The sequence below is a fragment of the Neoroseomonas marina genome (genome assembly GCF_012927745.1).
Classification (GTDB): domain Bacteria; phylum Pseudomonadota; class Alphaproteobacteria; order Acetobacterales; family Acetobacteraceae; genus Neoroseomonas; species Neoroseomonas marina.
Window position 1 is genome coordinate 110,403 of record NZ_JABBKX010000005.1, and the last position, 55,931, is coordinate 166,333.

Here is a 55,931-nt window from a genome sequence, read left to right on the forward strand (position 1 = left end):
AGATCGCGCCGGCACGGAGCTGGAAGCACGGAGAGACCGCGCGCCAGGCACGGCTCTGCTGGAACCACCTCGCCGGGCGGCTCGGCGTCACCCTGCATGAAAGGCTGACCGGCGAGGGGCTGCTGCGCCCGGTGCCCGGCGGTTGGGATGCCGTGCCGGAGGCGCGCGCACGCCTGAGCGCAACAGGCGTCGACCTCGACCGGGCCGATGCCGCGCCGCGCTTCGCCTGCGACTGCATGGACTGGTCGGAGCGCCGCCCGCATCTCGCCGGCGGGCTCGGGCGGGAAATCGCCAGCGCCTGGATCGCCCGCGGCTGGCTGCGCCGGCTGCCCGCCGCAGGGGAAGGCGACATCCTCGCGCGCCGCCGCGTCGAGCTCACGCCCGCGGGGCGGCGGGGGCTGAAGGACGCGATCGGCCTCGAGACCGCATGACCCCTGCCGTCGCACTGATGGCGGCGCTCGCCGCCATGACGGGTTTGTCGCAGTTCCATCGCGCCGCGCTCGGCGTGGTCGCGCCCGACCTGATCGCGGACCTTGCGCTGACGCCCGCGGTGCTCGGCGCGGCGAACGGGGTGTTCTTCGGCGCGCTGCTGGTCGCGCAGGTGCCGGTGGGCGTGGCGCTCGACCGCGCGGGGCCGCGGCGGACGGTGGGGGCGCTCACCGGGATCGCGGTGGTCGGCGCCGCGCTGCAGGCCTTCGCGACGGATGGGGCGAGCCTGCTCGCGGCGCGATTCCTGATCGGCATCGGCTGCGGCGCGTCCTTCATGGCGGCGGTGGTGCTGTGTGCGCGTTGGCATCAGGGGCCGGCGATGACGCTCGCGCTCAGCCGCGTCTTCGCGCTGTCGCAGATGGGCATCCTGCTCGCGGGGGCGCCGCTGGCCGCGGTCGCCGAATGGGTGGGCTGGCGTGGGGCCCTCGGGGCATCCGCCGTGCTGACGGCGGCATGCTGGGGCATCTGGTGGCGGCTGGTGTGGGACGACCCGCCGGACCGTCCGCCGCCGATCCGGCGGGCCGAGACCCTGCGCGAAGCCCTCGCGGGCCAGGTGTCGATCTGGCGCCTGCCGGGGTTGCCGCGGGTGCTGTCCATGCACCTCGTCGCCTATGCGGCGGCGGCGACGGTGCTCGGGCTCTGGGCCGGCCCCTACCTGGCGGACGTCCACCGCCTGGACGCCGCCGGGCGCGGATGGGTGCTCGGGGCGATGGGCATCGCGATGCCGGTGGGTCTGCTGATGGTCGGGCCGCTCGAGCGATCGGTGGGCAGCCGGCGGCCGATCGTCACCGCGGGCGCCGCGCTGTCCGCCGCGACGCTGCTCGGTCTCGCGCTCTGGCCGGGGGCGCCGTTGTCCGCCGCGGTGGCGCTGCTGGTGCTGCTCGTGCTCTTTTCAGCCTATCCGATCCTGGTGGTGGCCGAAGGACGATCGCTGTTCCCCGATCACCTGGTCGGGCGCGGCGCGACCACGGTGAACCTCGCGCAGGTGCTGGGGTCGGCGTTGCTGCCGCTGCTCGTCGGGGCGGTGGTCGGGCTGTTCCCCGAGGAAGCCGGCGGCGTGCGGCCGGAAGCGGCATACCGCGCGGGCTTCGGGGCGATCGCGGCATGCCTTCTCGCCGGCCTCGCCGGATGGCTGCTGCTGCCACGGCCGCGGGACTGATGGCAAGGCGCGATCTGCCGCGCCACCGTCAAGTCCCGGTCACGATCCCGATGTGAAACACGTCACACACGCGGGCGCTCCGCGCTGGCAGGGTTCGGCCGCGATCCACGGGATCGCAGCCCAGATCCGCGACCAGATCAGAGAGGATTCCAGCCATGCGCCTGACCCCTGCGCTCGGCCTGCTTGCCGTGCTCGCCGCCGGCCCCGCCTTCGCCCAGTCGGCGACGCCCATCGGCGTCGCGGAATGCGACGACTTCCTGACCAAGTACGACCAGTGCCTCAACACCAACGTCCCGGCGGCGAACCGCGCGCAGGTCGGCGCGGCGGTGACGCAGATGCGGGATTCGTGGCGTCAGATGGCGCAGAACCCGCAGACCCGCCCGATGCTGGGTCCGCAGTGCACGCAGATGGCGCAGCAGATGGCGCAGTCGATGTCCGCCTACAACTGCCGCTTCTGAGCCGGAGCGCGGGCCGCGTTCAGACGCGCGCGGCCCGCGCGATCGCCGCTTCCGCCTCGCGCACCACGCATTCCACGACCGCCGCCGCAGGCGGGATGTCGTGAATGAGGGCGGACGCCTCTCCCACGATCACGCCGGCGACGTCGAAATCGCCCCGCGCACGCGCCACGGCGTAGTCGGCAGCGACCTCCTCGGCATGCTCCTGCATCTCGGCCTCGCGGCCGAGCCAGCGTTCGGTCGTCGCGTTGCGCAGCACGCGCCCGGTATAGGGCGCCGGCCAGACGTTCTTGCGCGCGATGTCGAAGACGATGGAGCGCACGGTCTCGCCCGGCCCGGCGGCGACGGCACGGGCCTTGGCGCGCGGATCGATGTCGGCTTCCTCGGTGACGTAGAAGCGCGTGCCCATCATCACGCCCTCGGCGCCGTACGTCATCGCCGCGGCGAGGCCGCGTCCATCGGCGATGCCACCCGCGGCGACGACCGGGATATCGGGGCAGGCCTCGACCACCAGCGGCAGCAGCGTCGTCAGCGGCAGGGACTGGCCATGGCCGCCGGCCTCGGTGCCCTGGGCCACGATGACGCCGGCGCCGGCCTCCATCGCCTCATGCGCCTGCGCCACGGTCTGCACCTGGCAGATCAGCGTCGCACCCGCCTCGTGGATCTCCCGGGCGAAGGGCCGCGGGTCGCCGAAGGACAGCATCACCGCCGCCGGCCCACGAGCGAGCGCCTGGCCGAGCAGCGCGGGCTGCTTCGCGAGGCTCCAGGTGATGAAGCCGCAGCCGACGCGCGCATTGCCCGCGGCATCGAAGGCGCGGCCGAGCCAGGGCCCGTCCCCGTAGCCGCCGCCGATGAGGCCGAGGCCGCCCGCCTGGCTGACCGCGGCGGCGAGACGTCCGCCGGCCACGTAGTCCATCGGCGCGAGGAGGACCGGATGCTCGATGCCGAGCCGCTCGGTCAGGCGGTTGCGGAAGGGCATGGCCGTATCTCCCTCACCCCGGCGTCACGGTAGCAGGGCGCGGGCTTCGTCCCACAGCCGCGTCGCCAGCGCACCGGCGGGTTCCACGCGGGCGAGCGGAGCGGCCTGGCCGGCCCACATCTGCATCGCGCCGGGATCGTTGGCCGCCTCCGCCGCCGCGCGGACCGGGGCATAGAGGGCGCGCTGCACCGGATAGGGCGCCGGGTCCGGATGCGCGGCGCGGGTCGCCGCATTGGCCACGCCGCGCCCGAGCCGGCCGGTGAAGAGGCGCGTCAGCATCGTGCCCTCGGGTTCCACCGTGCCGAGTGCGTCGGCCCAGCTGCGATGGATCCCGGCCTCGGGGCAGCGCAGGAAGCCGGTGCCGATCTGCACGGCGCTGGCGCCGAGCGTCAGCGCGGCGGCGATGCCGCGCGCATCGGCGATGCCGCCGGTTGCGATCACCGGTACGTCGAGCGCGTCGGCGAAGCGGGGGATCAGGGCCAGGCCGCCGGTGAGCTGCGCCTCGGCCGTCCCGCTGTCGAAGGCGCCGCGATGTCCGCCCGCTTCCATGCCCTGGGCGACGATGGCATCGGCGCCGGCGGCGACCGCGGCGCGTGCCTCGGCAAGGGTCGTCGCGGTCGCGAACCACGCGATGCCGCGCGTCTTGGCGTCGGCCACGACCCAGTCGGGGAAGACGCCCATGATCGAGGAGATCGCCGCGGGACCGGCGTCGAGCATGGCCCGGCACTGCGCGTCGAAATCGGGCAGGAAGGGGCCGTCCGGGATCCTCGGCCGCGGGCCGATGCCGCCGAGGAAATCGGCCATCGCCGCTTCCCGTGCCGCGTCGCGCACCGGCGGCGGGTCGGGGATCCAGACATTCATCTGGAAGGCGCCGTTGGATTGGGAGCGTACGGTACGTGCCCAGTCGGTGATCGCCTCGGGCGTCATCATCAGGGCGCCGACCGCGCCCATGCCGCCGGCGGTCGCGATGGCGGCCGACAGCGCGGGCGCCGGCACCCCGGCCATGGGGGCCAGCAGGATCGGCAGCCTGAGGCCGAAGCGCTCGCAGAAGGCGGCCGCCCGCGCCGCCTGGGCTCCGATGCCGGTCCGCGCCATGTCCGTGCTCCCGCTGTCCATGGTGCCGGAGGCTAGGCCAGACGAAGCATCACGAAAAACGCTTTGATCCGATGGCTGCGATCGCGGGCAGCGATGTCTTCAGGCCGCCACCGCCGGGCGCCGCCGCGCCTGGTCGAGGAAGGCCGCGAGCGCGCTCGACAGGCGTGCCTCCCGCCGGCGGACGAAGACGGTCTCGACCATCGCCTCGGCGGGCGGCAGGCGGTGGACGGCAAGGCGCCCCGCCGCCAGCACGCGGGGGACCAGCCGTGCCGGCAGCAGCGTGACCCCGAGCCCCGCTTCGACCGCGCCGAAGATCGCTTCCAGCGTGCCGAATTCGAGCATGCGCGGGCCGACGACGCCACGGCGGGCGAGCAGCGCCTCGAGCCGCTGGCGGTAGGAGCAGCCGGCGCGGAGCACGATGATGCGCATGCCCTCCGGCGCCAGGGCGGACGCTGCGTCGCGGATGCCCGGCGCGGCCATCAGGGCGAGTTCCTCGCGATAGGCGAGTTCGGTCGCGAGGTCGGCGTGCTCCACCGGCCCGCAGACGAAGGCGCCGTCGACACGTTCGGCGAGCACCTCCTCGACCATCTCCCGCGTCGTGCCGGTGCGCAGCACCAGGTCGACCTCGGGGAAGGCACGGGCATAGGCGGCGAGCATGGGGGCGAGGTGCATCGCCGCCGTCGTCTCGAGCGAACCGATGGCGAGCGGACCGCGCGGCACGCCGTCGTCGCGCGCCGCGGCTGCGGCTTCGGCGACGAGACGCTGTGCGCGTTCGGCGTAAGGCAGGAGACGGCGACCGGCGGGCGTGAGCGTGACGCCGCGCGCATGGCGGTCGAACAGCGGGACGCCGAGCTCGGCCTCGAGCGCCCGGATCCGCGCCGTCACGTTGGACTGGACGGTGTGCAGCTCGGCCGCGGCGCGGCCCATGCCGCCAAGCCGGGCCACGGCTTCGAAGACGCGAAGGTCTGTGGTGTCCATGGCGCCCATGCTACTGCGGCGCCATGTCGGAGCGGAAACCGGATTTCAGCCTGGAGTCGGATGTGCGCCGCGCCGCCGGGGTGGACGAGGCCGGGCGCGGCCCCCTGGCCGGGCCGGTGGTGGCCGCGGCCGTCGTGTTCCGGGGCGCGCCGCCGAGCGGCCTCGCCTCGCTGCTCGATGATTCGAAGCGGCTGAAGCCGGCGCAGCGCGACGCGGCCTTCGCGGCGCTGTGCGCGGCGGCCGCGCAAGGGTTGCTCGACTACGGCGTCGGCGCCGCTTCGGTGATCGAGATCGGCACCGTCAACATCCTTCGGGCGTCGCATCTCGCGATGGCGCGCGCCGTCGCGCGGCTCGGCACGGCGCCGGACATCGCGCTGGTGGACGGAAACCAGCCGCCACGCCTGCCCTGCCCGGTGCGCTGCGTGGTGGGCGGGGACGGGCTGTCGCTCTCGATCGCGGCCGCATCGATCCTGGCGAAGGTCGTGCGGGACCGTGCGATGGCGCGGCTCGACCCGCGCTGGCCGGGATATGGCTTCGCGCGACATGCGGGCTATCCGACGCCGGCGCATCTCGCCGCGCTCGCGCGCCTCGGCCCGAGCCCGCACCACCGGCGGGGCTTCGGCCCGGTGGACAGGCTGCTGTGATCGCCTGAACCGCGACGCGGACGGTTCGTCCGTGCGCGGGCGTCGGCGCCTGAGGCAGGGAAACCTTGACCTGCCGAGTCGCACAAGCGATTCTGCGGCCTTCGCGTCGGGGGACGGGGTTTTACGCGTGGGGACGCAGATCGATCTGCCGCTCGACCAGGTGCTGGTCGGGGATTGCATCGCATGGCTGCGGCACCTGCCGCCGGCCTCGGTGCATGCCATCTTCGCGGACCCGCCATACAACCTGCAGCTCAAGGGTACGCTGCGCCGCCCCGATGATTCGGTCGTGGACGGCGTGGACGACGAATGGGACCGTTTCGCGGATCTCGGCGCCTATGATTCCTTCACGCGCGAATGGCTGACCGAATGCCGCCGCGTGCTGCGCAAGGACGGCACCATCTGGGTGATGGGCGCCTATCACAACGTGTTCCGGCTCGGCTCGGCGCTGCAGGATCTCGGCTACTGGATCCTGAACGACGTGATCTGGCGGAAGTCGAACCCGATGCCGAACTTCCGCGGCCGCCGCTTCACCAACGCGCATGAGACGCTGGTCTGGGCGGCACGCGGGCCCGAGAGCCGCTACCGATTCAACTACGCCGCCATGAAGGCGCTCAACGACGACCTGCAGATGCGCAGCGACTGGCTGATCCCGCTCTGCACCGGGCACGAACGCCTGCGCGACGACAAGGGCGACAAGCTGCACCCGACGCAGAAGCCCGAGGCGCTGCTGCATCGCGTGATCCTGTCCTGCACCTCCCCGGGCGAGGTGATCCTCGATCCCTTCCTCGGGTCCGGCACGACGGCGGCGGTGGCGAAGCGCCTCGGCCGGCGCTTCATCGGCATCGAGCGCGAACAATCCTATGCCGATGCCGCGCTGGCCCGCGTCGCCGCGGTCGAGCCCGCGCCGGAAGATGCCGCCGCGGCGCTGCCGTCGAAGAAGGAACAGCCGCGCATCCCCTTCGGCACGCTGGTCGAACGCGGCATCGTCCCGGCCGGGGCGAAGCTCTATGACCGGCAGAAGCGCTGGGAAGCGGTGGTCGGCGCCGACGGCACGCTGCGCTGCGGCCTCGCCAGCGGGTCGATCCACAAGGTCGGCGCCGCCGTGCAGGAAGCGCCGTCCTGCAATGGCTGGCTGTTCTGGCATGTCGAGGCGCGCGACGGCCGGCTGCGCGTGATCGACGACTATCGCGCCGAGTTGCAGCGCGAGGCCTGATCGCGCACTGCGGCGTCCAACCGAGGAGGCCCCGCGCATGGGCGACACCGCAACACCCGGGCCGAGCGCCGCCGCCGAGCCGCCGATGACGCCGGCGGGCGCGCCGCCGCGGTCCTGGGGCCGCATCCTGCTGGCCGAGGCGCCGTACCTGGCGATGCTGGTCGCGGGCTTCGCCGGCGTTGCCTTCGTCGGCGGCGGGCCGCAGCCGAAGCTGCTCTACTGGCAGATCCTGGCACCTGTCTTCGGCGTGCTGTGCGTGATCGCCGGCTGGAAGGGCGCCGGGGAACGCAAGGCGCGGACACGGCTGATCTGGACCCAGGCGCTGCACTGGCTGGCCTTCCTGGGCGCGATGCTGCTGCTGTTTCTCCCGTCGGTGCGCGGCGTGGTGAATGACAACGCGACCGAGATCGGCCTGCTGCTGCTGCTCGGCCTCGGCACCTTCGTCGCCGGGGTGCATGCGGGGTCCTGGCGCATCGTCGCGGTGGGGGCGGTCCTCGGGTTGTCGGTGCCGGCTGTCGCGACCATGCAGCAATCCGCGCTGCTGCTGACCATGGGCGGCCTCGTGGTCGTTCTCGTCGGGGCGCTCTTCGTGATGACGAGTGCGCGATCGCGGTCGCTGACGCCGACCGGCTGACGCTCGGCGGTCACGCGACCGGGCGCTGGTCCCGTGCCGACGGTGCTGCGGCGATCCGCCGCAGCACGAGGCCCAGCGTCACGATCGAGGCGAGTGGACCGATGCTGACCTCCGCTCCGATACTGGCCAGGAAGGCGAGCAGCGGCAGGATCCAGGCCAGCGCGATGCCCGACTTTTCCCACGGCAGGAAGCCGCTGCGCCGCGCCTCGCCGAGCAACCAGACCATCGGCACCAGCAGCACGACGAGGTCGTAGACCAGCACGAACGGCGTCGCGAGCGGCGCGCCGGCTGCGATGACGGCGAGTTCGGCGCGGCCACCGAGATGGCGCCGGGCCGCCACGATCGCGGCGGCCAGCACGGCCGCCGCAACGATCGCCTGCGCGCCCATCGCCGCGCCCCGCGGCAGGCCGAGCGTGAGCGCCATCGCCATGACGCTCTGAAGCTTCCAGACCGCCAGGGCACCGTCGGACAAGGCGGCACCGGCATCCGGCATGCGAGCGAGGAAGGCGGGCCATATGCCGGGACCCAGCACGAGCGTGGCCAGCGCCACCGATGCGAGTCCGAGGCCCGCGGCCCAGCCCAGCGCTGCCCAGCGACGGCCGGCGAGGAGCACCGGCAGGACGAGAAGGCCGAGCTGGGGCTTGAAGGCCAGCATCGCGAACATGGCCCCCGCGCGGGCGGGATGACGATCGAGCCACAAGCCGGCGCCGGCCAGCAGCGCCGTGGCGAGAAACCCGTTCTGCCCGTGCAGGGCGTTCAGCACCGCGGCCGGCGCCAGCATGACGCAGGCGGCGGCGATGGGCCGCCGAAACACGCCCCACGGCCGCAGCGCCACCCACATCGCGCCGCCGGTGGCCGCCAGCCAGACGCCCAGGCCGAGCAACAGCGGCAGCAGGCCGAGCGGCATGAGTACAAGCAGGAACAGCGGCGGATAGAAGAAGGAGAAGTACCGACCCGGCTGGCCCTGCAACGCGGATTGCGCGGCGGCGTGGGCATCGCGGTCCCAGACCTCGGCGGCCCGCCCGGCATCGGCCATCGTGGCCGCGGCATGGAAGCTGAGATAGTCGAGGTCGGCCGGCGGCGCCTCCCGCCAGCCGAGGATCAGCGGCACCGTGGCGGCGACCGCCGCCAGGACCACCAGGAGATATCCGAGGCCATAGGCCCGGAGCCGCGCGGGCGTCAGCCAGGTCCCTTCGCGAAGGGCGCGGATCAAACGACCGCCCCGGCGAGGTCGAGCAGCCGTCGCATCACCGAAGGCAGCGCGCCGCGCGCCGCCGAGGGCAGCATCCATTCGCCCGCGACCGCCGCCATGGTAACCGCCGGCGCCGCATACAGGCGCATTTCCAGTTCGAAATGCGTGAAGCCATGGCGGGCGATGCCCTCGACCGGCCTCCAGGCCGCGGTGGACGGCGCGTGGTCCAGCGCCTCCGTCTCCGGCCAGGGGTCGGCGCGCCAGGGCGTGCCGGGCACTTCCAGCATGCCGCCGAGCAGCCCCTTCTCGGGCCGCCGGCGCAGCAGCACGCGGCCCGCATCGTCCCGCAGCAGGAAATGCACGCCGTGCCGCAGCGGCCGGGCGGGCTTGGGCGATTTCCGCGGGAGCTCAGCCTGGATCCCCGCCCGATGCGCGGCGCAGCCCTCCCGCCAGGGGCAGAGCGCGCAGGCGGGGTTGCGCGGCGTGCACACCGTTGCGCCGAGGTCGAACAGCGCCTGCGCGAAGTCGCCGGGCCGGGCCCGCGCCACCGGATCCTCCATGCAGGCGGCGGCATGGGCGGTGAGGATCGGTTTCGCGCCGGGCAGCGGCGCCTCCACCCCGTGGATGCGGGCCATGACGCGCTCGACATTGCCGTCGACCGGCACGACCGGGGCATCGAAGGCGATCGCGCCGACCGCCGCGGCCGTGTAGGGGCCGATGCCGGGCAGCGCCGCCAGGCCCTCGGTGTTGCGCGGGAAACCGCCGGCCGCCGCGACCGCCTTGGCGCAGGCATGGAGGTTCCGTGCCCGGGCGTAGTAGCCAAGGCCGGCCCATTCCTCGGCGACCTCGGCCCAATCCGCGGCGGCGAGGGCCCCGACCGTGGGGAATCGTTGCAGGAACCGGGCGTAGCGCGGCCCCACGGCGGCCACCGTGGTCTGCTGGAGCATCACCTCCGACAGCCAGATGCGGTATGGGTCCCGCGCCTCCCCCGGAGCGGCGCGCCACGGCAGGACCCGCCGGTGCCGGTCATACCAGGCGAGGAGGTCGGCGGCGGAGGGGCTCACGGATGGCACGGGATGGCGATGACAAGCGGTTCCTGGGCGGGCCGAGGCCGCTCGGCGCGCTGATGCCAGCGCTCACACGCCCCGCGTTCAAGCGCAAGAGCCCCGCCGGCGCGCAGATCATGGCCGACTGGCCGGAACTGGTCGGCCCGGCGCTGGCGGCCGTGACCCAGCCGCTGCGGTTGACCTCCGGCACCCTGACGCTCGCCTGCGCCGGGCCGGTCGCCATGGAACTGCAGCACCTTGCGCCGCAACTGGCCGGGCGGATCAACGCCGCGCTCGGGCGGGCGGCCGTCGAGCGGTTCCGCTTCGTCCAGCAGACCCCGGCGGCCGCCGCGGTCCGGAAAAGACCGGCCCCGAAGCCCGTGGCGCTGCCGCAACGGGTCGAATCAGCCATCGAATCGGTCGGCTCCCCGGAACTGCGCGAAGCGCTGGAAAGATTGGGCCGCGGCGTCTATCGGACTCGTTGAGTGGCAGCCCGAGTCCCGGAACGGCCCCAGGCGGCCCATATGCGACGGGTCGCCGCCCGGCCGGGCGGCCCCAAAGGAGACCGGATGCCCATGCTTCTTCGCCGCACCCTGCTTGCCGCCGGCGGCACCCTCGCCGCCCTGCCGGCCCTGGCGCAGGCGCCCGCCGACCCGCGGCTGTCCGAGCGGTCCATGGGAAGCGCCTCGGCCCCGATGGTGGTGACCGAGTTCTTCTCCCTGACCTGCAGCCATTGCGGCGCCTTCCACAGGGAAACCTGGCCGCGCGTGAAGGCGGAGCTGGTGGAGACCGGCAAGGTGCGGATGGTGTGGCGCGACTTCCCGCTCGACCAGATCGCCCTGCGCGCCGCGGCCGTCGCCCGCTCCTTCCCGCCGGCGGCCTATGAGCCCTTCGTCTCCGCCCTGCTGAACAACCAGGATCGCTGGGCCTTCGCCCGCGGCGTCGACCACAAGGCCGAGATCGCCAAGATCGCCGCCATGGCCGGCATGTCCCAGGCCGCCTTCGACGCCGCCTGGGGCGACGACGACCTGGCCCGCGCCATCCTCGCCCAGCGGCAGGAAGGCGAGCGCCAGTTCAACATCCAGGCGACGCCGACCTTCGTCTTCGGCACCCGCGTCGTCTCGGGCGCGATCGGCTACGACCGCTTCGCCCGCGAGGCCCAGGCTTGATGATGGACAACGGGTCCCTGCCGCCGGCGCCCCCCGGGCCGGAGGAAGAGGATTCGGCACCGCGCAGCGAGGCCCAGAAGGCGGCCTCGGTGCGTGCGACGCTCGCGCGGATCCGCATCGCGGGCTTCAAATCCTTCGCCGAGGCGACCACGGTCGAGGTCCTGCCGGGCCTGACCGGCGTCGTCGGCCCGAATGGCTGCGGCAAGTCCAACGTGGTGGAAGCGCTGCGCTGGGCGATGGGCGAGACCTCCGCCAAGGCCATGCGCGGCGGGGAGATGGACGACGTCATCTTCGCCGGCACCGCGACCCGCGCGGGGCGCAACGTCGCCGAGGTGACGCTGAGCCTCGAGGAGGCGGAAGGGCTCGCCCCGCCGCCGAACCAGGACCAGCCGGAACTCGAGATCATCCGCCGCATCACCCGCGGCGAGGGCTCGGCGTTCCGGGTCAACGGCAAGGAAGTCCGGGCGCGCGACGTCCAAACCATGTTCGCCGACATCGGGTCCGGCGCCCGCGCTTCGGCCATGGTCAGCCAGGGGCGCGTGTCGACCCTCATCCAGGCGAAGCCCGAGGACCGCCGCCAGGTGCTCGAGGAAGCCGCCGGCATCGCCGGGCTGCGCGCCCGCCGGCACGAGGCGGAGCTGAAGCTGCGCCAGGCGGAGACGAACCTGTCGCGCGCCGAGGACCTGCTCGGGCAGCTCGACAGCCAGCGCCAGGGGCTGCAGCGCCAGGCGCGGCAGGCCAATCGCTATCGCAATCTTTCGGGCCTCGTGCGCCAGGCGGAGGGCGAGTGGCTCGCCATCCTGGCCGCGCGGGCCGATGCCGCCGGGCGGCATGCCACGCAGCAGCTCGCGGAGGCCAAGGCCGCCGTCCGCGCCGCCGAGGCCGACGCCGAGCGCGCCGCCATCGCCGCCTTCGAGGCCGAGCAGGCCATCCCCGCCCCCCGCGCCGCCGAGGCCGCGACGCGCACCGCGCTGGAACGCCGCCGCGTCGAGACCGAGGGCCTGGAAGCCGAGGAACGCCGGGCGCGCGAGGCGCTGGAGGCGGCCGAGGCGCGTCTCACGCAATTGAAGCGCGACCTCGCCCATGCCGAGGGCGTGCTGCGCGATGCCGAGGCCGCGCGCGAGCGGCTGAGCCAGGAGGCCGAGGCGCTGACCGCGGTGGAGCGGTCCCTGCCCGGCCGGCGGGAGTCCGCCGAGGCCGCGCTGGTCGCCGCCGCCGAGGCCGCCCAGGCCGCCGAACGCGCCGCCGAGGCCGCGACCGTCGAGGCCGCCGAGGCCGCCGCCCGCGTCCAGTCCGCCGCCGAGGCCCGCACCGCCGCCGAGGCTCGGCTGAAGCGCGCGCAGGAGGGCCATGCCCGCCTCGCCGCCGAGCGCGACGCCGCCGCCCGCGCCCGCGTCCCCGCCGAGGCGCGCGCGGAGGCCGCCGCCGAGGTCGCCGCCGCCGATGCCGCGCTCGAAGCCGCCCGCGTCGCGCTGGAACAGGCCGAGGCCGCCCGCGCCGAGGCCGCCAATGCCCATGCCGAGGCCCGCCGCGCCGCCGCCGAGGCCGCGTCCGTCGCGCAGCGCGCCCAGGCCGAGAAGGCCGGGGCCGAGGACCGGCTGAACCGCATCGCGGCCCAGCACGCTTCCATGGCGAAGGACCGCGACGCCGCGGCCGCCGAGATCATCCCCGCCGCCGAGCGCGAGGCCGCGACCGCCGCACTGACCGCTGCGGGCGAAGCCGTCGAGCAGGCGCGCAAGGCGCTGGAGGAGGCGGAGGCGATGCGCGCCTGGGCCGCCGCCGCCCATGCCGAGGCGGGCCGCGCGGCCACCGCCGCCGGCGGCGAGCGCGCCCGCGCCGCCGCCGAGGTCGCGGCCCTGCGCGAGGTCCTGACCGCCCGCGAGCCGGGGGCCGCGGCGCCGATCCTCGACCAGGTGGGCGTGCCGGCGGGCCTGGAAGCCGCGCTGGGCGCGGCGCTTGGCGAGGCGCTGGAAAGCCCCGCCGAGGAGACCGGCCCGCGCTTCTGGCGCGCCCTGCCGCCGCTCGATGCCGCGGCCCCGCTGCCCGACGGCGCGGTGCCCTTGTCGCGGCTGGTGGAAGCGCCGGCGATGCTGACCCGGGCGCTGTCGCAGATCGGGCTGCTGCCCAAGGGTGCCGATGGCGCCGCGCTGCAGGCCGCGCTCAGGCCCGGCCAGTCGCTGGTGACCGAGGATGGCGCGTTGTGGCGCTGGGACGGGCACACGGCCCGCGCCGGCGCCCCGACGCCGGGCGCGGTGCGCCTCGCCCAGCGCAACGCCCTGCGCGCCGCCGAGGCGAAGCTGGACCGCGCCGAGGCCGAGGCCGCGACCACCGAGGCCGCCCGCGCCGCCGCCGCCGCCCGCGAGGAGGAGGCCCGCGCCGCCGAGGCCCGCGCCCGCGAGGCCCGCGCCCGCGCCGACGCCACGCTGAACGAGGCCCGGCAGGCCGAATCGGCGCTCGCGGCGCGGCATGCGCGCGCGGAAAGCCGGCTCGCGGCGATCGAGCCGCAACTGGCGCGCCTCGCCGCCGACCGCGCCGAGGCCGAGGCCGCCAAGGAAGCAGCCTGGGCCGCCATCGCCGCCCTGCCCGACCTGCCGACGCTGCGCCGCGCGGCCGAGGAGGCCGGCGCCGCCGAGACCCGCGCCCAGGCCGCCGAGCACGCGGCCCGCGAAGCGCGCCGCAACGCCGAGGCCACCGCGCGGGGCGCGCGGCAGCACGAATCGACGCTCGCCGCCCGTGCGGCGGAGGCGGAGAGCCGTCTCGCGGCGCTGGAACCGCAGCTCGCCCGGCTTGCGGCCGATTGCGGCGAGGCCGAGGCGGCGCTGGCCGAGGCGGTGGCGACCGAGGCTGCGCTGCCGGATCTCGACGCTCTGCGCGCTGCCGTGACGGAGGCGCGCGATGCGCTGACCGCCGCCCGCGGGGCGGAGGTGACGGCGCGCAGCGACATCGCCGCGCTGGCCGCCGAGGCCGGACGCGTCGCCGCGCGGCTACAGGCGGTGGGCGAGGAAGCCGCGCTCTGGACCTCCCGCGGGGAGGATGCCGAGGCGCGGGTGATCGAGTTGCGCCGCCGCAGCGCCGAAGCCGGGACGGAGCGCGAGGCACTCGCGGAAGCCCCGGAGGACGCCGCGGCGCGCCGGCGCAGCGCGGCGTCGCTGCTGGCCGAATCGGAGGCCGCCCACACAGCCGCAGCCGCCGCCCTGTCGGCTGCCGAGACGCGGCTGCGCGACAGCGGCGAGGCCCGCCGCAAGGCCGACGCCGCCTTCGCCACCGCGCGCGAGGGCCAGGTGCGCGCCGAGGCCGCCGCCGAGGCCGCCTCGACAGCCGAGGAAGCCGTCGCGGCCCGCATCGCAGAGCGACTCGGCGAGGATGCCGAGCTGCCGCCGCCGCCCGAGGAACTGTCCGACGCCGCCGAGGAGAAGGCGCGGCGCAAGGTCGAGCGCCTGGCTCGCGAGCGCGAGGAGATGGGCCCGGTCAACCTGCGCGCCGAGATCGAGGTCACCGAGATCGAGGAGCGCATCGGCCAGATCACCACCGACCGCGACGAGGTGACGGCGGCCATCGCCAAGCTGCGCGGGTCGATCGGCCACCTGAACCGCGAGGGCCGCGAGCGGCTGCGCGAGGTCTTCGACCGGGTGGATGCCGAGTTCCGCAACCTGTTCTCCCGCCTGTTCGGCGGCGGGCGGGCGCATCTGGCGCTGGTCGGGTCCGACGATCCGCTCGAGGCGGGGCTCGAGATCTATGCCGAGCCGCCGGGGAAGAAGCTCGCGACGCTGTCCCTGCTCTCGGGCGGTGAGCAGGCGCTGACCGCGCTCTCCCTCATCTTCGCGGTGTTCCGCTGCCAGCCGGCGCCGGTCTGCGTGCTGGACGAGGTGGATGCGCCGCTCGACGATGCGAACGTGGAACGTCTCTGTGACCTGCTCGACGCCATGGCGGCGGAAAGCGGGACGCGCTTCCTGGTGGTGACCCACCACCCGCTGACCATGGCGCGGATGCATCGGCTCTATGGCGTGACGATGCAGGAACGGGGCGTGTCGAGGCTGCTGTCGGTCGATCTCGGCCAGGCGGTGCAGATGGCCGAGGGGCCTGTCGCGGCGTAGGCTAAAAAAGGCCGTGTGGCGCGGGGTTGCTGCGCCGCACGCGCTTGACAGGTGTAAGGCCAAACCCTAAAGGCCGCCTGCCTTCCGGCGGGGTTCCGCCAGGGAGCGAAGGTGAACGAGCGCAGCGATTTCGAGGATCGGTTGCGGCAGGCCAGGACCCGACAGGGCCTGGACAAGCGTCCCGCGGGGCGCGGAAGCCTGCCGCCGGGCCCCTGGGGCATCGGACTGCGCGCGGGGGTCGAGGTCGTCTCGGCCCTGGTCGTCGGCATCGGTTTCGGCTTCGTGCTGGACCGTTGGCTCGGGACCTGGCCTTGGCTCTTCCTGGTGTTCTTCGTCCTGGGCAGCGCGTCCGGGGTCCTGAACGTCTATCGGCTGTTCAATCCCCGGAAGACACCCCGCGCAAACTGACGGACGAACGGGAGACAGGCCGGTGGCAGCCGAAGGCAAGACGATCGACGCGCTCAGCCAGTTCGAGCTCTCGCCGGTGCTCGGCGTGTTCGGCGATGCCGTGTCGTTCAGCCAGTCGAACCTGATGATGCTGGTGGCGGTCCTGATCACCTTCCTGCTGATGAAGCTGACGGCCGATCGCGGCGAACTCGTTCCCGGCCGCCTTCAGGCGTTGGGCGAGGCGTCTTACAGCTTCATCGCCGGCATGGTGCGCGACCAGGTCGGCGACGAGGGCAAGAAGTATTTCCCCTTCGTCTTCTCGATCTTCATGTTCGTGCTGCTGGGCAATCTGCTCGGCATGGTGCCCTATTCCTTCACCTTCACCTCCCACATCATGGTCACGCTGACGCTCGCGATCGTGGTGTTCCTGGTGGTGACGTGCGTGGCGCTCGCCATCCACGGCATGCACTTCTTCACCTACTTTTTCCCCGAGGGCGCGCCGAAGTGGCTGGCGCCGATCATCATCCCGGTCGAGATCATCTCCTACTTCTCCCGCGTGGTGTCCCTCTCGGTCCGTCTTTTCGCGAACATGGTCGCCGGCCACGTCATGCTGAAGGTGTTCGCCACCTTCGTCGTGCTGCTGGGCGGCCTCGGCGCCATCGGCCCCTTCGTGGCCGCCATGCCGCTCGCGGTGAACGTTGTCCTGGTCGGTTTCGAATTCCTGGTGGCCTTCCTGCAGGCCTATGTCTTCGCGATCCTGACCAGCATCTACCTGCACGACGCGGTCCACCTGCACTGACCCGCCATGTGAACGGGGTGCGGTTGGCACCTGCGTACGTACAGAACCTCCATGTGATTTAGGAAGGACGAGCATCATGGAAGTCGCCGCCGCGAAGGCCCTCGGGGCCGGTATCGCCGTCATCGCCCTCTTCGGCGTTGGTCTGGGCATCGGCAACATCTTCTCCTCGCTGATCAACAGCGTGGCGCGCAACCCGGCGGCCCGCGATGCGGTCTTCCCGATCGGCATTCTCGGTTTCGCGCTGACGGAAGCCGTGGCGCTCTTCGCGCTGCTGATCGCCTTCCTCATCCTGTTCGCCTGATCACCCCGGCCCCGCCGGCCCATCCGGGCCTTGGCGGGGCCACGGGCCTGCCCGGGCGGCCTTTGGCCCGGGCATCGAGGCGAGGAGAGACGGCGATGCGCCGAGTGACGTTGCTGGCGGCCCTGGCCGCTACCCTGCCCACCATTGCCATGGCCGCGAGTTCCTCGGCGGTGCCCGTCGAGGGCATGCCGCAGCTCGCCTTCGGCCACCCCGAGCAGGGCCGCCTGCTGGTCGGCCAGGTGGTGTGGCTGCTGCTCATCTTCGCGGCGCTCTATTTCCTCATGGCCAAGATCGCGCTGCCGCGCGTCGGCGCCGTGATCGAGAACCGCCACGCGCGCATCGCCGCGGACCTCGAGGCCGCGCAGGCCGCGAAGGCCGAGGCTGACGGCGCCATGGCCGCGCACCGCGCCGCCACCGAAGCCGCCCGTGGCGAGGCCCGCGCCGCCGTCGCTTCCGCCGTCCAGGCCGCCCAGGCCGACAGCGACGCGAAGGCCGCCGCGCTGAACGCCCGGCTCAACGCCCAGATCGCCGAAGCCGAGGCCCGCATCGAGGCGGCCCGCGCCTCCGCGATGGGTGCGATCCGCGGCGTCGCCACCGACACCGCCGAGGCGCTGGTCGCCAAGCTCGTCGGCCGCGCCGACCGCGCCGCGATCGACACCGCCGTGGGCGCCGCGCTGACCGCGCAGGGGAGGGCCTGATGCACCACTACGAGCACTTCTGGCTCAACCCGCAGTTCTGGGTCGCCGTCTCCTTCGTCATCTTCTTCCTGCTGCTGGGCAAGAAGATGTGGGGCGCGCTGGCCGGCGCGCTCGACGGCAAGGCCGAGGGCATCCGCCGCCAGCTGTCGGAAGCCGCCGAGCTGCGCGCGCAGGCCGAGCAGATGCTGGCCGATGCCGAAGCCGAGCGCGCCGCCGCGGCGAAGGAAGCCGAGGAACTGCTGGCCCGCGCCCGTGACGAGGCCGTCCGCCTGGCCTCCGCCGCGGCCGCCGAGGCCGAGGCCGCCGCCAAGCGCCGCGAGCGCATGGCGATGGACCGTATCGCCGCCGCCGAGGCCTCCGCGGTCGCCGAGGTGCGCAACGCCGCCGCCGACATCGCCGGCGTGGCCGCGCGGACCGTCATCCGGGCGACGCATGACGCCGCCGCGGATGCCGCGCTGGTGGACCAGAGCGTCGCGGAACTGCCGAAGGCCCTGCGCGCCGCCTGATCCGCTGCGCTGCGCCGCAGCAAAGGGTGCCCGCCGCAAGGCCGGCACCCTTTTTCATGTTCGCAGAGCGGGCAGACGGCCTTTCCCTCCGCCCCGCGATGGAGCAAGCATGCGCCACTCGCGTTCATGACCGGGGGCAAAACCGCATGACATTCCGCTTCACGCTCGCAGCCGCGTTACTCGCCGGCAGCACCTTCGCCGCGCAGGCCAACACCTTCCGGTGGGCCAATGACGGCGACACCAATTCCATGGATCCGTACACGCGGCAGGAAACCTTCCTGCTGTCGTTCAACGCCAACATCTACGAACCGCTCGTGCGCCGCGACGCGCAGATGCGCGTGGAACCGGCGCTGGCGGAGCGGTGGGAGAACCTGTCCCCGACCGTGTGGCGCTTCCACCTGCGCCGCGGCGTGAAGTTCTCCGACGGTACGCCCTTCACCGCCGACGACGTGGTGTTCAGCGCGCAGCGCGCGCGGGCGCAGGGGTCGAACATCCAGGGCGTGCTCGCCTCGGTGAAGGAGGTCCGCCGCGTCGACGACCACACGGTCGACTTCGAGACCACGGTCCCGAATCCGATCCTCCTCCAGGAGATCACCAACTGGGGCATGATGAGCCGGGCCTGGTCGGAGCAGCACAATGCGACCCGCCCGGCCGACCTGACGGCGCGCGAGGAGAACTTCGCGACCCGCAACGCGATGGGCACGGGCCCCTTCCTGCTGTCGTCGCGCGAACCGGACCGCCGCACGGTGCTGGTGCCGAATCCGAACTGGTGGGACACGCCGCGCCACAACCTCACGCGCGTCGAGTTCAACGTCATCTCGAACGACGCGACGCGCGTGGCCGCGCTGCTCTCGGGTGAGATCGACTTCCTCTACACCGTGCCGCCGCAGGACGTGGAGCGCATCCGCCGCTCGCAGGGCGTGTCCATCATGCAGGGGCCGGAACTGCGCACGATCTTCCTCGGCATGGACCAGATGCGGCCGCAGTTGCTGAAGTCCGACGTGCAGGGGAAGAACCCGTTCCAGGATGTGCGCGTGCGCCGCGCCATGCTGCTCGCGATCGACGTGAACGCCATCCAGCGCACGGTGATGCGGGGGCAGTCGCGGCCGTCGAACCTGATGTACGGGCCGGGCGTCAACGGCTTCGTCGAGGCCGATGACCAGCGCCCCGCGGTGAACATCAACGAAGGGCGCCGCCTGCTGGCCGAGGCCGGGTATCCGAACGGCTTCGGCGTGACGATGGACTGCCCGAACGACCGCTACGTGAACGACGAGGCGATCTGCACGGCGATCACCGCGATGCTCGCCCGCGTGGGCATCCGCGTGACGCTCAACGCGCAGACCCGCGCGCGCTACTTCGCCGAGATCAATGCGCCGCGCTTCAACACGTCCTTCTACCTGCTCGGCTGGACGCCTTCGACCTCGGACGCGCACAACGCCCTCTACAACCTGGCGGCGACGCGCGACGGCGCGCGCGGCGTGTTCAACAGCGCGGGCTATTCCAACCCGCAGTTCGACGCGCTGCTGGACCGCATGGCGGTGGAGACCGACCCGGCGCAGCGCCAGCGCATGATCTCCGAGGCGAGCCGGATCCTGCGCGACGATGTCGCGTTCATCCCGCTGCACCAGCAGCAGATCGTCTGGGCCGTGCGGCAGGGCTGGACCGTCGTCCAGACGGCCGACAACTACTTCGCGCTTCGTCACGTGCGCCGCGGCCAGTAAGGCCGAAGGCCGAAAGGCCCTGCGGGTCGATTTCCGGGGAGGGCAGTGCCCTCCCCGTTTTCGTTTCAGTCGGCGCGTGCGCCGGACGCCGTGACGGCGTCCCGCCACCGTGTGCTTTCCGCCGCCACGAAGGCCGGCAGGTCGCTGCGCGGAATCGGCATCGGGTCGAAGGCGCGGTCGCGGAACAGCGTCGTCATCTCCGGGCCGGCCAGGGCGCGGCGCGTCTCCGCGTCGATGCGCGCCAGCACCGGTTCCGGGGTGCCGCGCAGGGCGAACAGGCCGGTCCAGTTCACCGACAGGAAGCCCGGCAGCACGGTCGCGATCGGCGGGACGCCGGGCAGCGCCGCGGTCTCGGTCGTCGAGGCGACGCCGAGCGCGCGGATCGCCCCGCCGCGCACCTGCGGCAGCGCGGTGCCGAGCCCGTCGAACATCATCGGCACATTGCCCGCGACCAGGTCCGTCATCGCCGGTGCGCTGCCGCGATAGGGGACGTGCGTCATGTCGACGCCGACGGCGGCGCGGAACATCTCCCCGGTCAGGTGCAGCTGGGATCCGGTACCGGCCGAGCCGTAGTTCACCTGGCCCGGATGCGCGCGGATATGGGCGACGAGTTCCGCGAGCGTGGGCATCGGCAGCACGCGCGGGTTCACCACCAGCACGTTGGGCTGCTGCGCGAGCATCGCGACCGGCAGGAAGTCGGTGTCGGGATCGAAGGGCATCCGCGCATAGAGCGCCTTGTTGATGCAGATGAGCGAGGCCGTCGCGACCAGAAGCGTGTGCCCGTCGGGATCGGAGCGCGCAAAGGCCTCGCCCGCCACGGTGCCGCCGGCGCCGCCGCGGTTGTCGATCACCACCGGCTGGCCGAGGGCGACGGACAGTCGTTCCCCGACCGCTCGCGCGAGGATGTCGGTGGTGCCGCCGGCGGCGAAGGGCACCAGGATGCGCATGGGGCGTGAGGGGAAGGCCTGGGCGCGCGCCGGCGCGGCAAGCGCGGCGCCGGCCGCGAGCACGAGGGCGCGGCGGGTGGGGCGGACCATGGGCGGCTCTCCGGCTGGATGGGTGAAGTCTAGGCCGCGTTCGGCGCGAGGAGCATCCCCCCGGGACGCAGCGCGTCCTCCCCGTCGAGCAATATCGCCAGCGCGGTTCGGACGCCCCCGGCCCCGAGCACGGGCGTCGCGAAGCGAATGGCCTTCGCGCGCACGGCCGCGGCGTCCATCGGCAGGTCGGGGTCGCCGGCGACGCGCTCGGCCCGGGCGGCGCGCCGCGTGCCATCGCGCAGCGTCACGGCGACGGTCGCGCCGCGCCGGCCGGCGGCGGTGAGCGTCTCGTCTTCCGCGAGCGTCACCAGGGCCTCGATCCGGCGCAGCGCAGGGTCGGACAGCGCGGCATCGGTGTAGGCCGCTGGGCCGAGGTCGCGCTGCACCAACGCCGCAGCCACCGCCCAGGACAGGCTGAACTGCGCCGCGATGGCGCTGCGCGGCGCGCGGTTGGCGGCGTAGCGCAGCGCCTCGGCATAGGTGGACAGGGTGATCGCGGCGATGTCGTCCGGCGATGATGCGCCGAGGTCGAGCGCCGCGGCCGCCGCGTAATGCGCGTGGCGCACGCCGGCGAAGGGCTTGATGTAGGCTTCCTCGAGCAGCCACTGGCCCGGCGGCGCGACCTCGGCCGGCGCCTCCAGGCCGAGCGCGACGCGGCGGGCCTCGGCGACGCCGACCTCGGGCGCATCCATCCCGGCCATCGCGGCGGCGGCCGCGAGCGTCCCGAGCAGCGCGGCGTGGGCCGGGTAGGAATTGCGCCCGTCCATGCCCGCCGCGATCGGCGCATACATCGCGAAGGGCACCTGGCAGCCCGCGAGGCGCACGGCGCGCCCCGCCGCGGCGGCATCCCCGCCGGCGAGCCGCACTGCCGTCGCCGCGGCACCGAGGGAGTGCCACGACCCGTCGACATGCATCCCGGGCCGGATGCGCCAGGCCTCGCCGGCGCGGCCGCCCACTTCGTAGCCGAGTGCGAAGGCCGCGAGTGCCTCGCCCAGCGTCACGCGCCCTTCGGCAAGGGCTGCGATGCAGAGCGGTGCCACCGACAGTCCCGGGCGGCCATGCGCGCGGGCGAGTCCCTCATTCGCCTCGTCCCAGCACATCGCCGCCGCGAGGACGGCCGAGGCCCCCGCGGCGGACAGGGGCGCATCCACGCCCGGCAGGCGAATCGTGCCGGGCATAGTCGCGGCGAGTGCGGCCCCGAAGGCGCGCACCCGGGCGTGGCCTAGCCCAGCCATCATGCAGCCCAGGCTGTCCGACAGCAGGAGCCGCGCCTTGCCCGCCGCCGCGCTGCCGGGCGGCGGGCCGTTCCAGGCGAAGTCGATGCTCAGCGCGCCTGCGCCTGCACCTGCGCCATGGAGTTGGCGAAGCTGTCCTCCACCACGCGGAACCAGGTCTGTTGTTCCTGGCGATAGCGATCCCACTGGGCGTGGATCTCCTTGAACCGGGCATTGCGGTTGCCGAGTTCGGCATACAGTTCCTGCGTCACGCGGAAGCAGGCGGAGATCACGTCGCGCGGGAAGGCCTTGAGCTGCGTACCGCCCGCGATCAGCCGCCGCAGCGCCGGCGGGTTGAGCGCATCGTAGCGGCCGGTCATGTAGGAATAGCCCTCGCCGCAGGCGGTCTCGAGCGCGGCCTTGAACTGCGCCGGCAGCGCTTCCCACGCGCGCAGGTTCACCATCATGGTGATCGACGGGCCGGGCTCCCACCAGCCGGGGAAGTAGTAGTACTGGGCGACGCGCTGGAAGCCGAGCTTCTCGTCGTCGTAGGGGCCGACCCATTCGGCGCCGTCGATCACGCCGCGTTCGAGCGCGGGGTAGATGTCCGCGCCGCCGAGCTGCTGCGCGACGGCGCCGAGTCGGTTGAACACCTCACCGGCATAGCCCGCGATGCGGAACTTCAGGCCGCGCAGGTCGTCGACGCTGCGGATCTCCTTGCGGAACCAGCCGCCCATCTGCGCGCCGGTGTTGCCGCCGAGGATGCAGCGCACCCCCTGGTCGGCGAAGACCGGGGCCATGAGGTCCTTGCCGCCGCCGTCGTGCCACCAGGACCATTGCTGGCGGGCGTTGAGGCCGAAGGGAACGCAGGACCCGAAGGCGAGCGAAGGGTCCTTGCCGGTGTAGTAGTAGGGCGCCGACCAGCCGATCTCGACCGAGCCCGAGCCCGCGGCGTCGAGCACCTGCAGCGCCGGGACCAGTTCGCCGGGCGCGAAGGGCTGGATCTGGAAGGCGCCGTCGGTGATCTCGCTGACCCGGCGGCAGATGTGTTCCTGCGTGCCGTAGAGGGTGTCGAGCGATTTCGGGAAGCTGCCGGGGCAGCGCCAGCGCACGCGCGGGGCACCCTGCGCGTTGACGACCTGCGGTGCGGCGACGGTCGCGGCGGCGGCGCCGGCGGCCCCGCTCGCGATGAAGCGGCGACGATCCATTCCTGTACTTCCTCCCACGCCGGCGAATGCCTGGCGGGCGGCAAGAATGCTGGGCGCACGGGCGCCGCGCAACGGTTGGTCAGCGTCCGAGCGCGGCCGAGAAGAACGCGACGGCGTCGGCGTTGAAGGCGGCGTGAAAGGCCCCCCGGTCGAAGCCCGGCGGGTCCGTGCAGAGCCACGGCTCGGCGGTGCGGCGTTCGGCGGTGCAGGGCGGCATGAACACCCAATGGTCCGCATCCGGCACGACCTGGGGTACGGGTCGCCCCGGCAGGCGCGACGCGATCGCTTCGGCGTGAAGGGGCTCGGCGAGCAGCGAATCCCTCCCCGCGCGCCACAGGCGCAGGGGGGTTCCAGGCGGGACACCGGCCAGGCCGTCGGGCACGAAGAGGAAGCCGAGCGCGGGGGCCGCCAGCATCGCCGCGCGGAAGCGCGGATCGGCCGCCACGATGGGCGGCGTGTCGGCGGCGGCGAGCGCGCTGCGGCCGAAGGGCGTCCCGCAGAAGCGTTCCTGCGGCGTCGCCTCGCACAGCGCGGTCCAGCGCCCGGGATCGACACGCCCGCCGATCAGCAGCAGCGCGGCCGTCGCGCCGGCGGAATAGCCGAAGACGCCGATGCGCGCCGGGTCGATCCGCTCCGCCGCGCGCGCCAGCACGGCGTCGAGCACCCGAGATCCCGCCCGCGCGCGCGCCGCCATCCGCAGGAACGGGTTGGGGGCGGCCCGGTCCGCGACCTGGGTGAAGCCGGCGGCCGCGATGCCGGCCGCGGCGAGCGCGGCGCCGAGCGGCGCATGGTCCGCCCAGGCGCCGCCCGCGCCGTGCAGCAGGATCACGAGCGGCACGCGGGCCGTCCCCTCGGGCAGCCACAGCGCGGCCTCGAGCGGCGGTGTGCCGGACACCTCGAACAGCGTCTGCGCAGCGGCGCCGCGGGCAAGCAGCGCCGTGGCGAGCAGCGCCAGCGCGGCGAGGCGGCGGATCACCCCTCCCCGCCCTCCGGCCCGTAGAAGATCACCCAGGTCGCGAAGTCGGGCGTGAAGTCCTCGAAGCGATGCTCGGCACCCGCGGGCACCCAGAGCATGTCGCCCGGACCGAAGGGCGCGCGCGTGCCGGCGCAGAAAAAGGTGCCGCGGCCACTGACGACGACATAGGCCTCGTCGCGCGTATGCGGCGTCTGCGGGTCGCTGCCCTCGGGCGCGTACCAGCGCGCCTCGAAGGTGCCAAGGGCGAAGATCCGGGCCGAGAGGCGGCCAGGCTCGTTCGGGGTGGCGGCGGCCTCGGCGGCGGGGAAGGTGAAGCGGGTCATGGCAAGGATGCTGCGCGCGTGGTGCGCCGTGGGCAACAGCGAGGGGGCGCCGCCCCCTCGTGCTCCCCCGCCCGGGATCCCATGACCGATGCAAAGCATCGGCCATGGGGACCCATGGGCCGAAAGGCCCTCGGAACCCGGAACTTCAGAAAGTCACGCGGCCGGCGGCGGCGAGCGCCAGCAGCAGCGAGGCGACATGGGTGGATTGCTGCACTTCGCCCTCGCGAATGACCCGCAGCACCTCGGGCACCGGGATCAGCTCGACGGCGATCTCCTCGCCATTGTCGAAGGACTGCGCGCCTTCCGGCGCAGCACCCAGCGCGAGGACCGTGTGCACGCGGTTGGTGTGCGTCGCGGGGTTCGGGCGCAGGCTCACGACGTGACGGAATTCGCGCGCGCCGAACCCCGTTTCCTCGCGGAACTCGCGCCGGCCGCCGGCGACCGGATCGGCATCCGCCGCATCCAGGACGCCGCCGGGGAGCTCGAGATGCACCTCCCCGGCCGCGTGGCGGTACTGGCGGTTCATCACCAAGCGATCATCGTCGGTGAGTGCGACGACATGCACCCAGTCCGAATATTCCAGCACGTAGAACGGGTCGATCGCGTCGCCATTGGCGGCGACGCAGCTATCGGCCCGCACCCGGATCCAGCGATCCGCCAGCACGATGCGGCTGGCGGTCACCGTCCAGGGCTTCAGGACCGTCATTCGGCCGCGATCTGGTGAGCCTGGGCGTAGGCCTCGAGCGGTGCGCAGGAACAGACCAGGTTGCGGTCGCCATAGACGTTGTCGACGCGCTTCACCGGCGGCCAGTACTTGCGCGCCTTCACGAAGGGCAGCGGGAAGGCCGCCTGTTCGCGCGAATACGGGTGCGACCAGGTCTCCGCCGCGATCTCGGCCGCGGTGTGCGGCGCGTTCTTCAGCGGGTTGTCGGCCTTGTCCATGCGGCCCTGCTCGACGGCGCGGATCTCGGCGCGGATGGCGACCATCGCGTCGATGAACCGATCCAGCTCCGCCTTCGGCTCGCTTTCTGTCGGTTCGACCATCAGCGTGCCGGCGACCGGCCAGGACATGGTCGGCGCGTGGAAGCCGTAGTCCTGCAGGCGCTTCGCGATGTCCTCGACCATCACGCCGCCGCCCTGCTGGAAGCCACGGCAGTCGAGGATGCACTCATGCGCGACCATGCCGTTCATGCCGCGGTAGAGCACCGGGAAATGCGCCTCGAGCCGCTTCGCGACGTAGTTGGCGGCGAGGATCGCCACCTGCGTCGCGCGCTTCAGCTCGGCCGCGCCCATCATGCGGATGTAGGCGTAGGAGATCGTCAGGATCGACGCCGAGCCCCAGGGCGCGGCGCTCACCACGATGTCCTTCGACCCGCCGCAATCCACCACCGGATGACCCGGCAGGAAGGGGGCGAGTTCCGCCGTGACGCCGATCGGCCCCACGCCCGGCCCGCCGCCGCCATGCGGGATGCAGAAGGTCTTGTGCAGGTTGAGGTGGCAGACGTCCGCGCCGATGGACGCCGGCGAGGTCAGCCCCACCTGCGCGTTCATGTTGGCGCCGTCCATGTAGACCTTGCCGCCCTTCTCATGGATCAGGGTGCAGATCTCGCGGATCGCGGTCTCGAAGACGCCATGCGTCGACGGGTAGGTGATCATCAGCGCGGCGAGGTTCGCCGCGTGCTGTTCCGCCTTCGCCTTGAGGTCGTCGAGATCGACGCTGCCGTCGCGGTCGGTGCCGACCACGACCACCTTCATCCCCGCCATCGCGGCCGAGGCCGGGTTGGTGCCGTGCGCAGAGGCCGGGATCAGGCAGATGTCGCGATGCGTGTCGCCGCGGCTCAGGTGCCAGGCGCGGATCGCGAGCAGACCGGCATATTCGCCCTGGCTGCCGGCATTCGGCTGCAGCGAGACCGCCGCGAAGCCGGTGATGCGGCACAGCCAGTCGGACAGGCGGTCGGTCAGTTCGCGATAGCCCTTCGCCTGGTCGGCCGGGGCGAAGGGATGGATGACGCTGAAGCCGGGCAGCGTGACGGGCACCATCTCCGCCGTCGCGTTGAGCTTCATCGTGCAGGACCCCAGCGGGATCATGCTGCGGTTCAGCGCGACGTCCTTGTCCTCGAGCGCCTTCAGGTAGCGGAGCATCGCGTGCTCCGAGTGATGCGCGTTGAAGACGGTGGCGGTGCAGTAGGCCGAGCGGCGTTCCAGCACGGCAGGGATACCGCCCGCGATGGCGCCGGCGGCAACCGGGCTGGCGGCCGCGTCGGCGATCGCCTGGATCAGCGCGTCGAGGTCCTCGCGCGTCACCGTCTCGTCCAGCGCGATGCCGACCGTGGTGGCGTCGATACGGGACAGGTTGAAGCCGCGCTTCAGCGCCGAATCCATCAGCGCCTGCGCCTTCGCCCCGGCGTCGAGCGCCACGGTGTCGAAGAAGGCGTCATGCTTCGGCGCGAAGCCGGCGGCCTTGGCCGCACCAGCGACGAGGCGCGCGAGCAGGTTCACCCGCGTCGCGATGCGCTTCAGCCCCTGCGGCCCGTGCCACACGGCATAGAAGCCGGCCATGACGGCGAGCAGCACCTGCGCGGTGCAGATGTTCGACGTCGCCTTCTCGCGGCGGATGTGCTGCTCGCGGGTCTGGAGCGCGAGGCGCATCGCCGGCGCGCCGGCCGCATCCACTGAGACGCCGACGAGGCGACCCGGCATCAGCCGCTTGTGCGCATCCTTCACCGCCATGTAGGCGGCGTGCGGCCCGCCATAGCCCATCGGCACGCCGAAACGCTGGGCGGAGCCGACGACGACGTCCGCGCCCATCTCGCCGGGCGGCGTCAGCAGGCAGAGCGACAGCGGATCGGCCGCGACGATGGCGAGGCCACCGCCGGCCTGGACCGCGGCGATCTCGCCGGTCAGGTCGCGCACCTCGCCGGTCGTGCCGGGATACTGCAGCACCAACGCGAAGGGCTTCGCTTCCGTCACGGCCGCGACGATGTCGGCGACCTTCACGAAGCGCACCTCGATGCCGAGGGGCGCGGCGCGCGTCGTCAGCACCGCCTTGGACTGCGGGTGCAGGTCGTCGGCGGCGATCAGCAGGTCCGACCTGCCGCGCGTCGCGGCATGGGCGAGGTGCATCGCCTCGGCGGCCGCCGTGCCTTCGTCGAGCAGCGAGGCATTCGCCACCGGCAGGCCCGTCAGGTCGCAGATCATGGTCTGGAAGTTGACCAGGGCTTCGAGGCGCCCCTGCGCGATCTCGGCCTGGTAGGGCGTGTAGGCGGTGTACCAGCCCGGGTTCTCGAGCACGTTGCGCCGGATGACCAGCGGCGTGTGCGTGCCGTGGTAGCCCATGCCGATCAGCGACTTGACGTCGGCGCGGTTGCGCAGCGCCATGGCGCGCAGCTCGGCCAGCAGTTCCAGTTCGGTCGCCGGTTCCGGCAGGCCCGCGAGGTCCATGCCGAGGATCGCCGCCGGCACGGTCTTGGCAGCGAGGTCGTCGAGGCTCGACGCGCCGACGACGCGGAGCATCTCGGCGATCTCGCTCTCCGAGGGCCCGATGTGGCGCGGGGCGAAGGCGTCGCCCGCCTCCAGCGCCGCCAGCGTGTCGAGCGCGCTCATGCGAGGTCGTCCACGTAGGCCGCGTAGGTCGCCTCGTCCATCAGCCCGTCCAGCGCGCCGGGATCGGAGGTCTCGATCTTGAAGAACCAGCCATCCGTGGTCGGCGCGGAATTGATCGTGCCGGGATTGTCGGCGAGGGCGGCGTTCACCTCGACGATCTTGCCCGCGATCGGGGCATAGACGTCGGACGCCGCCTTCACACTCTCGACCACCGCGATCGGCTCGTTGGCGACGACGACGCGACCGACCTCCGGCAGGTCGACGAAGACGACGTCCCCGAGCGCGTTCTGCGCGTGGTCGGTGATGCCGACGGTGGCGACGCCGGCGTCCAGGCGCACCCATTCATGGTCCTTGGTGTACTTGGTCTCGGACATCGGTGCGGCTCCTTCAGCGGACGTAGCGGTGGGGGACGAAGGGGGTGGGCGCGACGCGGGCGGGGATCGCCTTGCCGCGCACCATGAGGTCGAGGGCGGTGCCGTCCGCGGCGTGTTCGCGCGCGACGTAGCCCATGGCCATCGGGCCGTTCAGGGACGGGCCGAAGCCGCCCGAGGTGACCTCGCCGATGACGTCGCCGCCGGGCGCGTGGATCGGCGTGTGGCCACGCGCAGGCTGACGGCCTTCCGGCTTGATGCCGACGCGCAGGCGCTTCGTGCCGTTGGCGAGTTCGTCGCGCACGCGCTCGGCGCCGGGAAAGTTCCATTCCATGCGGCGGCGCTTGCCGATGGTCCAGGTCAGCGCGGCCTCGACGGGGCTCGTCGTCTCGTCGATGTCGTTGCCGTAGAGGCAGAGCCCGGCCTCGAGCCGCAGCGAATCGCGCGCGCCAAGGCCCGCCGGCTGCACGCCGGGCAGGGCCAGCAGCGCGCGGGCGAAGGCCTCGGCCTGCTCGGCGGGCACCGAGACTTCGACCCCGTCCTCGCCGGTGTAGCCGGAGCGCGAGACGAGCGCGGGCACGCCCGCGATGGTGAAGGCGCCGACGCCCATGAAGCCGAGTTCGGCGATGCCCGGCGCGAGGGTCGCGATGGCGGCGACCGCCTGCGGCCCCTGCAGCGCGATCAGCGCGCGGTCCGGCAGCGGCTTCAGCGTCACGCCGGCCGGCAGCGCGGCTTCGATATAGGGCAGGTCGACCTGCTTGCGGCTGGCGTTGACCACGAGGAACAGCCGGTCGCCGAGGTTCGCGACCATGAAGTCGTCGAGGATGCCGCCCTCGGCGGTCGTCAACAGGCCGTATTTCTGCCGCCCCGACTTCAGGACCTGGACGTCGGCCGGCGTGACGCGCTCCAGCGCCGCGGCCGCGCCCTCGCCCACCAGCTCGGCCTGGCCCATGTGGGAGACGTCGAACAGCGCCGCCGCGGCGCGGGTGTGCAGGTGCTCGGTGAGGATGCCGGCCGGGTACTGCACGGGCATGTTGTAGCCCGCGAAGGGGACCATGCGCCCGCCCAGCTCGCGGTGCAGCGACGCCAGCGGCGTTTCCAGAAGCGATTCCGACGACTCGGCCACGGTTCCTCCCGCCGCGTCGCGGCGTGTGGGTTCAACTCCGTGGCCCCCCTCTGTCCGATGGACCTGAGAGATTCGGCGGGGGCGTTGCCTCGCCTTACTCCGTCGGTGCCGAAGCCTTGCGGCCTCGGGCTTTCCAGAGGCCCCTTCCCCGCGCGGCCCTTCTGCCTGAGCGTTTCCGGGGGCCGGTTGCGCCTTCGGCGGAGGCTCTCGCCCCTCTCTCCCGCGCGGGATCTGCGGGGTGCGCCTTCCTGACAGATCGGCCGCGCCGGCGCAACGGCCGAAGGCGCCTCAGCGCGGTCCGCGGCGGCGGTTGAGCGCGAGTTCGTCCGGCGTCAGCTGGAAGGACAGCCGGACATTGTGGTTCTCGACCAGCCGTTCGTCGGCCGGGAAGTTCAGACGCACCGGGCTGCTCTGCACGCGCAGCCGGCCGGCATTCGATTCGAAGTTGACCTGGGTGACGAAGTCCTGGCGGTCGATCAGCTGGGCGTCGCCGGCGTCGGTGACCGCGACGAACCAGGGCAGGTTGACCTGGCGCGACCGCGCCACCGGCCCGCGTTCCACGTCGAAGATGGCACTGAGCGTCACGGTCACGCCTTCGCGCCGCCGGGCATAATCGCAACTGGCCTGGAAGCCGATCAGGCGCGCATCGAAGGTGGTGGTCGCGAGATCCTGGATCGCCCCCGGCTGGAAGCGCGTCAGATCCGCGCCGTCCGACAGGACGGTGATGCGTGGGCAAGGCGCCGGCGGCGTCGCCGGCCCCGTGTTGCTGCACCCGGCGAGCGCCAAAGCGCCTGCCAGACCCATCGCCGTCCTGCGCACCATGCCCTGCACCCTTCCCGTCCCCCTTTGACCCGCGGCGCCCCATCTATAGTGTGCCGCCCGCCGGGAACAGGCCACCCTGCCCGATCCTTCCCCCGACCACCATGTCGAGACCATGACCGCCGAGAAGCCCCGCCTCCATATCCTGCTTGCCGGCCCCCGCGGCTTCTGCGCCGGGGTGGACCGCGCCATCAGGATCGTCGAGGAGGCGCTGCGGCGCCACGGCGCACCTGTCTATGTCCGCCATGAGATCGTCCACAATCGTTTCGTGGTCGAGGGTCTGGAACGCCAGGGCGCCATCTTCGTCCACGAACTCGACGAGGTGCCCGACGACGGGCAGCCGGTCGTATTCTCCGCCCATGGCGTGCCGAAATCCGTGCCGGCGGCGGCGCGGCAGCGGGAGATGTATTTCCTCGACGCCACCTGCCCGCTGGTCAGCAAGGTCCATCGCGAGGCCGAGCGCCACCATGCCCGCGGCCGCCACCTGTTCCTGATCGGCCATGCCGGCCACCCCGAGGTGGTCGGCACCATGGGCCAGCTCCCCGAGGGTGCGATGACGCTCGTCGAGGACGCGGAGGCAGCGCGCCGCGCGGTGCCGCCCGAAGGTGCGGCGCTGACCTACACGACGCAGACGACGCTGTCGGTCGACGACACCGCCGAGATCGTCGCCATCCTGCGCGAACGCTTCCCCGACATCGCCGAGCCGTCGAAGGAAAGCATCTGCTACGCCACGACCAACCGCCAGGCGGCGGTGAAGGCGATGGCCGCGCGCAGCGACCTGGTCATCGTGGTGGGCGCGCCGAATTCCTCCAATTCCGTGCGCCTGCGCGAAGTCGCCGAGCGGGCCGGCGCGGCGCGCGCGGTGATGGTCCAGCGCGGCGCCGACCTCGATCCCGCCATCGCGGCCGGCTGCGCGACGATCGGCGTCACGGCGGGCGCGTCCGCGCCCGAAGTGCTGGTGCAGGAAGTCGTCGCGCGCCTCGCCGAACGCTTCGACATCACCACCGAGGACGTTGTCGTCGCGGTCGAGGACGTGACCTTCCGCATGCCGCCGATGCGCGCCGTCGCCTGATGGCCGTCTATACCGAAGTCACCGACGAGGCGCTGCGCGCTTTCCTCGCCGACTATCCGCTCGGCGAGCTGCTCGCCTTCCGCGGCATCGCCGAGGGCGTGGAGAATTCCAACTACGCGCTCAAGACCGAGGCAGGGGATTTCATCCTCACGCTGTACGAGAAGCGCGTCGATCCGAAGGAACTGCCCTACTTCCTCGGCCTGATGGACCACATGGCCCGGCGCGGGCTCGCCTGCCCGACGCCGGTGCACGGCACGGACGGGCAGGCGCTGCGGACGCTCGCGGGTCGTCCGGCGGCGATCGTGACCTTCCTGCCGGGCGTCTGGCCCCGGAAGGTGCGGCCGGAGCATTGCGCCCCGCTCGGCCGCGCGCTGGCGGAAATGCATGTCGCGAGCGAAGGCTTCGCGATCGAGCGGCCGAACGCCCTTGGCCCCGCCGGCTGGGCGCCGCTGCTCGATGGCTGCCGCCCGCGCGGGGATGAGGTCCAGCCGGGCCTGATCGCGGAACTCGATGCGGCGCTGAAGGGCATCCTCGCGGCGTGGCCGGTGCGGGGCGCGTTGCCGCGCGGGCATATCCACGCGGACCTGTTCCCCGACAACGTCTTCTTCCTGCCCGCCGAGGACGGGAAGCCGCGCGTCTCGGGGCTGATCGACTTCTACTTCGCCTGCACCGACCTCTACGCCTACGACGTCGCGGTCTGCCTCAACGCCTGGTGCTTCGAGCCGGACTACGCCTTCAACGTCACCAAGGCGCGCGCGCTGCTGGCGGCGTACGACTCGGTTCGACCGATGTCGGATGCGGAGCACGCGGCACTGCCGGTGCTCTGCCGCGGCGCGGCGCTGCGCTTCCTGCTCACGCGGCTGTATGACTGGACGCATACCCCGGCAGGCGCGCTGGTAACGCGGAAGGATCCGCTGGAATACCTGCGCAAGCTGAGGTTCTTCGCGCAGGCGGACAGCGCGGCGGCGCTCGGGCTGTGACAAGGCAAAGTGAAGGTCGGGGGAGGGTGAACCTCCCCCAAACCCCCTCCCTTTTCTGGTCACCTGGCACCGGCCTTGGCGGTCAGTCTCCAAGTGACAAAGAAGGTTGGGGGGCACGGGGGAAAGTTCCCTTCCCCCCGCTTCCATGAGCGACACCCGACCCCTGGTCGAGATCTGGACCGATGGCGGCTGCAAGCCGAACCCGGGCCCCGGCGGCTGGGCGGCGATCCTGCGCTTCGGCGAGCACGAGAAGGAACTTTCGGGCAGCGACGGCGAGACCACCAACAACCGCATGGAACTGACCGCGGCGATCATGGCGCTCGAGGCGCTGAAGAAGCCCTGCCGCGTCACGCTGCACACCGACAGCGAATACGTGCGCAACGGCATCAGTCGCTGGATCCATGGCTGGGTGCGCAGCAACTGGCGTAACGCGGCGAAGGAACCGGTCAAGAACCTCGACCTGTGGCAGCGCCTGCTCGCCGCTGCGAAGCCGCATGACATGGATTGGCGCTGGGTGCGCGGTCACGCCGGCGACCCGATGAACGAACGGGCCGACGCCCTCGCGACGATAGCCCGGGATCGCGCCGGCTGATCTAGCCGCTGGTCCGCTTCGCCAGGGCCAGCAGCCGGGGTTCGGCCGCACGATGCGCCGCACGCTCGATCGCCCGATAGTCGGCGACCAGGTTCCGCCCCGCATCGGTCAGCATCGCGCCGCCCCCGCGATAGCCGCCGGTGCTCGCCTCGACCGCCGGCGTGCCGAGAATCCTGTTGAGCGCATCCACCAGGTCCCAGGCGCGGCGGTAACTCATGCCGAGCGCGCGGCCCGCGGCGGAGATCGACCCCTCGCGGTCGATCGCCTCGAGCAGCGCGATCTTCCCGGGGCCGATGCGGCCCGCGGGCAGGTCGATCCGGACGCTCAGGACACCTCGCCCGACCGCACTGGCCTCGTCCCGCTGTTTCATCGCGACGTTCCCCGCAGCCTCAAGGCCCGGTGCCCGTCGGTCGCCCGTCGTCCATCGGCACCCGCGGGCCGGCGAGAGGTCGTTGCTCCCATGTCATGCGCCATCCTGCGGCGGCTCCCCCGGCATGCCGGCGGCGCCGACCAGGCGGTGATCGAAGGTGACCGCCTTGACCAGCACCCAGAGGGCGATGCCCGGCGCCAATCCGAGACGCGCGACGGCGTCCCGCGTCACGCGCGCGAGGATCTCGCTCGCGCCGACGGCCACCCGGACGAAGGCCTCCGGCGAACCCGGCACCGGATCGATGCCGGCCAGCACTCCGCGCAGGACGTTGCGTGTGGAGATGCCCTGCGGTTCGGCAATCGCCACCGCGACGTCGCGCGCCCGCACCCGCACGCGCAATCGCGTGCCGGGGGGTCCGGGATGCAGCGTCGTCACCAGCCTGCCGCCGGTGAAGTCGAGCGTCGTGAGCCCGTCCTCCATGGCGTGCGCGACACGGCAGTCGAGCAGCACACCGGCATCGCGCCGGGCTGCGAGCGGCAGATCGGTGCGGGCCGCGAGCGCGGCGACCGGACCTTCCGCGACGACGCGCCCGGCCTCGAGCAGCACGAGCCGGTCGGCCAACGCGTCGACCTCGTCGAGCGCGTGGGTGACGTAGAGGATCGGCATCCCCGCTGCGTCGCGCAGCCGCGCCAGGAAGGGCAGCACCTCGGCGCGCCGCGCCGCATCCAGGGCGGCGAGCGGTTCGTCCATCAGCAGGATGCGCGGACGCGCGAGCAGCGCGCGGCCCAAGGCGACCCGCTGCCGCTCCCCGCCCGACAGCCCCGACGGCCGGCGCGCCAGCAGATGCCCGATGCCGAGCAGCGCGACCACTTCCTCGAAGCCAGGACCCGCCGCGTCGCGCGGGGCGCGGCGCAGGCCGTAGCGCAGATTGGATTCGACGCTGAGATGCGGAAACAGCCGGGCATCCTGGAACACCACGCCGCAGCGCCGGCGCTCGGGCGGCACGAACACGCCGCGCGCGGTGTCCAGCACCACGGCGCCGCCGATCTCGACGTGGCCGGCGCGCGGCCGGAGCAGGCCGGCGACGGCGGCGAGGATGGTACTCTTGCCGCAGCCGGACGGACCGAACAGCGCGGTGACGCCGCGCTCCGGGACGTCGAAGGCGGCATCGAGGACGAAGCCGCCGGGACCGAACTCGTGACGCAGCGCGATGCCCGACATCAGCCGCGCCCCAGCAGCAGGTGCATGCGCCGCGCGATCACCTCGGCCAGCAGCAGCCCGGCCATGGCGAGGAGGAAGGAGACGCCGGCGAGCCGCGCCGCCACGGCCTCGCCCCCCGGCGTCTGCGTGGCGCTGTAGATGGCCAGCGGCAGCGTCTGCGTCTCGCCGGGAATGTTGGAGACGAAGGTGATGACCGCGCCGAATTCGCCGAGTCCTGCGGCGAAGGCGGTGACCGCACCGGCAAGGATTCCGGGCGACATCAGCGGCAGCGTCACCGTCAGGAAGCGGTCGATGGGCCCCGCGCCCAATGTCCGTGCCGCCGCCTCGAGCCCCGGATCCACATGCTCGAGCCCGAGGCGCACCGCGCGCACGATGAGCGGGAAGGACATCACCGCGGTGGCGAGCGCGGCACCTTCCGTCGTGAAGACCAGGCGGATGCCGAACCAGTCGTTGAGCGGCCCGCCGATCGGCCCGCGCACGCCGAACAGCATCAGCAGGCCCCAGCCCACGACGACCGGCGGCACCACCAGCGGCAGGTGGACCAGCGCATCCAGCAGCATCCGTCCCGGGAAGCGCCCGCGCGCGAGGAGCCATGCCACGGCGATCGCCGGGACCAGGGAGACGATGACGGAGCGGGAGGCGACCTCGAGGCTGAGCCGGACCGCCTGCCACTCCTCCGCGGTGAGGCCGAGGATCACTGCGCCATGCGGAAGCCGAAGCGCTCCCAGGTCGGTCGTGCCTCCGGCCCCGTCAGGAAAGCGAGGAAGGCGCGCGCCTGGGCGTTCGCCTCCGCCCGGCGCATCAGCGCGAAGGGATAGGTGACGGGGGTGTGGCTCTCGGCGGGGAAGGTGCCGGCGACGCGCACGCCTTGGCTCGCCGCGGCGTCGGTCGCGTAGACGATGCCGAAGGGCGCCTCCCCGCGTTCCACCAGCAGCAGCGCGGCGCGCACGTTGTCGGCGCGGGCGAGGCGGGGCCCGATCGCGTCCCACTGGCCCATCCAGGTCAGCGCCGCCTGGGCATAGCGGCCGACCGGCACATGCGCCGGATCGCCGGTCGCGATGCGCCCGTTCGGGCCGAGCAGCGCGGCGAGGTCGGTGCCGCGCGCGAGCGCGACGTCGCGCGCATCGCCCTTCGCGCTGACCAGCACCAGCGCATTGCCGATCGGGCTGACGCGCGTTGCGTTCACGACCAGGTTCCGCTGCTGGACGTAGTCCATCCACGGCTCATCGGCGGACATGAAGAGATCGGCGGGCGCGCCCTGTTCGATCTGCCGCGCGAGGGCGGAGGAGGCGGCGAAGGAGAAGCGGGGTGCCGGATTGCCGCGCGCGGCCCAGTCCTGGCCCAGGGCGCGCAGCGCATCCGTCAGGCTTGCCGCCGCGAAGACGGTCAGGCTGTCCTGGGCGCGCGCCGCAGGCGCGGCCGCGAGGCCCACGGCGGCCAGGGTCGCGAGGACGAGGCGGCGGAACATCGCGGAACTCCCGGTCGCGTTGTATCCATACGGAGATAGCCGAGAGGAAGCGATCCGTCCATGGCGGCGTTCACGGCAAGGCGTCTTGGCTGGCTGTGCCCAGGTGAATATAACGCCACTCGCCTGAGCCGAGGAGCGAACGCCATGACCGTCGATGTCCCGCGCACCACGCACCCCTTCCTCGACGGGCGTCCCAAACGGATGCTGATCGACGGCAAGTGGGTCGAGGCCGCATCCGGAAAGACCTTCGCGACGGTGAACCCGGCGACGGGCGAGGTGCTCGCGCAGGTCGCCGAGGGCGGCGCGGAGGACATCGACCGCGCCGTCGCCGCGGCGCGCGCCGCCTTCGACGGCCCCTGGTCCAAGGTGAAGCCCTTCGAGCGGCAGAACATCCTGCTGCGCCTCGCCGATCTGCTCGACCGGCATTTCGAGGAATTCGCCGCGCTCGACACCATCGACATGGGCGCGCCGATCAGCCGTACCCGCGCCAACCGCCTGCGCGCGGTCGGCATGCTGCGCTACTATGCGGGGCAGGCAGTCTCGATCCATGGCGAGACGATCGAGACCTCCCTGCCGGGCGAGTATGTCTCCTACACGCTGAAGGAACCGGTCGGCGTCATCGGTGCGATCATTCCCTGGAATGCGCCGCTGTCCTCCTCGATCTGGAAGATCGGTCCCGCGCTCGCGACCGGTTGCACCGTGGTGCTGAAGCCGGCGGAGGAAGCACCGCTGACGCCGCTGCGCCTCGGTGCGTTGTGCCTGGAGGCCGGGGTGCCGCCGGGGGTGGTGAACGTCGTACCGGGCTTCGGCGAAACGGCGGGCGCGGCGCTCGCAGCGCATCGCGGCGTGGACAAGGTGGCCTTCACGGGTTCGCACGTCACCGGACAGAAGATCGTGCAGACCTCGGCGGGGAACCTGAAGCGCGTCTCATTGGAACTGGGTGGCAAGAGCCCGGACGTGGTCTTCGCCGACGCCGATCTCGACGCCGCGGTACCCGGCGCGGCGATGGCGGTCTTCGCCAATTCGGGCCAGATCTGCAGCGCCGGCACGCGCCTGTTCGTCGAACGCCGCGTCTATGAGGAGTTCACTGCGCGGGTCGCCGCCTATGGCAGGTCGCTGCGCGTGGGGGATGGGCGCGACGAGGCGACGCAGGTCGGCCCCCTGGTCTCGCCCGAACAGCTCGACCGCGTCACCGGCTACCTGGCCATCGGGCGGCAGGAAGGGGCCCGGCCGCTCGCGGGCGGGGAACGCCTGACCGACGGCGCGCTCGCCAGGGGCTTCTTCGTGCCGCCCACGGTCTTCGCGGATGTGCGCGACGAGATGCGCATCGCGCAGGAGGAGATCTTCGGCCCGGTGATCTCCGCCATCCCCTTCGACGACATCGAGGAGGTTGCGAAGCGCGCCAATGCGACGCCCTTCGGCCTCGGCAGCGGGGTCTGGACGCGCGACGTGTCCAAGGCCCATCGGCTGGCGCGGTCGATCCGCGCGGGGTCGGTCTGGATCAACTGCTACCAGGCGATGGATCCCGCCATGCCCTTCGGCGGCTACAAGATGAGCGGCTACGGCCGCGAAGGCGGCAAGCAGCACGTCGACGAGTATCTCAACGTCAAGGCCGTCTGGATCCGGACGGGCTGACGGCACCCGGCCGCGTCGTCCCGCGGCCAGCCGCGGTTACGCGACTGTGGTCGGCGGCTCCTCGGTGGGTGTGACCGGCGGCGGGGTTCCGGCCTTTCGCCGCGCCCGCCATTCGTCGAAGCGCTGCAGCACCACGAAGAAGGACGGCACGAACAGCACCGCGAGGCAGGTCGAGGCGATCATGCCGCTGAACACGCTGATGCCGAGCGACTTCCGCGCATTCGCCCCTGCCCCCGTCGCCAGCACCAGCGGCAGCACGCCGAGGATGAAGGCGAAGGAGGTCATCAGGATCGGGCGCAGCCGCATCTTCGACGCCTCGACCGCCGCCGCGATGATCGACTTGCCCTTCAGCAGCCGCTCCTCGCGCGCGACCTCGACGATCAGGATGCCGTTCTTCGCCGACAGGGCGATCAGCAGCATCAGGCCGATCTGGACATACAGATTGTTCGCCGCCCCCACCGCGGACAGCGCCACCACCGGACCCACCAGCGCGAGCGGCACGGCCGAGAGCACCGAGAAGGGCAGGATCCAGCTCTCGTACTGCCCGGCGAGGCAGAGGTAGACGAGCAGCAGCGACAGCGCGAAGACATAGACCAGCGTGTTGCCCGTCACCTTCTCCTGGTAGGACATCGCCGTCCATTCGAAGGAGACGTCGCGCGGCAGGACCTCGCGCGCGATGCGCTCCATCGTCTCCATCGCCTGGCCCGAGCTGTAGCCCGGCGCAGGCCCGCCTACGATGGTGGAGGACGCATACAGGTTGTAGAGCGTGATCAGCGGCGGCCCGACCGCCTGGCCGAGCGTCGCGACCGCGCCGAGCGGCACCATCTGACCGTCCTGGCTGCGGACATTCAGCGTCAGCAGGTCGTCCGGGTTGAGACGGAAGCGCGAATCCGCCTGGACATAGACCTGCAGCGACTGGCCGAACTTGTTGAACTGGTTGACGTAGGACGAGCCGACGAAATCCGTCAGCATCGAGAAGACGTCCCCCACCGGCACACGGAGCTGCTCGGCCCGCGCACGGTCCACCGTGATGGTCACTTGCGGCGCATTGGCGCGGAAGGTCGTGATGGCGCTGCGGATGGACGGCTCGCGCGCCGCGCGCTCGGTGATCTCGCGGGTCAGTTCCTCGAGCTTGCGATAGTCGAAGCTGCCGCCCAGCAGTTCGAGCTGCATCTGGAAACCGCCGGAATTGCCGATGCCCTGCACGGCGGGCGGGGGCAGCACGACGGCGCGGCCATCCTGCAGGCCGGCGAGGTCGCGCTGCAGCCGCTGATAGATCGGCAGCAGCCCCTGGTCGGGGTGGCGGTTGCGTTCGGCGAAGGGCTTCAGCACCACCCAGGCGGCGCCGGAACTCGCGAGGTCGGCCGAGTTGTCGAGCAGCGACACGCCGGAGATGGTGATGACCTGTTCCACCCCCGGGATCGCCTGCGCGATGCGCTGCGCCTGTTCCAGTGTTGCCGTCGTGCGGCCCAGCGCCGCCCCTTCCGGCAGATCGACCGCCAGCATCAGGTAACCCTGGTCGTCCACCGGGATGAAGCCGGTCGGAATGCGGGTCAGCCCCCATAGCGCGCCGCCGGCCACCACCATGGCGGCGATGACCATCACCCCGCTGAAATGCACCATCCGCGCGATGACCGAGACGTACCACCGCTCGAAGGCGTCATAGACGCGGTTGAAGGCGCGGTAGGCGACGTTGCGCTTCTCGGGCGGCACGGGCATGCGCAGCCACATCGCGCACTGCGTCGGCTTCAGCGTCGCGGCGTTGATGGCGCTGATCAGCGCCGTCGCGGCGATGACGAGGGCGAACTGCGCGAACATCTGGCCGGTCAGGCCCGGCACGAAGGCAGCCGGGAGGAAGACCGACATCAGCACCAGCGTGATGCCGATGATCGGGCCGAACAATTCGCGCATCGCCTCGATCGCCGCCTCGCGCGCCGGCTTGCCGCCCTCGATGTGCTTGGTCACGCCCTCGACGATGACGATCGCATCGTCCACCACGATGCCGATCGCGAGCACGATGCCGAACAGGGTCGTGAGGTTCACCGAGAAGCCGAGCGCGGCCATGCCGGCGAAGGCGCCGATGATCGTGACCGGCACCGTCGTCGCCGGCACCAGCGTCGCGCGGAAATTCTGCAGGAAGACCAGGATGACGACGAGGACCAGCAGGCCCGCCTGGTAGAGCGTCGTGTAGACCTCGTTCACCGAGTCGTTCACGAAGGTCGTGGTGTCGTAGGGGATGCCGAAGCGCAGGCCTTCGGGGAAGCGGCGCGACAGATCCTCCATGGTCCGGCGCACCTGCCGGCCGACCTGCAGCGAATTCGCCTCCGGCGTCTGGTAGATGGCGATGCCGGCGGCGCGGCGGCCGTTCAGGCGGAATTCCTGCGCGTAGTTCTGCGCGCCCAGTTCGATCCGCGCCACGTCGCGCAGATAGGTCAGACGCCCGCCCTGCCGCGTCTCGTCCTTCACGACGATGCCGCCGAACGCCTCGGGCTCGCTGAGGCGCGACTGGACGTCGAGCGTGTACTGGAACTGCTGGCTGCCCGGCGCGGGCGGAGCCCCGACCTGGCCCGCGGCGATGACCTGGTTCTGCTGGCGGATGGCGCGGATCACATCGGCCGGGTCGAGCCCGAAGGAGAGCAGCTTCTCCGGATCCAGCCAGATGCGCATGGCGTAGCGCCCGGCGCCGAAGACGTTGACGTTGCCCACACCAGGCACACGGGACAGCACGTTGACCAGGTTGATCGTCGCGTAGTTCGACAGGAAGGCGGAATCGAAGCGGTCGTCCGCGGAATCGAGCGTGACCATCTGCAGGATGGCGGTGCTCTTCTTCTGCACGCTGACGCCCTGGGCCTGCACCGATTGCGGCAGGGAGGCGAGCGCGAGCGAGACGCGGTTCTGCACCAGAACCTGCGCGGTGTCGGGGTTGGTCCCGATCTCGAAGGTCACGGTCAGGCGGTAGGTGCCGTCCGGCGCGCTGGTGGACGACATGTAGATCATGCCGTCGACGCCGTTGACCTGGTTCTCGATCGGCAGGGCGACCGTGTCGATCACGGTCTGCGCGCTCGCACCCGGATAGTTCGCCGTGACCATCACGGTCGGCGGCACGATGTTCGGGTATTCCGAGACCGGCAGGCGGAACAGCGACACCGCGCCGATGACGACGAGCACGATGGCCAGCACGTTCGCGAGGACCGGCCGCTCGATGAAGAACCGTGACATGGGCGCTGCGCCTTACTCGGGCAGCGTGGTCGGTTGGGGCGTGACGTGCAGCCCGGGCGAGGCGCGCCAGAGCTCACCCACCACGATGCGGTCGCCGCGATTCACCCCGCCGGTCGCCACCTGCCAGGCACCGACCACCGGGCCCAGCTGGACGTAGCGCTTCTGGATGGCGTCGTTGGTGTCGATCACCATCAGGAAGCGGCCGCCCTGGTCTTCCTGCAGCGCGCGCTGCGGGATCAGCAGCGCGCTTTGCAGCGTGCGGCCCATCGGCAGGCGGACATTGACGAACACACCCGGCAGCAGCGTGCGGTCCTGGTTGCGCAGGATGCCGCGCACCAGCAGCGTGCCGGTCGCGGCGTCGATCTGCGGGGCGATGTATTTCAGCGTCCCGCGATGGGTGAAGGCGGTCTCGCCGGGAAGCTGGACCTCGACCGGGATGCGCTGCATCTCCTCGAGCGTCATGCGCCGCTGGTCGAGGTTGGCGCGCACCTGCTGCGCCTGCTGGGTGCTGATGTTGACCTGCACGTAGATGGGATCGAGCTGCATGATCTCGCCCAGCACCGCGTCGCCGGACGAGGCGCCGACCATGTTGCCGGGATCGATGAGGTGCCGGCCCATCTGCCCGTCGAAGGGCGCGCGGACCTCGGTGTAGGACAGGTTCAGCTGTGCGAGGTCCACCTGCGCCTGGGCAGCGAGGATGTTCGCCTCGGCCGCGGCGCGCTGATAGACCCAGTTGTCGACCTCGACCTGGGACGCGGCGCTGCGGCGCACCAGCGCGGTGTAGCGCGTGACCTCGGTCTGGGCATGGGTCAGGGCGGCGCGCTGCAGCTGCAGCTGCGCCTGGGCCTGCTGCAGCTGCGCCCGGTACTGCGCCTGCTGGATGGTGAAGAGCAGGTCCCCCTGGCGGACGAAGGCGCCGTCCTCGAAATGCACGCGCTCGAGGTAGCCGGGCACGCGCGCGACCAGACGCACGGTGTTCACCGCCATGGCGTTGCCGGTCAGCGTCATGGTCTCGCCGACCGATTGCTGGCGCGGCAGGACATAGGGCATGGCCGGTGCGGCCTGGGCCGTGGGGGCGGGTGGCGGCGGCGCCGGGGCGGGCGCCTGGGCGGCCGGCGGCGGCGGTGCGCCGCGCGGCGCGGGTGCGGGGGCCGGTTGCGCCGGCTGGCGGCCGGTCACGTCGTCCCACAGGCGTTCCATCAGCCCCTGCGCCAACGCCGGGGACTGCGTGGCGCCGAGGGCGAGGAGGGCGGCGGCGGTCCCGCGTCGAAGGGCCTTCGTCATGTTCGTCACCATTGCGGGGCGCGGATGTCGGGGCCGCGGTCGGACGGACCGGGCAGCCCAGGGGCAGCGGGTTGCGGGGCGTTGGCAGGCGGCAGCAGGCGGCCCCAGTCGGTGCGCTGGCGCATCTGCTCGCGCGTCGCGTCGTCGACGAAGCCGTTGCCCTCGCGCAGCTGCCAGCCGCCGCCGAGCGAGCGGTAGAGCGTCGCGAGCTGCGTCGCGCGGTTACCCATCGCGGTCGCGAGGCTGCTCTGCGCCGCATAGAGGTTCTGCATCGCGGTCAGCACGGTGGTGAAGTCGCGCGTGCCCATCTGGTACTGGTCGAGCGCGATGTTCACCGCGCGCTCGGCCGCCGCGACGGACCGGCGCAGCTGCGCGACCTGCCGCCCGCCCTGGACGTAGCCGCTGAGCGCGCCCTCGACCTCGCGCTGCGCGCGCAGCACGGCGTTGCGGTAGTCCACCAGCATTCCCTGCAGCCGCGCATCCTGCACGCGCACGGTGTTGGTGATCTGCCCGTAGTTCAGGATCGGCCAGGAGAAGCTGGCGCCGAAGGCGAACTGGATGGCGCTGGCGTTGAACATGTCGGAGACGCGGTTGCCGCCGACATTGCTCGCCTGGGACCCGAAGACGCCGGTCAGCTTGAAGGCCGGGTACAGTTCCGCGAGCGCCATGCCGACCTGTTCGCTCTGCGCCGCGGCGCGCAGCTCGGCGGCCCGGATGTCGGGGCGGCGGCGCACCAGGTCGGCCGGGATGCCGACGGCGACCTGCTCGGGCGGCACCGGGATGACGGCGCGGCCCGCCAGCAGCGCGTCCATCGGCTGCGGCGGCAGGCCGAGGAGGACGCGCAGCGCCGCCTCGCCCTGCTGGATCTGCGCGGTCAGCTGCGGCACCGCGGCCTCGGTCTGGGCCAGCACGTTCTCGGCCTGCGCGACGTCGAGGCCGGTGGTCACCCCGCCGGCGAGGCGGTCGCGGGCGATGCGCAGCGCCTGGCGCTGACGCACGACGTTGGCGTTGGCGATCGCAAGCTGCGCCTGCAGCGTGCGAATGCCGATGTAGCTCGTCGCGACATCGCCCACGAGCGTGACCAGCACATCATCATAGGTGGCGATCGAGGCCAGGTAGGCCGCATCCGCCGACTGCACGCCGCGACGGAAGCGGCCCCAGAAGTCGAGCTCCCAGACCGCGCTGGCCGACATCGCGCCGCGCCAGAATTCGCCGAGCTCCGCCCCGGTGAAGCCCGTGGGGTCGCGCTGGCTCGGCCGCGTGTAGCTCAGCCCGGCGCCGACCGCCTGGGATTGCGGGTAGAACTCCCCCGTCGCGACGCCGAGCTGGGCCCGCGCCTCGAGCACCCGCGTCCCGGCCGCGAGCAGCGTGAGGTTCTGCCGATAGGCGAGGTCGACCAGGTCGTTCAGCGTCGAGTCGTTGAAGACCGTCCACCAGCGCTCGTCCTCACGCCGGTCCGTCCGCACCGAGGGATCGCCGGATTGCAGCCAGCGTTCGGCCAGCGGCGCGGCCGGTTCGGTGAAATCCGGCCCGACCTTGCAGGCGGCAAGCGGCAGCAGGCAGGCGAGAAGCGCTCGACGGCGGGCGGATGGGCCGGGAGGCGTCATGGCACCCGCGATCCCCGCCGCGCGCCGGGGCCACGCGCGTCTCGCGCCGCGGGGCGCGGCCCCTCCCGTCCGGTCATGCGGCTTCCCTTGCAGATTTCGGGCTAGCAGCACCACGTTTCGCGGCCGGACGCAACGGGTCGGCCAACGCCGCCGGCGAGGGCCGCGGGCGCATGGCAGCCCCGCCCGGCGCGGGGCTGGCCTGCGCGGAGAGCCTGCCTCAAGACTGCGCGAAATGACGCCCGCCAGCCACGCCCCGGGCGCGACACTCGATCGTCGCGCGCGCCTGAACCTGCTGCTGCTCGCCACCTGCCAGGCCCTCGGCCAGGCGGGAAACACGATGATGTTCGCGGCGACGGCGCTGTCCGTCGTGACCTTCTACCCGCAGCGCGAGCTCGCGACGCTGCCGACGACGATGCAGCATCTCGGCATCATGCTCTGGGTCTTCCCGGCGGCGCTGCTGATGCAGCGGCGGGGCCGGCAGCTGGGCTTCCGGGTCGGCTCGGTCTTCGGCATGGCGGGGGCGACGATCGCCGGGACGGGCCTGTATTTCGCGAACCTCGCGGTGATGTGCTTGGGCGGGCTCGTGCTCGGCTATGCCGTCGCGGCGCTCCACCAGTACCGCTTCGCGGCGGTGGAACTGGTGCCTGCGGCCTACCGGGCCAAGGCGATCTCCTGGGTCACGGCCGGCGGCGTGGTCGCCGGCGTGCTGGGCCCGAGCCTGGTCCGCTGGACCCATGACCAATGGGTGCCGATCTACCTCGCGACCTTCGCGGCCATGGTACTGGTCCATCTGACCGTGTTCACCATCATGGGCTTCATCCGGTTCCCGGCCCCGGATGCCGCGCCCGCCGCCGGCGGGGGGCAGGCCGCCGTCCGTGCCGTGGAACCGCCGCGCCCGCTGCTGACCATCGCCGCCCAGCCGCGCTTCGCGGCCGCCGCCATCGCCGGCATGATCGCCTTCGGGACGATGTCCTTCCTGATGAGCGCCTCGCCGCTCGCCATCGTCGCCTGCGGCCTGCCGCACACCGAGGCGCACTGGGTCATCTTCATGCATGTCATGGGGATGTTCGTGCCCTCCTTCTTCACCGGGAACCTGATCACCCGCTACGGCACCACGGCGGTGATGCTGGCCGGGATCGCGCTGCTCGGCGGCGGCGTCGCGGCCGCGCTGGCCGGGCTCGATGCCTGGCATTTCCGGGCGGCGCTGACGCTGAACGGGGTGGGGTGGAACTTCCTCTTCGTCGGCGCGACGACGCTGGTGACCACCTGCTACCGCCCCAACGAACGCGGCAAGGTCCAGGCCTTCAACGACTTCCTGGTGTTCGGCACGACGGCGACGGCGTCCTTCCTGGCCGGCTACCTGCAGGAACGGCTGGGCTGGTTCACGCTGAACTGGTTCGCCCTGCTGCTGATGGCGGTCGCCCTGGCCGCGGTCGGCTGGCTGCACCTGCAGAACCGGGCGGCGCGCGCCGCCGCCTGACCGGCGGGGCGCGGGGCAGCCCCCTGCCCCCGGTATGGCACGGACGCTGGCCTTCCCTTCGCACCTGCGATAGTCCGGACAGGCGCCGACCCAGGAGCCCCGGATGCCGCTCTCCACGCCCGTCGATCGCGAACCCATGCACCGCCGTGGCATCGAGATGCACGGCTATCGCCGCGCGGACGGGCTATTCGACATCGAGGCCCACCTCCTCGACACCAAGTTCGGTGCCTTCGAGAACGAGGAGAAGGGCCTGATGCCCCCCGGCGCCCCGGTCCATGGCATGTGGATCCGCCTCACGGTCGATGACGACATGCTGATCCATGCCTGCGAGGCGGCCTCGGACCACACCCCCTATGCGGTCTGCCCGCAGGCGGCGCCGAACTTCGCGCGGCTCGCCGGGCTGCGGATCGGGCCCGGCTTCAATCGGGCGGTGCAGGAGCGGGTGGGCGGCGTGCTCGGCTGCACCCATCTGCGCGAGGTCCTCGCCCAGATGGCCACCGTCGCCTACCAGACGCTGTATCCCGTGCGGCGGGAGAAGGAGCAGGCCGCCGCGGCCGCCACCGGCGGACGGGAGAAGCCGCGCCTGATCGGCACCTGCCTCGCCTATGCCCCGGACAGCCCGGTGGTGAGGTCGCGCTGGCCCTGGCTCGCCGCCGACGCCGCGGCCGAGTGATCATCCGGGCGGGCGCGCCATGGTGGCGTGCCAGCGCAGCAGGCGCAGCCGGCCTTCCTGCATCAGCCTGAGCCGCAGCAGCCAGGCTTCCGCTTCCTCGACCAGGGCGACGGCGTCCCGCGCGGCGGGGTGCCCGGCCTCCCCGCGCAGGGCGAGGATCAGCGCCTGCCACGCCTCGAGCACCGCCTCGCGCTGGCGGCGGCCGGCATCCTCGACGACGTGCAGGTCGAAGCCGGCGCGTTGCAGGGCGGCCGGAATGGCGGCCTCGGCGGGCGGCGTGGCGGCGCGGCCTTCGGCGCCGAGCCAGCGCGCTTCCCAGGGCCCGGCGCTGCCGCCGCGGGCGACCAGGTCCAGCAGCACCATCTGCCCGCCCGGCCGCAGCGCCGTCGCGGCGGCGGCGAGCAGCGCGTCCGGCGTGCCCCCGGCGCGGAAGGGTTCCAGCAGCAGCGCGTGGTGATGGAAGCCGGCGCGGAAGGCCGGCGCCGCGGCGTCGAAGCCCTGGGTCGCGACGCGCCCGCGGCCGGGCCGCGTGGCCGCAGCGCCGGGTTCATGCGCGGCGACGAAGCAGCCGCGCGCGCCCGCCACGACGGCGCCTGCCGCATGGGCGCCGCCGCCGGCCAGCAGCAGCGTCGCCTCGGGCGACAAGGGCAGCAGGGCGGAAAGACGCAGCAGCTCGGCCGCGCCGCCCGGCAGCACCATGCCCTCCCCCCAGAGCCGATCGGCCCAGGCACGGCGGGTCATGGCGCTGGGCATCGGCGGCGTCGCGCGCGCAGGGGGGACGGGCTCGGCGCGCCGGGGCGGCTCGGGCGTCCTGGCGCCGACACCCAGCATGCGGGCGCCGCTCGCGATGGTGCGGCGGATCAACCCGCCGCGAGCCTCGCCCCAGGGGCGTGTCTCGGGGGCCTGCGCCGCGCTGCGCCGGGCCATGGCTCCTCCCCTCCGTCGCCGAGCAGGAATGCGGGATGGAGGTGAAGGAAGCGTTGCGCCTCAGCGCCGGTCGGTCACCTGCCGCAGGAGTTGATCGCGCAGCGACCGCGCCGCCAGGCGCGCATAGACGTCCGTCGTGGTGACGGGGTTGTTCACGTAGAACTCGTCGCGCGGGAAGACGTCGGTCAGCGGCGGCGCGGCGCGCGGCGTCGCCGGCGTCCAGGCCAGCGCATCGCCGGCGAAGAGAACCGGCCAGTCGGCGAAGGCGGGGTTGCCGCGCCGCAGATGCGCCGCCGCGACCGGATCAGCGAAGGCGTCCGCGAGGCGCTGCGCGTCGAAGGGTATCGGGTCGTTCGACCCGACCAGCACCGCGACCGGCATCAGCAGCATGGCGTGGGGGAAGACCGAGGCGAAGGTCTCCGCCGCGCGCTGGGACGGCGCCCACTGCACGTAGAGCCCGCCGGGGGCCAGGCGGTCCCGGACCTGCCGCAGGAACTCGGCGCTGTAGAGCAGGCCCGAATGGGAGGATTCCGGCAGGATCGCGTCGGCCTCGATGATGTCGTAGCGGCGGTCCTCCTTCGCCAGCGTCCGCCGCCCGTCGCCGTATTCCAGCCTCCAGCGCGGGTCGGCGAACATCTGGGCCATCGGGCTGGCGGGGTGGCGGCGGCCGACTTCCTCGAGCGCGGTGAGCACCGGCCCGACGAGCTCGATCGCGCGCACCCGGCTGTCCGGCCGCACGCCGGCCGCCCAGGGCGTGCCGCCGCTGCCGACGCCGATCACCAGCACCTCGCGCGGGTTGGGGTGCATCAGCGGCCCGACCGCGCCGAGGAACTGGTGGATGGGCAGGAAGGGGATGCGCCCCTGGCTGAAGCCCTGGATGAAGAAGGGGCCCTCGGCGCGGCCGTCATCCGGGCGCTCGTCGCGGAAATAGGCGATGCCGGAGCGGTCCTCCGCCCAGGCGGCGACCTGCGCGGTGCGCTCGGCATGCAGCCGGGTCCAGAAGGCGGCGTTGCCCGGCACCGCGAGCGCGATCGCGGCGCAGGCGACGGCGAGGCCGAGTTCGACCCGTCGCCCCGCGAGCCCGCCCTTCCACAGCCAGAAGACCAGCAGCAGCACCGACATCCCGGCGAGCAGCGTCAGCGTCCCGGCCGTGCCGAGCAGGTGGAAGGTCACGAGCCCGGTCAGGATCGACCCCGCCGCATTGCCCGCGATGTTGGCAAGCTGCACCCAACCCACCCGCGCGCCGACCGAGGCGAGGTCCCGCTGCACCGCCCGCTGCACGAAGGGAAAGGTCATGCCGATGACGAAGGAGGGGGGGCCGACCACGATCGCCGTCAGCAGCATCGTCACCAGCAGCGGATCGCCGCGCATGCGGTTGTGGTCGACCGACATCACCTCGGCCAGGGGCCAGTACGGCAGCGCGAGCCAAAGCCCCAGCAGCAGCGCCGCCGCGAGGACGAAGCCGGCCGATTGCGTGATGAAGAAGGCAGGTCGCGGGTCCTGCATCCGCCGCACCATCCGGGCGGCGAGCGCCATTCCCGCCCCGTCGGCGAGGAGGAAGATCCCGAGGACCGTGGGGAACAGGTAGGCGTGGTACTGGCCCACCTGCCCCATCAGCCGCACCCAGACGATCTCGAGCGCGACGATCACGTAGCCCGACAGGAAGACCAGCACGCACCACAGCGGCAGGCCGCCATACCGGCCGTCATCGGGGGTCGCGGCGGCCTGGGCGGGCGGCGGTGCGGCGGCCAGGCCGCGCAGCAGCGTCAGCGACAGTGCCGCGGCGAAGAATTCGAGCCCGGCGGCCAGCCACAGCGCGCCGACGAAGCCGAGATGCCCGACCAGGATCCAGCCGCCGAGCAGCGCGCCCAGCCCCGCGCCCAGCGTGTTCAGCCCGTACAGGGTGCCGATCCGCTCCGCGATGCTGTCCGAATGGGTCGCGACCGCGCGGGCGAGCAGCGGCAGGGAGGCGCCCATCAGCGTCGTCGGCAGCACCAGGCCCGCGAAGCACAGTGCGAAGATCGCCGGCGCCGCGTCGACCACCCCGGCCATGTCGGTCGCCAGCCAATCGTAGAGGAAGGCCTTGGACAGCAGGGCGAAGATGCCGACCCCGGCCTCGGCCAGGGCGAAGCCGGCCAGCGCCCGCGCGGGGCTCAACCGGTCCGCGATCCTGGCGCCGATGATGGAGCCGAGCCCAAGCCCGGCGAGGAACGCCCCCACCACCAGGGCGGCCGAGACGGTATCCGACCCCGCGAAGATGCCGAGCATCCGTTGCCATACGATTTGGCACAGCAAGGCAGCGAAGCCGGTCGCGAAGAACGCGACGGCAAGGCGCGACATCATTTCCCTGCGTCCCCCGCTCAGGGCGCGGCCGCCCCCCTGGCGGGCCTTATCGACCTTTCTCAAGCATGACGGAATTGTTACTTCAAGGAAATACTTGCGCAGCGGTTGGCGGCGTCAGACCCGCCCGATGCGCCTCAGCGCGTCGAAGATCAGCCCCGCGCCGAGGCCGAAGGCGCCGTTGATCACCACGCTGCGCCACCAGCGCGCGGGGTCCATCCCCCCGAACAGGGGCTGCCCACGGAGGGCCGCAACCACGGTGAAGCCGACCAGCACGCAACCGATCGCGCCCACCGCGAGGCCGACCAGCACCGCCGGCCAGGTCGGCCGCGCGGCGGCGATGGCCGCGATCAGGATGCCCCACACCCCGCCCCAGAAGGCCATCGAGACGACCTGCGGCACGCCGAAGGGCGGGACCGGGCGCATCGGGAAGGGCGGGTTGGGCACCAGACCGCCGCCATACATCAGCAGGACGACCCCCTGATGGAAGATCAGCACGGCCAGGAACCCGGCACAGAAGCCGAGCACGGCGATGCGGGCGGCCCTCACGGGCCCGGCTCCGCGGTGGCGACGCTCCGGCGCGGGGGGTGCGCGCGCATGGGCTGCCTCTCGGTCTGCTGACGGACCAGCATGGCTGCCGTGCGCGCCGCGGGCAATCGTGTCGTCGCCACCTTGCCGTGCCGCCAATCCCCTTGCAGGCTGCGCCAACCTTGAGCGGGAGATACGCGGTGAACGGTGCCGAGAGCCTGGTCCACACTCTTCTTGGTTGTGGCGTGGAAGTTTGTTTTGCGAATCCCGGCACGAGCGAGATGCATTTCGTCGCCGCGCTGGATCGCATCCCCGGCATGAAATGCGTGCTCGGGCTGCAGGAAAACGTGGTCACGGGCATGGCCGACGGCTACTGGCGCATGATGGAGAAGCCGGCCGCGACGCTGCTGCATTGCGGCCCCGGCCTCGCCAACGGCCTGGCCAACCTGCACAACGCGCGGCGCGCGCGGTCGGGCATCGTGAACTGCGTCGGCGACCAGGCGACCTACCACCGCATCTTCGACGCGCCGCTGACCGCGGACACGGAAGGACTGGCGCGGACCGTGTCCCAGTGGGTGCGGACCTCGACCAAGGCGAAGGATGTCGGCGCGGATGCCGCGGCCGCGGTGCAGGCGGCGATGACCTCCCCCGGGCAGGTCGCGACCATGGTGCTGCCGTCCGACACCTGCTGGGACGAAGGCGGCGTGGTCGCAGCGCCGCTGCCCGTCCCGGCAGTGCCGCAGGCCGACCCGCACGCCATCCGCAACGTCGCGCGCATCCTGCGCGAGAAGAAGAACGTGCTGATCCTGCTCGGCGGCAAGGCGCTGCGGGAGGGTGCCCAGGCCTACGCCTGGCGCGCCAGCCAGGCGACCGGCGCCAAGCTGATGGCGGAGGGATCGAACGGCCGCACCCAGCGCGGCCAGGGGCGCCTGCCGCTCGAGCGCGTGCCCTATCCGGCCGATGTCGCGATCAACGCGCTGAAGTGGGTCGAGCACCTCGTGCTGGTGAACGCCAAGGCGCCGGTGGGGTTCTTCGCCTATCCGGGCAAGCCGTCCAAGCACTACCCGGAGAGCGCCCAGGTCCATGTCCTGACGCGCTACGAGCACGATGCGGAAGCCGCCCTCCGCGCGCTGTGCGAGGAGTTGAACGCGCCGGCCGTGCCGATGCCCGATGTCGGCGTGCGCCCCGAGCGCGCCCGCGGCGCACCCTCGCCCGAGGGCCTCGCGCAGACCGTCGCGGCGCTGATGCCGGAGAATGCGATCATCGCCGATGAAAGCGTGTCCTACGGTCGCGGCTTCTTTCCGCAGACCGTGGCCGCGCCGAAGCATGACTGGCTGCAGATCACCGGCGGGGCGATCGGCTGCGGCCTGCCGCTCGCGACGGGTGCCGCGGTCGGCGGCGGCGGGCGGCGGGTGATCAACCTGCAGGCCGACGGATCCGCAATGTACACGGTCCAGGCACTCTGGACCCAGGCGCGCGAGAAGCTGCCGGTCACGACGGTGATCCTGTCCAACCGGAAGTACCAGATCCTGCTCGGCGAGTATCAGAACGTCGGCGCCAATCCGGGGCGGACGGCGATGGACATGCTCGACCTCGGCAACCCCGACATCGGCTGGGTGAAGATGGCCGAGGGCATGGGGGTCGAGGCGGCGCAGGCGAGCACGCTGGACCAGGTCGGCGACCTAATGGCGCAGTCCTTCAGCCGGCCCGGGCCGTTCCTGATCGAGTTGTTGGTCTGATGGCGAGGGCGACGAACCCCGCTTGGTCCCGCGAGGAGCTGCTTCTCGCCCTGGAACTCTATGTCCGCCACCGGAACCATCTGCCGGGCCCAAGCCACGCCGACGTGATCGAGCTCTCGCATCTGCTGGAGCGCCTAGGTCGCCTCACGAAATCCTGGACACCCGACAGGTTTCGAAATCCAAACGGCGTCGCGATGAAACTGCAGAACTTCCGCGCGCTCGACCCCATGCATCCAGGGTCGGGATTGTCGAAGGGAAGCCAGGCAGAGCGCGAACTCTGGCAGCAGTTCATGGGACAACCCGAAGCGATAATGGTTGAGGCTCGATCGGTCGCCGAGCGCGCCTCTCGTCAGCTACGCGCCGGTCAGCGAGGCCTACTCGAGAACCAGGAGCGTCTGGCGGATTCACACGCGTGGGATATGGGGCTGGCCGGCAAGACTGTTCTCATCACCGGCGGATCGAAGGGCATCGGCCTCGCCTGCGCCGAGGCCTTCGCCGCCGTCGGCTGCGACATCCTCCTCGCCTCCCGCGATGCCGGCGCGCTCGCCGCCGCCGCCGACAAGGTCCGCGCCGCGCGCCAGGTGCGGGTCGAGACGCTCGCCGCCGACCTCTCTCGCGCCGAGGAGCGCGAACGCCTGCACGCCGCCTTCCCCGATGTCGACATCCTGGTGAACAATGCCGGCGCCATCCCCTCGGGGCGGCTGCAGGACATCCCGATCGCGCGGTGGAAGGAGGCCTGGGACCTCAAGGTCCTGGGCTACATCCATATGTGCCAGCTCTACCTTCCCGTCATGGAAGCGCGGAAGGCGGGCAGCATCGTCAACATCATCGGCATGGCCGGCCGGGCGCCGCGCGCGGGCTACATCGCGGGTGGCGCGGGCAATGCGGCGCTGATCGCCTTCACCTCGGCGATCGGCGCGGCGGCGCAGGCGAACAACGTGCAGGTGGTCGGCATCAATCCCGCCGTGACCAAGACCGACCGCATGCTGACCCAGGCGAAGATCAACGCGAAGCTGAAGTTCGGCGACGAGGAACGCTGGGCCGAGACGCTGACCAACCTGCCCTTCGGGCGTCCGATCGAGGCGTCGGAGATCGCAGAGCTCGCTGTCTTCCTGGCTTCGCCGCGCGGGCGCTACGTCAACGGGACGGTGGTCGACGTGGATGGCGGGGGGATGTTCCGGGCGTAAGCGGCCCGGATCGCGGTATCGCATTCATCGTTGCGGTGTGGGCGCGGTCGCCGGCCTGTGCGCTTGCTCGCCGCCATGTCGTCGCCGCCCGACGGTCGCTGCCATGTGAAGCCCGCGCCGCCGAAGCGGGGCCGCGTGCCGCCGCCATCGGCGACGCATGTGACCAGCGGGCAACTGGAACGCCTTCTGCGCCGATGCTACGACCGGGACAGGACGAGAGCCGCGATCCGCCGGACCATTCACCCTCCTCGCCAGGATAATCGACGCGATGACGTATCGAACCATCGACGCGCTGGAAGCCAAGGGCAAGCGCGTGCTGCTGCGCGCCGACCTCAACGTTCCCGTGAAGGACGGGCGGATCACCGACCGCACGCGCATCGAGCGGCTCTGCCCGACCATCGCCGAGCTCGCCAATGACGGTGCGCGCGTCGTCATCTGCAGCCATTTCGACCGCCCCAAGGGCAAGCGCGTGCCCGAGATGTCGCTCAAGCCGCTGCAGGAGGCGCTGTCCGCAGCGCTGAAGCGACCGGTGGCCTGGGCCGATGACTGCATCGGCCCGCAGGCCGAGGTGGCCGTGGCCGCGATGAAGGACGGCGACATCCTGCTGCTCGAGAACACGCGCTTCCACGCCGGCGAGGAGAAGAACGACCCGGCGATGGCGGCCGCGCTGGCGTCGCTCGCGGATGCCTATGTGAACGATGCCTTCTCCGCCGCGCACCGCGCCCATGCGAGCACCGAGGGCGTGGCACGGCTTCTCCCGGCCTATGCCGGGCGGCTGATGGAGGCGGAACTCAAGGCGCTCGACGCCGCGCTCGGCAATCCGGCGCGCCCGGTGGTCGCGATCGTCGGCGGGGCGAAGGTCTCGACCAAGCTCGACCTGCTGGGGAACCTGTCGAAGAAGGTCGACGTGCTGGTCATCGGCGGGGCGATGGCCAACACCTTCCTCGCCGCGCAGGGCCACGCCATGGGCAAGTCGCTGCAGGAAGCGGAGATGCACGACACGGCGCGCGCCATCCTCGAGGAAGCGAAGGCGGCGAGTTGCGAGATCCTTCTGCCGGTCGACCTGGTGGTGGCCGAGCGCTTCGAGGCCAATGCCCCGTCGCGCAAGGTCGGCGTCGACGCCGTGCCGGCGGACAGCATGGCGCTCGATGTCGGGCCGGACACGGAACAGGCGATCGAGCAGCGCCTGCGCGGCGCATCCACGCTGGTCTGGAACGGCCCGCTCGGCGCCTTCGAGATCCCGCCCTTCGACACCGCGACGGTGGCGGTGGCCCAGATCGTCGCCTCGCTGACGCAGTCCGGCGCGCTGAAGTCGATCGGCGGCGGCGGGGATACGGTGGCCGCGCTGCGCCACGCCGGGGTGGCGGAGCGGATGACCTACATCTCGACCGCGGGCGGCGCGTTCCTGGAATGGCTGGAAGGCAAGACCCTGCCCGGCGTGGCCGCGCTGTCGGCCGGGTGATCCGGCGATCGGCGCAATGCTGCACGCATTGGTTGCTGGAAGGTTAACGGGAGGCGGGCGCAGGCTCAGGCCATGCGCATCGGTCCCGTTCCTTCCACAGCTCGCCGCCGGTTAAGCCATTCTTCACGGCTCGGCTGGACAATGCTGCGCATGATCAGCCTGAACTCCCTCGCGGCCTTCACGCAGGAGGTAACGCGCAGCGCCGGCATCCAGCCGGCGCGATCGACCGACCGCCCGGAGGCTGCCGCGCGCGGCAGCAGCCCGCAGCCACAGCGCATCCTGCAATCGGCTCCACCGGCCGGCGCCATGCCCCCGGCGGGCCAGACGCCGCCGCGCGGCTCGCTGCTCGACCTGCGCGTCTGAACGGGCCGCGCCCCGACTCGGCGACCGCTTGCAGGACAACGGGGCGCACGCCCATCTTCCGTCCATGTCCCGTTTCGTCCGGCGCATCCCCGAAGGCGATGACCGCGAAAGGCTGATGTGTCCCGATTGCGGCCATGTCGCCTACGAGAACCCGAAGGTCGTGGTGGGCTCGGTCGTCGCGGAGGGCGACTCTGTCCTGCTCTGCCGGCGCGCCATCGAACCGCGTTCGGGCTTCTGGACCATCCCCGCCGGCTACATGGAAATGGGCGAGACGGTGGAGGAAGGCGCGCGGCGCGAAGCCTGGGAGGAAGCGCGGGCCCGCATCGCGCTCGAAGGCGTGCTCGCCGTCTATTCCATCGCCCGCATCGGACAGGTGCAGGTCATCTTCCGCGCGCGATTCGAGGAACCCGGCTTCGAGGCCGGGCCGGAGAGCCTCGAGGTCCGCCGCTTCGCCTGGGACGAGATCCCGTGGGACGACATCGCCTTCCCGTCCGTGCGCTGGGCGCTGAAGGCCTGGCGGCAGGGCTCGCCGGGCGGCGTCGCGCTGAACCCCTCGGAGGACCGCCGCGGGGTCCGCCCGCTGCCGGGCTTCGGCGCGTGACCCGGCGCGGTGCCCTGCTCGTCGCCTTGGCGCTGCTGCCGGGGACCGGCCTGGCCCAGACGGCGCCGACCCAAGCCCCGCGATCGCGCCGGCGCCCGCGGCGGCGCGCAGCGCCCGCGCCGCAGGCCGAGGCCCCCGCGCCACCGGCCCCGCGGGACGCGCCCGCGCCCGTGCCGAACCGCGACCTGGAGGGGCCACGCGCGCCTCTCGCCGGGACCTCGCCGCGGCTGAACCCGGCCCTGATCGATCCCAACGAGCCCCGCTACGGGGCGACCACCGATCCGCACTCGCCCCAGGCCCGCGAGGACAGGCTGCTGCGCAATCCGGGCGCCGGCGCCCGGCTGAGCGTGCCCTTTTCCTACTGAGGCGCCGGTCGGCGCAGGAAGCTGCGCAGCCGGCCCAGGAGCGCCGACACGCGGCCGCGGCGGCGAAGGCTTTCCCGCAGCCGGTCCGCCAGGGCGGGATCATCCGGGACGGTATTCAACCCGCGGCGCAGCGCCCCCAAGGCCTCGTCGTGGCGACCCTGCGCCTGCAAGGCCGCCGCCAGTCCGAGGTAGCCTTCCGCCCGCATCGGCGCCAGTCGCTGGAGGCGCCGGTAGAGGCGCTCCGCCCGCGGCGCGTCTCCGCCCTTGAGCACGAGGCTGGCGAACCAGGCGAGGGAAGCATGGTGGCCGGGCAGGCGCGCGGAGGCCTGCTGCGCGAGGTGCAGCGCCTCGGCCGCATGACCCCGCGCCGCGACGGCCTGGCTCAGGCCGAACAAGGCCAGGCCGTGGGACGGCGCCCGGGCCAGCACGGTGCGGAACAGGCGCTCCGCCTCGGCCTGGGCGGCCGGGTCGCCGCCGAGCAGCAGATGCGCGTAATGCGCAGCCACCTCCTCGTCCTCCGGCAGGCTGGCGTGGCCGTCCCGCGCCGCGGCGAGCGCTTCGCCCGCCCGGCCCTGGGCGCTG

General features: G+C 72.4%; 53 protein-coding genes and 2 riboswitches (2 of these 55 cut by a window edge). Of the genes, 27 read left to right on the top strand and 26 right to left on the bottom strand.

The window, feature by feature from the left end:
* The 3 genes from GWK16_RS15455 to GWK16_RS15465 form a co-directional block, all read left to right on the top strand.
* On the top strand, positions 1-431 hold the 3' portion of the coding sequence (locus GWK16_RS15455; RefSeq protein WP_170054877.1) for an ArsR/SmtB family transcription factor. The gene continues 283 nt to the left of window position 1, outside the view; the window shows 431 of its 714 coding nt (coding positions 284-714); the start codon falls outside the window, past its left edge; its stop codon occupies positions 429-431.
* Positions 428-1,648, top strand: coding sequence for an MFS transporter (locus GWK16_RS15460; protein ID WP_170054878.1), 1,221 nt, complete (start codon positions 428-430; stop codon positions 1,646-1,648). The genes GWK16_RS15455 and GWK16_RS15460 overlap by 4 nt, the downstream gene beginning before the upstream one ends.
* A gap of 155 nt (positions 1,649-1,803) precedes the next feature.
* Positions 1,804-2,106 (top strand): hypothetical protein, encoded by a 303-nt coding sequence (locus GWK16_RS15465; protein WP_170054879.1) that lies wholly within the window; start codon positions 1,804-1,806, stop codon positions 2,104-2,106.
* Positions 2,107-2,125: 19 nt separating this feature from the next.
* Here GWK16_RS15465 and GWK16_RS15470 read toward each other — a convergent pair whose 3' ends face one another.
* The 3 genes from GWK16_RS15470 to GWK16_RS15480 all read right to left on the bottom strand — a co-directional run bounded on the left by GWK16_RS15470 (position 2,126) and on the right by GWK16_RS15480 (position 5,155).
* Positions 2,126-3,082: an NAD(P)H-dependent flavin oxidoreductase gene (locus GWK16_RS15470; protein WP_170054880.1), complete on the bottom strand. Its 957-nt coding sequence runs from the start codon at positions 3,080-3,082 to the stop codon at positions 2,126-2,128.
* Between the two features lie 24 nt (positions 3,083-3,106).
* The gene (locus GWK16_RS15475) at positions 3,107-4,177 is read right to left on the bottom strand and encodes an NAD(P)H-dependent flavin oxidoreductase (RefSeq protein WP_170054881.1); all 1,071 of its coding nucleotides are present in this window, start codon (positions 4,175-4,177) and stop codon (positions 3,107-3,109) included.
* A gap of 99 nt (positions 4,178-4,276) precedes the next feature.
* Entirely contained in the window at positions 4,277-5,155 is an 879-nt protein-coding gene (locus GWK16_RS15480; RefSeq protein ID WP_170054882.1) for a LysR substrate-binding domain-containing protein, read from the bottom strand.
* 23 nt (positions 5,156-5,178) lie between these two features.
* On the opposite strand from GWK16_RS15480, the gene GWK16_RS15485 reads away from it, so the two are divergent.
* From GWK16_RS15485 to GWK16_RS15495, 3 genes are all read left to right on the top strand, one after another.
* Entirely contained in the window at positions 5,179-5,799 is a 621-nt protein-coding gene (locus GWK16_RS15485) for a ribonuclease HII (RefSeq protein ID WP_170054883.1), read from the top strand.
* Positions 5,800-5,926: 127 nt separating this feature from the next.
* Positions 5,927-7,012, top strand: coding sequence for a site-specific DNA-methyltransferase (locus GWK16_RS15490; protein WP_170054884.1), 1,086 nt, complete (start codon positions 5,927-5,929; stop codon positions 7,010-7,012).
* A 37-nt stretch (positions 7,013-7,049) separates the two neighbouring features.
* Positions 7,050-7,646: a hypothetical protein gene (locus GWK16_RS15495; protein WP_170054885.1), complete on the top strand. Its 597-nt coding sequence runs from the start codon at positions 7,050-7,052 to the stop codon at positions 7,644-7,646.
* Positions 7,647-7,656: 10 nt separating this feature from the next.
* On the opposite strand, the gene GWK16_RS15500 is transcribed toward GWK16_RS15495, so the two are convergent.
* Entirely contained in the window at positions 7,657-8,859 is a 1,203-nt protein-coding gene (locus GWK16_RS15500) for a glycosyltransferase family 87 protein (protein WP_170054886.1), read from the bottom strand.
* On the bottom strand, positions 8,856-9,902 hold the full coding sequence (locus tag GWK16_RS15505; RefSeq protein WP_170054887.1) for an NUDIX domain-containing protein: 1,047 nt from the start codon (positions 9,900-9,902) through the stop codon (positions 8,856-8,858). The genes GWK16_RS15500 and GWK16_RS15505 overlap by 4 nt, the downstream gene beginning before the upstream one ends.
* Before the next feature lie 62 nt (positions 9,903-9,964).
* Here GWK16_RS15505 and GWK16_RS15510 point away from each other — a divergent pair, with 62 nt between their 5' ends.
* The 9 genes from GWK16_RS15510 to GWK16_RS15550 all read left to right on the top strand — a co-directional run bounded on the left by GWK16_RS15510 (position 9,965) and on the right by GWK16_RS15550 (position 19,559).
* A complete protein-coding gene (locus GWK16_RS15510) occupies positions 9,965-10,369 on the top strand; it encodes a DUF721 domain-containing protein (RefSeq protein ID WP_248291412.1) in 405 nt (134 codons plus the stop codon).
* A gap of 90 nt (positions 10,370-10,459) precedes the next feature.
* Positions 10,460-11,053: a DsbA family protein gene (locus GWK16_RS15515; protein WP_248291413.1), complete on the top strand. Its 594-nt coding sequence runs from the start codon at positions 10,460-10,462 to the stop codon at positions 11,051-11,053.
* Entirely contained in the window at positions 11,053-15,147 is a 4,095-nt protein-coding gene (locus tag GWK16_RS15520; protein WP_248291414.1) for a chromosome segregation SMC family protein, read from the top strand. Before GWK16_RS15515 ends, GWK16_RS15520 begins: the two co-directional genes overlap by 1 nt.
* A 111-nt stretch (positions 15,148-15,258) precedes the next feature.
* Positions 15,259-15,555 (top strand): AtpZ/AtpI family protein, encoded by a 297-nt coding sequence (locus GWK16_RS15525; RefSeq protein ID WP_170054890.1) that lies wholly within the window; start codon positions 15,259-15,261, stop codon positions 15,553-15,555.
* Positions 15,556-15,577: 22 nt separating this feature from the next.
* Entirely contained in the window at positions 15,578-16,333 is a 756-nt protein-coding gene (locus GWK16_RS15530; protein ID WP_170054891.1) for a F0F1 ATP synthase subunit A, read from the top strand.
* A 76-nt stretch (positions 16,334-16,409) separates the two neighbouring features.
* Positions 16,410-16,634 (top strand): ATP synthase subunit C family protein, encoded by a 225-nt coding sequence (locus GWK16_RS15535; RefSeq protein WP_027284881.1) that lies wholly within the window; start codon positions 16,410-16,412, stop codon positions 16,632-16,634.
* 95 nt (positions 16,635-16,729) lie between these two features.
* Positions 16,730-17,332, top strand: a complete 603-nt coding sequence (locus GWK16_RS15540) for a F0F1 ATP synthase subunit B family protein (RefSeq protein WP_170054892.1) — start codon at positions 16,730-16,732, stop codon at positions 17,330-17,332.
* The gene (locus tag GWK16_RS15545; protein ID WP_170054893.1) at positions 17,332-17,838 is read left to right on the top strand and encodes a F0F1 ATP synthase subunit B family protein; all 507 of its coding nucleotides are present in this window, start codon (positions 17,332-17,334) and stop codon (positions 17,836-17,838) included. Before GWK16_RS15540 ends, GWK16_RS15545 begins: the two co-directional genes overlap by 1 nt.
* Before the next feature lie 146 nt (positions 17,839-17,984).
* Complete coding sequence (locus tag GWK16_RS15550; RefSeq protein ID WP_170054894.1) at positions 17,985-19,559, top strand: ABC transporter substrate-binding protein; 1,575 nt, start codon at positions 17,985-17,987, stop codon at positions 19,557-19,559.
* Between the two features lie 65 nt (positions 19,560-19,624).
* Here GWK16_RS15550 and GWK16_RS15555 read toward each other — a convergent pair whose 3' ends face one another.
* From GWK16_RS15555 to GWK16_RS15600, 10 genes are all read right to left on the bottom strand, one after another.
* Positions 19,625-20,596, bottom strand: coding sequence for a Bug family tripartite tricarboxylate transporter substrate binding protein (locus tag GWK16_RS15555; protein ID WP_170054895.1), 972 nt, complete (start codon positions 20,594-20,596; stop codon positions 19,625-19,627).
* 29 nt (positions 20,597-20,625) lie between these two features.
* Positions 20,626-22,017 (bottom strand): MmgE/PrpD family protein, encoded by a 1,392-nt coding sequence (locus GWK16_RS15560; protein WP_170054896.1) that lies wholly within the window; start codon positions 22,015-22,017, stop codon positions 20,626-20,628.
* Entirely contained in the window at positions 21,921-23,018 is a 1,098-nt protein-coding gene (locus tag GWK16_RS15565) for a TRAP transporter substrate-binding protein (RefSeq protein WP_170054897.1), read from the bottom strand. Before GWK16_RS15565 ends, GWK16_RS15560 begins: the two co-directional genes overlap by 97 nt.
* Positions 23,019-23,097: 79 nt before the next feature.
* A complete protein-coding gene (locus GWK16_RS15570; RefSeq protein WP_170054898.1) occupies positions 23,098-23,994 on the bottom strand; it encodes an alpha/beta hydrolase family protein in 897 nt (298 codons plus the stop codon).
* Entirely contained in the window at positions 23,991-24,317 is a 327-nt protein-coding gene (locus tag GWK16_RS15575; protein ID WP_170054899.1) for a cupin domain-containing protein, read from the bottom strand. Before GWK16_RS15575 ends, GWK16_RS15570 begins: the two co-directional genes overlap by 4 nt.
* Before the next feature lie 145 nt (positions 24,318-24,462).
* A complete protein-coding gene (locus GWK16_RS15580) occupies positions 24,463-25,023 on the bottom strand; it encodes an NUDIX hydrolase (RefSeq protein ID WP_170054900.1) in 561 nt (186 codons plus the stop codon).
* Positions 25,020-27,920: an aminomethyl-transferring glycine dehydrogenase gene (gcvP, locus tag GWK16_RS15585; RefSeq protein ID WP_170054901.1), complete on the bottom strand. Its 2,901-nt coding sequence runs from the start codon at positions 27,918-27,920 to the stop codon at positions 25,020-25,022. The genes GWK16_RS15580 and gcvP overlap by 4 nt, the downstream gene beginning before the upstream one ends.
* Entirely contained in the window at positions 27,917-28,294 is a 378-nt protein-coding gene (gcvH, locus tag GWK16_RS15590; protein WP_170054902.1) for a glycine cleavage system protein GcvH, read from the bottom strand. The genes gcvP and gcvH overlap by 4 nt, the downstream gene beginning before the upstream one ends.
* 13 nt (positions 28,295-28,307) lie before the next feature.
* Positions 28,308-29,417, bottom strand: a complete 1,110-nt coding sequence (gene gcvT / locus GWK16_RS15595) for a glycine cleavage system aminomethyltransferase GcvT (protein WP_170054903.1) — start codon at positions 29,415-29,417, stop codon at positions 28,308-28,310.
* A 47-nt stretch (positions 29,418-29,464) separates the two neighbouring features.
* Positions 29,465-29,557, bottom strand: a riboswitch (glycine riboswitch).
* A gap of 3 nt (positions 29,558-29,560) precedes the next feature.
* Positions 29,561-29,650, bottom strand: a riboswitch (glycine riboswitch).
* A gap of 55 nt (positions 29,651-29,705) precedes the next feature.
* The gene (locus tag GWK16_RS15600) at positions 29,706-30,239 is read right to left on the bottom strand and encodes a hypothetical protein (RefSeq protein WP_170054904.1); all 534 of its coding nucleotides are present in this window, start codon (positions 30,237-30,239) and stop codon (positions 29,706-29,708) included.
* 112 nt (positions 30,240-30,351) lie between these two features.
* On the opposite strand from GWK16_RS15600, the gene ispH reads away from it, so the two are divergent.
* The 3 genes from ispH to rnhA all read left to right on the top strand — a co-directional run bounded on the left by ispH (position 30,352) and on the right by rnhA (position 32,880).
* On the top strand, positions 30,352-31,308 hold the full coding sequence (gene ispH / locus GWK16_RS15605; RefSeq protein ID WP_170054905.1) for a 4-hydroxy-3-methylbut-2-enyl diphosphate reductase: 957 nt from the start codon (positions 30,352-30,354) through the stop codon (positions 31,306-31,308).
* Positions 31,308-32,288: a homoserine kinase gene (locus GWK16_RS15610; RefSeq protein ID WP_170054906.1), complete on the top strand. Its 981-nt coding sequence runs from the start codon at positions 31,308-31,310 to the stop codon at positions 32,286-32,288. The genes ispH and GWK16_RS15610 overlap by 1 nt, the downstream gene beginning before the upstream one ends.
* Positions 32,289-32,433: 145 nt before the next feature.
* Entirely contained in the window at positions 32,434-32,880 is a 447-nt protein-coding gene (rnhA, locus tag GWK16_RS15615) for a ribonuclease HI (RefSeq protein ID WP_170054907.1), read from the top strand.
* 1 nt (position 32,881) lies between these two features.
* Here rnhA and GWK16_RS15620 read toward each other — a convergent pair whose 3' ends face one another.
* From GWK16_RS15620 to modA, 4 genes are all read right to left on the bottom strand, one after another.
* On the bottom strand, positions 32,882-33,250 hold the full coding sequence (locus GWK16_RS15620; RefSeq protein ID WP_170054908.1) for a winged helix-turn-helix domain-containing protein: 369 nt from the start codon (positions 33,248-33,250) through the stop codon (positions 32,882-32,884).
* 93 nt (positions 33,251-33,343) lie between these two features.
* Positions 33,344-34,471, bottom strand: coding sequence for a molybdenum ABC transporter ATP-binding protein (gene modC, locus GWK16_RS15625; RefSeq protein ID WP_170054909.1), 1,128 nt, complete (start codon positions 34,469-34,471; stop codon positions 33,344-33,346).
* Complete coding sequence (gene modB / locus GWK16_RS15630; protein ID WP_456306760.1) at positions 34,471-35,169, bottom strand: molybdate ABC transporter permease subunit; 699 nt, start codon at positions 35,167-35,169, stop codon at positions 34,471-34,473. Before modB ends, modC begins: the two co-directional genes overlap by 1 nt.
* Positions 35,166-35,939, bottom strand: a complete 774-nt coding sequence (gene modA / locus GWK16_RS15635) for a molybdate ABC transporter substrate-binding protein (RefSeq protein WP_170054910.1) — start codon at positions 35,937-35,939, stop codon at positions 35,166-35,168. The genes modB and modA overlap by 4 nt, the downstream gene beginning before the upstream one ends.
* A gap of 144 nt (positions 35,940-36,083) precedes the next feature.
* On the opposite strand from modA, the gene GWK16_RS15640 reads away from it, so the two are divergent.
* Entirely contained in the window at positions 36,084-37,574 is a 1,491-nt protein-coding gene (locus GWK16_RS15640; protein ID WP_211187470.1) for an aldehyde dehydrogenase family protein, read from the top strand.
* A gap of 36 nt (positions 37,575-37,610) precedes the next feature.
* Here GWK16_RS15640 and GWK16_RS15645 read toward each other — a convergent pair whose 3' ends face one another.
* Genes GWK16_RS15645 through GWK16_RS15655 form a run of 3 tightly spaced genes read right to left on the bottom strand, consistent with a single transcriptional unit; the run spans position 37,611 to position 43,684 of the window.
* A complete protein-coding gene (locus GWK16_RS15645) occupies positions 37,611-40,793 on the bottom strand; it encodes an efflux RND transporter permease subunit (RefSeq protein WP_170054912.1) in 3,183 nt (1,060 codons plus the stop codon).
* A 12-nt stretch (positions 40,794-40,805) separates the two neighbouring features.
* A complete protein-coding gene (locus tag GWK16_RS15650; RefSeq protein WP_170054913.1) occupies positions 40,806-42,077 on the bottom strand; it encodes an efflux RND transporter periplasmic adaptor subunit in 1,272 nt (423 codons plus the stop codon).
* A 5-nt stretch (positions 42,078-42,082) separates the two neighbouring features.
* Positions 42,083-43,684 (bottom strand): efflux transporter outer membrane subunit, encoded by a 1,602-nt coding sequence (locus tag GWK16_RS15655; protein WP_170054914.1) that lies wholly within the window; start codon positions 43,682-43,684, stop codon positions 42,083-42,085.
* Between the two features lie 232 nt (positions 43,685-43,916).
* On the opposite strand from GWK16_RS15655, the gene GWK16_RS15660 reads away from it, so the two are divergent.
* Both GWK16_RS15660 and GWK16_RS15665 read left to right on the top strand, forming a co-directional pair.
* A complete protein-coding gene (locus tag GWK16_RS15660) occupies positions 43,917-45,164 on the top strand; it encodes an MFS transporter (RefSeq protein WP_170054915.1) in 1,248 nt (415 codons plus the stop codon).
* Positions 45,165-45,267: 103 nt separating this feature from the next.
* Positions 45,268-45,837, top strand: coding sequence for a DUF2889 domain-containing protein (locus tag GWK16_RS15665; RefSeq protein ID WP_170054916.1), 570 nt, complete (start codon positions 45,268-45,270; stop codon positions 45,835-45,837).
* Here GWK16_RS15665 and GWK16_RS15670 read toward each other — a convergent pair whose 3' ends face one another.
* The 3 genes from GWK16_RS15670 to GWK16_RS15680 form a co-directional block, all read right to left on the bottom strand.
* Positions 45,838-46,764, bottom strand: coding sequence for a hypothetical protein (locus GWK16_RS15670; RefSeq protein WP_170054917.1), 927 nt, complete (start codon positions 46,762-46,764; stop codon positions 45,838-45,840).
* Positions 46,765-46,824: 60 nt separating this feature from the next.
* Positions 46,825-49,107: a fused MFS/spermidine synthase gene (locus tag GWK16_RS15675; protein WP_170054918.1), complete on the bottom strand. Its 2,283-nt coding sequence runs from the start codon at positions 49,105-49,107 to the stop codon at positions 46,825-46,827.
* 114 nt (positions 49,108-49,221) lie between these two features.
* Complete coding sequence (locus GWK16_RS15680) at positions 49,222-49,653, bottom strand: hypothetical protein (protein ID WP_170054919.1); 432 nt, start codon at positions 49,651-49,653, stop codon at positions 49,222-49,224.
* 179 nt (positions 49,654-49,832) lie between these two features.
* Here GWK16_RS15680 and GWK16_RS15685 point away from each other — a divergent pair, with 179 nt between their 5' ends.
* The 6 genes from GWK16_RS15685 (at position 49,833) to GWK16_RS15710 (ending at position 55,349) form a co-directional block, all read left to right on the top strand.
* The gene (locus tag GWK16_RS15685; RefSeq protein WP_170054920.1) at positions 49,833-51,371 is read left to right on the top strand and encodes an acetolactate synthase large subunit; all 1,539 of its coding nucleotides are present in this window, start codon (positions 49,833-49,835) and stop codon (positions 51,369-51,371) included.
* Positions 51,371-52,558: a short-chain dehydrogenase/reductase gene (locus GWK16_RS25295; protein WP_248291416.1), complete on the top strand. Its 1,188-nt coding sequence runs from the start codon at positions 51,371-51,373 to the stop codon at positions 52,556-52,558. Before GWK16_RS15685 ends, GWK16_RS25295 begins: the two co-directional genes overlap by 1 nt.
* A 268-nt stretch (positions 52,559-52,826) precedes the next feature.
* Positions 52,827-54,020, top strand: coding sequence for a phosphoglycerate kinase (locus GWK16_RS15695; RefSeq protein WP_211187472.1), 1,194 nt, complete (start codon positions 52,827-52,829; stop codon positions 54,018-54,020).
* Between the two features lie 150 nt (positions 54,021-54,170).
* Positions 54,171-54,383 carry a hypothetical protein gene (locus GWK16_RS15700; protein WP_170054921.1) on the top strand — a complete coding sequence of 71 codons (213 nt, stop codon included), beginning with the start codon at positions 54,171-54,173 and terminating at the stop codon, positions 54,381-54,383.
* A gap of 64 nt (positions 54,384-54,447) precedes the next feature.
* The gene (locus tag GWK16_RS15705) at positions 54,448-54,984 is read left to right on the top strand and encodes an NUDIX hydrolase (protein ID WP_170054922.1); all 537 of its coding nucleotides are present in this window, start codon (positions 54,448-54,450) and stop codon (positions 54,982-54,984) included.
* Positions 54,981-55,349 carry a hypothetical protein gene (locus GWK16_RS15710; RefSeq protein ID WP_170054923.1) on the top strand — a complete coding sequence of 123 codons (369 nt, stop codon included), beginning with the start codon at positions 54,981-54,983 and terminating at the stop codon, positions 55,347-55,349. Before GWK16_RS15705 ends, GWK16_RS15710 begins: the two co-directional genes overlap by 4 nt.
* Here the strand turns inward: GWK16_RS15710 and GWK16_RS15715 are convergent.
* Positions 55,343-55,931: the end of a tetratricopeptide repeat protein gene (locus tag GWK16_RS15715; RefSeq protein ID WP_170054924.1), read on the bottom strand. It continues 1,037 nt past the right edge of the window; only the last 589 of its 1,626 coding nucleotides appear in the window; its start codon lies beyond the right edge, outside the window — the gene reads right to left on this strand; its stop codon occupies positions 55,343-55,345. The genes GWK16_RS15710 and GWK16_RS15715 overlap by 7 nt on opposite strands.

Bases quoted from the DNA above. Each gene is read 5' to 3' on its own strand.
- GWK16_RS15460 (WP_170054878.1), top strand. From the start codon at position 428: ATGACCCCTGCCGTCGCACTGATGGCGGCGCTCGCCGCCATGACGGGT.
- GWK16_RS15465 (WP_170054879.1), top strand. From the start codon at position 1,804: ATGCGCCTGACCCCTGCGCTCGGCCTGCTTGCCGTGCTCGCCGCCGGC.
- GWK16_RS15470 (WP_170054880.1), bottom strand. From the start codon at position 3,082: ATGCCCTTCCGCAACCGCCTGACCGAGCGGCTCGGCATCGAGCATCCG.
- GWK16_RS15475 (WP_170054881.1), bottom strand. From the start codon at position 4,177: ATGGCGCGGACCGGCATCGGAGCCCAGGCGGCGCGGGCGGCCGCCTTC.
- GWK16_RS15480 (WP_170054882.1), bottom strand. From the start codon at position 5,155: ATGGACACCACAGACCTTCGCGTCTTCGAAGCCGTGGCCCGGCTTGGC.
- GWK16_RS15485 (WP_170054883.1), top strand. From the start codon at position 5,179: ATGTCGGAGCGGAAACCGGATTTCAGCCTGGAGTCGGATGTGCGCCGC.
- GWK16_RS15495 (WP_170054885.1), top strand. From the start codon at position 7,050: ATGGGCGACACCGCAACACCCGGGCCGAGCGCCGCCGCCGAGCCGCCG.
- GWK16_RS15510 (WP_248291412.1), top strand. From the start codon at position 9,965: ATGCCAGCGCTCACACGCCCCGCGTTCAAGCGCAAGAGCCCCGCCGGC.
- GWK16_RS15515 (WP_248291413.1), top strand. From the start codon at position 10,460: ATGCTTCTTCGCCGCACCCTGCTTGCCGCCGGCGGCACCCTCGCCGCC.
- GWK16_RS15520 (WP_248291414.1), top strand. From the start codon at position 11,053: ATGATGGACAACGGGTCCCTGCCGCCGGCGCCCCCCGGGCCGGAGGAA.
- GWK16_RS15535 (WP_027284881.1), top strand. From the start codon at position 16,410: ATGGAAGTCGCCGCCGCGAAGGCCCTCGGGGCCGGTATCGCCGTCATC.
- GWK16_RS15540 (WP_170054892.1), top strand. From the start codon at position 16,730: ATGCGCCGAGTGACGTTGCTGGCGGCCCTGGCCGCTACCCTGCCCACC.
- GWK16_RS15545 (WP_170054893.1), top strand. From the start codon at position 17,332: ATGCACCACTACGAGCACTTCTGGCTCAACCCGCAGTTCTGGGTCGCC.
- GWK16_RS15550 (WP_170054894.1), top strand. From the start codon at position 17,985: ATGACATTCCGCTTCACGCTCGCAGCCGCGTTACTCGCCGGCAGCACC.
- GWK16_RS15555 (WP_170054895.1), bottom strand. From the start codon at position 20,596: ATGGTCCGCCCCACCCGCCGCGCCCTCGTGCTCGCGGCCGGCGCCGCG.
- GWK16_RS15565 (WP_170054897.1), bottom strand. From the start codon at position 23,018: ATGGATCGTCGCCGCTTCATCGCGAGCGGGGCCGCCGGCGCCGCCGCC.
- GWK16_RS15575 (WP_170054899.1), bottom strand. From the start codon at position 24,317: ATGACCCGCTTCACCTTCCCCGCCGCCGAGGCCGCCGCCACCCCGAAC.
- GWK16_RS15580 (WP_170054900.1), bottom strand. From the start codon at position 25,023: ATGACGGTCCTGAAGCCCTGGACGGTGACCGCCAGCCGCATCGTGCTG.
- gcvP (WP_170054901.1), bottom strand. From the start codon at position 27,920: ATGAGCGCGCTCGACACGCTGGCGGCGCTGGAGGCGGGCGACGCCTTC.
- gcvH (WP_170054902.1), bottom strand. From the start codon at position 28,294: ATGTCCGAGACCAAGTACACCAAGGACCATGAATGGGTGCGCCTGGAC.
- GWK16_RS15600 (WP_170054904.1), bottom strand. From the start codon at position 30,239: ATGGTGCGCAGGACGGCGATGGGTCTGGCAGGCGCTTTGGCGCTCGCC.
- ispH (WP_170054905.1), top strand. From the start codon at position 30,352: ATGACCGCCGAGAAGCCCCGCCTCCATATCCTGCTTGCCGGCCCCCGC.
- GWK16_RS15610 (WP_170054906.1), top strand. From the start codon at position 31,308: ATGGCCGTCTATACCGAAGTCACCGACGAGGCGCTGCGCGCTTTCCTC.
- rnhA (WP_170054907.1), top strand. From the start codon at position 32,434: ATGAGCGACACCCGACCCCTGGTCGAGATCTGGACCGATGGCGGCTGC.
- GWK16_RS15620 (WP_170054908.1), bottom strand. From the start codon at position 33,250: ATGAAACAGCGGGACGAGGCCAGTGCGGTCGGGCGAGGTGTCCTGAGC.
- modC (WP_170054909.1), bottom strand. From the start codon at position 34,471: ATGTCGGGCATCGCGCTGCGTCACGAGTTCGGTCCCGGCGGCTTCGTC.
- modA (WP_170054910.1), bottom strand. From the start codon at position 35,939: ATGTTCCGCCGCCTCGTCCTCGCGACCCTGGCCGCCGTGGGCCTCGCG.
- GWK16_RS15640 (WP_211187470.1), top strand. From the start codon at position 36,084: ATGACCGTCGATGTCCCGCGCACCACGCACCCCTTCCTCGACGGGCGT.
- GWK16_RS15645 (WP_170054912.1), bottom strand. From the start codon at position 40,793: ATGTCACGGTTCTTCATCGAGCGGCCGGTCCTCGCGAACGTGCTGGCC.
- GWK16_RS15650 (WP_170054913.1), bottom strand. From the start codon at position 42,077: ATGACGAAGGCCCTTCGACGCGGGACCGCCGCCGCCCTCCTCGCCCTC.
- GWK16_RS15655 (WP_170054914.1), bottom strand. From the start codon at position 43,684: ATGACGCCTCCCGGCCCATCCGCCCGCCGTCGAGCGCTTCTCGCCTGC.
- GWK16_RS15660 (WP_170054915.1), top strand. From the start codon at position 43,917: ATGACGCCCGCCAGCCACGCCCCGGGCGCGACACTCGATCGTCGCGCG.
- GWK16_RS15665 (WP_170054916.1), top strand. From the start codon at position 45,268: ATGCCGCTCTCCACGCCCGTCGATCGCGAACCCATGCACCGCCGTGGC.
- GWK16_RS15670 (WP_170054917.1), bottom strand. From the start codon at position 46,764: ATGGCCCGGCGCAGCGCGGCGCAGGCCCCCGAGACACGCCCCTGGGGC.
- GWK16_RS15675 (WP_170054918.1), bottom strand. From the start codon at position 49,107: ATGATGTCGCGCCTTGCCGTCGCGTTCTTCGCGACCGGCTTCGCTGCC.
- GWK16_RS25295 (WP_248291416.1), top strand. From the start codon at position 51,371: ATGGCGAGGGCGACGAACCCCGCTTGGTCCCGCGAGGAGCTGCTTCTC.
- GWK16_RS15695 (WP_211187472.1), top strand. From the start codon at position 52,827: ATGACGTATCGAACCATCGACGCGCTGGAAGCCAAGGGCAAGCGCGTG.
- GWK16_RS15700 (WP_170054921.1), top strand. From the start codon at position 54,171: ATGATCAGCCTGAACTCCCTCGCGGCCTTCACGCAGGAGGTAACGCGC.
- GWK16_RS15705 (WP_170054922.1), top strand. From the start codon at position 54,448: ATGTCCCGTTTCGTCCGGCGCATCCCCGAAGGCGATGACCGCGAAAGG.